Annotated in this window: 55 protein-coding genes and 1 other RNA gene (2 of these 56 cut by a window edge); 24 read left to right on the forward strand and 32 right to left on the reverse strand. The window is 31.1% G+C overall.

Annotation, left to right across the window (positions count from 1 at the left end):
- From Q0891_RS15040 to Q0891_RS15055, 4 genes are all read left to right on the forward strand, one after another.
- On the forward strand, positions 1-1,969 hold the 3' portion of the coding sequence (locus Q0891_RS15040) for a TonB-dependent receptor (RefSeq protein ID WP_299102933.1). The gene continues 1,106 nt to the left of window position 1, outside the view; 1,969 of the gene's 3,075 nt are visible here — the last part of the coding sequence; the start codon falls outside the window, past its left edge; the stop codon is at positions 1,967-1,969.
- Positions 1,970-1,988: 19 nt separating this feature from the next.
- Complete coding sequence (locus Q0891_RS15045; protein WP_299102935.1) at positions 1,989-3,602, forward strand: RagB/SusD family nutrient uptake outer membrane protein; 1,614 nt, start codon at positions 1,989-1,991, stop codon at positions 3,600-3,602.
- 95 nt (positions 3,603-3,697) lie between these two features.
- Positions 3,698-4,492, forward strand: a complete 795-nt coding sequence (locus Q0891_RS15050; protein ID WP_299102937.1) for a glycerophosphodiester phosphodiesterase family protein — start codon at positions 3,698-3,700, stop codon at positions 4,490-4,492.
- Positions 4,493-4,580: 88 nt separating this feature from the next.
- Positions 4,581-5,414, forward strand: coding sequence for a universal stress protein (locus Q0891_RS15055; RefSeq protein WP_299102939.1), 834 nt, complete (start codon positions 4,581-4,583; stop codon positions 5,412-5,414).
- A 38-nt stretch (positions 5,415-5,452) separates the two neighbouring features.
- Here Q0891_RS15055 and Q0891_RS15060 read toward each other — a convergent pair whose 3' ends face one another.
- The 10 genes from Q0891_RS15060 to Q0891_RS15105 form a co-directional block, all read right to left on the reverse strand.
- Positions 5,453-6,097 (reverse strand): hypothetical protein, encoded by a 645-nt coding sequence (locus Q0891_RS15060; RefSeq protein ID WP_299102941.1) that lies wholly within the window; start codon positions 6,095-6,097, stop codon positions 5,453-5,455.
- A 90-nt stretch (positions 6,098-6,187) separates the two neighbouring features.
- Positions 6,188-6,559 (reverse strand): hypothetical protein, encoded by a 372-nt coding sequence (locus Q0891_RS15065; RefSeq protein WP_299102943.1) that lies wholly within the window; start codon positions 6,557-6,559, stop codon positions 6,188-6,190.
- Positions 6,560-7,264: 705 nt separating this feature from the next.
- Entirely contained in the window at positions 7,265-8,119 is an 855-nt protein-coding gene (locus Q0891_RS15070; RefSeq protein WP_299102944.1) for a universal stress protein, read from the reverse strand.
- 85 nt (positions 8,120-8,204) lie between these two features.
- Positions 8,205-9,044 carry a universal stress protein gene (locus Q0891_RS15075; RefSeq protein ID WP_299102946.1) on the reverse strand — a complete coding sequence of 280 codons (840 nt, stop codon included), beginning with the start codon at positions 9,042-9,044 and terminating at the stop codon, positions 8,205-8,207.
- A gap of 65 nt (positions 9,045-9,109) precedes the next feature.
- The gene (locus Q0891_RS15080; protein ID WP_299102948.1) at positions 9,110-9,955 is read right to left on the reverse strand and encodes a universal stress protein; all 846 of its coding nucleotides are present in this window, start codon (positions 9,953-9,955) and stop codon (positions 9,110-9,112) included.
- A 65-nt stretch (positions 9,956-10,020) separates the two neighbouring features.
- On the reverse strand, positions 10,021-10,869 hold the full coding sequence (locus Q0891_RS15085; RefSeq protein ID WP_299102950.1) for a universal stress protein: 849 nt from the start codon (positions 10,867-10,869) through the stop codon (positions 10,021-10,023).
- A 334-nt stretch (positions 10,870-11,203) separates the two neighbouring features.
- Positions 11,204-11,590 carry a hypothetical protein gene (locus Q0891_RS15090; protein WP_299102952.1) on the reverse strand — a complete coding sequence of 129 codons (387 nt, stop codon included), beginning with the start codon at positions 11,588-11,590 and terminating at the stop codon, positions 11,204-11,206.
- Positions 11,591-11,614: 24 nt separating this feature from the next.
- A complete protein-coding gene (locus tag Q0891_RS15095; protein ID WP_299102953.1) occupies positions 11,615-12,463 on the reverse strand; it encodes a universal stress protein in 849 nt (282 codons plus the stop codon).
- Positions 12,464-12,549: 86 nt separating this feature from the next.
- On the reverse strand, positions 12,550-13,602 hold the full coding sequence (locus Q0891_RS15100; RefSeq protein WP_299102955.1) for a response regulator: 1,053 nt from the start codon (positions 13,600-13,602) through the stop codon (positions 12,550-12,552).
- Positions 13,602-15,104, reverse strand: a complete 1,503-nt coding sequence (locus Q0891_RS15105) for a PAS domain-containing sensor histidine kinase (protein WP_299103093.1) — start codon at positions 15,102-15,104, stop codon at positions 13,602-13,604. Before Q0891_RS15105 ends, Q0891_RS15100 begins: the two co-directional genes overlap by 1 nt.
- Before the next feature lie 156 nt (positions 15,105-15,260).
- Here Q0891_RS15105 and Q0891_RS15110 point away from each other — a divergent pair, with 156 nt between their 5' ends.
- Positions 15,261-15,719, forward strand: coding sequence for a pyridoxamine 5'-phosphate oxidase family protein (locus tag Q0891_RS15110; RefSeq protein ID WP_299102957.1), 459 nt, complete (start codon positions 15,261-15,263; stop codon positions 15,717-15,719).
- A 65-nt stretch (positions 15,720-15,784) separates the two neighbouring features.
- Here Q0891_RS15110 and ssrA read toward each other — a convergent pair.
- Positions 15,785-16,181, reverse strand: a transfer-messenger RNA (tmRNA) gene (gene ssrA, locus Q0891_RS15115).
- Between the two features lie 481 nt (positions 16,182-16,662).
- Here ssrA and Q0891_RS15120 point away from each other — a divergent pair.
- From Q0891_RS15120 to Q0891_RS15130, 3 genes are all read left to right on the forward strand, one after another.
- On the forward strand, positions 16,663-20,922 hold the full coding sequence (locus tag Q0891_RS15120) for a LamG-like jellyroll fold domain-containing protein (RefSeq protein ID WP_299102959.1): 4,260 nt from the start codon (positions 16,663-16,665) through the stop codon (positions 20,920-20,922).
- 164 nt (positions 20,923-21,086) lie between these two features.
- Positions 21,087-22,289: an NAD(P)-dependent oxidoreductase gene (locus tag Q0891_RS15125; protein ID WP_299102961.1), complete on the forward strand. Its 1,203-nt coding sequence runs from the start codon at positions 21,087-21,089 to the stop codon at positions 22,287-22,289.
- Positions 22,279-23,076, forward strand: coding sequence for an SDR family oxidoreductase (locus tag Q0891_RS15130; protein WP_299102964.1), 798 nt, complete (start codon positions 22,279-22,281; stop codon positions 23,074-23,076). Before Q0891_RS15125 ends, Q0891_RS15130 begins: the two co-directional genes overlap by 11 nt.
- A gap of 5 nt (positions 23,077-23,081) precedes the next feature.
- On the opposite strand, the gene Q0891_RS15135 is transcribed toward Q0891_RS15130, so the two are convergent.
- From Q0891_RS15135 to Q0891_RS15185, 11 genes are all read right to left on the reverse strand, one after another.
- Entirely contained in the window at positions 23,082-23,783 is a 702-nt protein-coding gene (locus Q0891_RS15135; protein ID WP_299102966.1) for a hypothetical protein, read from the reverse strand.
- Between the two features lie 11 nt (positions 23,784-23,794).
- Positions 23,795-24,460 carry a DUF1361 domain-containing protein gene (locus Q0891_RS15140; RefSeq protein ID WP_299102968.1) on the reverse strand — a complete coding sequence of 222 codons (666 nt, stop codon included), beginning with the start codon at positions 24,458-24,460 and terminating at the stop codon, positions 23,795-23,797.
- Positions 24,457-24,855 carry a DUF2809 domain-containing protein gene (locus Q0891_RS15145; RefSeq protein ID WP_299102970.1) on the reverse strand — a complete coding sequence of 133 codons (399 nt, stop codon included), beginning with the start codon at positions 24,853-24,855 and terminating at the stop codon, positions 24,457-24,459. The genes Q0891_RS15140 and Q0891_RS15145 overlap by 4 nt, the downstream gene beginning before the upstream one ends.
- 15 nt (positions 24,856-24,870) lie before the next feature.
- On the reverse strand, positions 24,871-25,485 hold the full coding sequence (locus Q0891_RS15150; RefSeq protein ID WP_299102972.1) for an ElyC/SanA/YdcF family protein: 615 nt from the start codon (positions 25,483-25,485) through the stop codon (positions 24,871-24,873).
- Entirely contained in the window at positions 25,482-26,000 is a 519-nt protein-coding gene (locus Q0891_RS15155) for a Coq4 family protein (RefSeq protein ID WP_299102975.1), read from the reverse strand. Before Q0891_RS15155 ends, Q0891_RS15150 begins: the two co-directional genes overlap by 4 nt.
- Positions 25,997-26,329 (reverse strand): hypothetical protein, encoded by a 333-nt coding sequence (locus Q0891_RS15160; RefSeq protein ID WP_299102977.1) that lies wholly within the window; start codon positions 26,327-26,329, stop codon positions 25,997-25,999. Before Q0891_RS15160 ends, Q0891_RS15155 begins: the two co-directional genes overlap by 4 nt.
- Position 26,330: 1 nt before the next feature.
- Positions 26,331-27,725, reverse strand: coding sequence for a DUF4173 domain-containing protein (locus Q0891_RS15165; protein ID WP_299102979.1), 1,395 nt, complete (start codon positions 27,723-27,725; stop codon positions 26,331-26,333).
- Between the two features lie 92 nt (positions 27,726-27,817).
- Positions 27,818-28,582: an oxygenase MpaB family protein gene (locus Q0891_RS15170; protein ID WP_299102981.1), complete on the reverse strand. Its 765-nt coding sequence runs from the start codon at positions 28,580-28,582 to the stop codon at positions 27,818-27,820.
- 15 nt (positions 28,583-28,597) lie between these two features.
- A complete protein-coding gene (locus tag Q0891_RS15175) occupies positions 28,598-28,891 on the reverse strand; it encodes a transcriptional regulator (RefSeq protein ID WP_299102983.1) in 294 nt (97 codons plus the stop codon).
- A gap of 29 nt (positions 28,892-28,920) precedes the next feature.
- On the reverse strand, positions 28,921-29,295 hold the full coding sequence (locus tag Q0891_RS15180; RefSeq protein WP_299102985.1) for a hypothetical protein: 375 nt from the start codon (positions 29,293-29,295) through the stop codon (positions 28,921-28,923).
- Positions 29,296-29,307: 12 nt separating this feature from the next.
- On the reverse strand, positions 29,308-29,919 hold the full coding sequence (locus Q0891_RS15185; RefSeq protein WP_299102987.1) for a hypothetical protein: 612 nt from the start codon (positions 29,917-29,919) through the stop codon (positions 29,308-29,310).
- Positions 29,920-30,026: 107 nt separating this feature from the next.
- Between Q0891_RS15185 and Q0891_RS15190 the strand changes: the two genes are divergently transcribed.
- Together Q0891_RS15190 and Q0891_RS15195 are read left to right on the forward strand one after the other, a co-directional pair.
- The gene (locus tag Q0891_RS15190; protein WP_299102989.1) at positions 30,027-30,380 is read left to right on the forward strand and encodes a hypothetical protein; all 354 of its coding nucleotides are present in this window, start codon (positions 30,027-30,029) and stop codon (positions 30,378-30,380) included.
- An 11-nt stretch (positions 30,381-30,391) separates the two neighbouring features.
- On the forward strand, positions 30,392-30,766 hold the full coding sequence (locus Q0891_RS15195; protein ID WP_299102991.1) for a DUF1801 domain-containing protein: 375 nt from the start codon (positions 30,392-30,394) through the stop codon (positions 30,764-30,766).
- A gap of 5 nt (positions 30,767-30,771) precedes the next feature.
- Here the strand turns inward: Q0891_RS15195 and Q0891_RS15200 are convergent, their stop codons facing one another.
- The 4 genes from Q0891_RS15200 to Q0891_RS15215 all read right to left on the reverse strand — a co-directional run bounded on the left by Q0891_RS15200 (position 30,772) and on the right by Q0891_RS15215 (position 32,992).
- Complete coding sequence (locus tag Q0891_RS15200; RefSeq protein WP_299102993.1) at positions 30,772-30,996, reverse strand: hypothetical protein; 225 nt, start codon at positions 30,994-30,996, stop codon at positions 30,772-30,774.
- Between the two features lie 6 nt (positions 30,997-31,002).
- Complete coding sequence (kdsA, locus tag Q0891_RS15205) at positions 31,003-31,821, reverse strand: 3-deoxy-8-phosphooctulonate synthase (RefSeq protein WP_299102995.1); 819 nt, start codon at positions 31,819-31,821, stop codon at positions 31,003-31,005.
- Positions 31,822-31,909: 88 nt separating this feature from the next.
- A complete protein-coding gene (locus Q0891_RS15210) occupies positions 31,910-32,383 on the reverse strand; it encodes a hypothetical protein (protein ID WP_299102997.1) in 474 nt (157 codons plus the stop codon).
- 249 nt (positions 32,384-32,632) lie between these two features.
- Positions 32,633-32,992: a hypothetical protein gene (locus Q0891_RS15215; RefSeq protein ID WP_299102999.1), complete on the reverse strand. Its 360-nt coding sequence runs from the start codon at positions 32,990-32,992 to the stop codon at positions 32,633-32,635.
- A gap of 211 nt (positions 32,993-33,203) precedes the next feature.
- Here Q0891_RS15215 and typA point away from each other — a divergent pair, with 211 nt between their 5' ends.
- The 7 genes from typA (at position 33,204) to Q0891_RS15250 (ending at position 42,254) form a co-directional block, all read left to right on the forward strand.
- The gene (typA, locus tag Q0891_RS15220) at positions 33,204-35,003 is read left to right on the forward strand and encodes a translational GTPase TypA (RefSeq protein ID WP_299103001.1); all 1,800 of its coding nucleotides are present in this window, start codon (positions 33,204-33,206) and stop codon (positions 35,001-35,003) included.
- A 147-nt stretch (positions 35,004-35,150) separates the two neighbouring features.
- The gene (locus Q0891_RS15225; RefSeq protein WP_299103003.1) at positions 35,151-36,146 is read left to right on the forward strand and encodes a GNAT family N-acetyltransferase; all 996 of its coding nucleotides are present in this window, start codon (positions 35,151-35,153) and stop codon (positions 36,144-36,146) included.
- A gap of 31 nt (positions 36,147-36,177) precedes the next feature.
- Positions 36,178-37,623, forward strand: a complete 1,446-nt coding sequence (locus tag Q0891_RS15230; protein ID WP_299103005.1) for an MBOAT family O-acyltransferase — start codon at positions 36,178-36,180, stop codon at positions 37,621-37,623.
- Between the two features lie 2 nt (positions 37,624-37,625).
- The gene (locus Q0891_RS15235; RefSeq protein WP_299103006.1) at positions 37,626-38,543 is read left to right on the forward strand and encodes a hypothetical protein; all 918 of its coding nucleotides are present in this window, start codon (positions 37,626-37,628) and stop codon (positions 38,541-38,543) included.
- A 12-nt stretch (positions 38,544-38,555) separates the two neighbouring features.
- Positions 38,556-39,650, forward strand: a complete 1,095-nt coding sequence (locus Q0891_RS15240) for a DegT/DnrJ/EryC1/StrS aminotransferase family protein (protein ID WP_299103008.1) — start codon at positions 38,556-38,558, stop codon at positions 39,648-39,650.
- The gene (locus Q0891_RS15245; protein ID WP_299103010.1) at positions 39,651-40,961 is read left to right on the forward strand and encodes an O-antigen translocase; all 1,311 of its coding nucleotides are present in this window, start codon (positions 39,651-39,653) and stop codon (positions 40,959-40,961) included.
- A gap of 3 nt (positions 40,962-40,964) precedes the next feature.
- Positions 40,965-42,254 carry an O-antigen translocase gene (locus Q0891_RS15250; protein ID WP_299103013.1) on the forward strand — a complete coding sequence of 430 codons (1,290 nt, stop codon included), beginning with the start codon at positions 40,965-40,967 and terminating at the stop codon, positions 42,252-42,254.
- Between the two features lie 6 nt (positions 42,255-42,260).
- On the opposite strand, the gene Q0891_RS15255 is transcribed toward Q0891_RS15250, so the two are convergent.
- Positions 42,261-43,403: a glycosyltransferase gene (locus Q0891_RS15255; RefSeq protein WP_299103015.1), complete on the reverse strand. Its 1,143-nt coding sequence runs from the start codon at positions 43,401-43,403 to the stop codon at positions 42,261-42,263.
- 44 nt (positions 43,404-43,447) lie between these two features.
- On the opposite strand from Q0891_RS15255, the gene Q0891_RS15260 reads away from it, so the two are divergent.
- Together Q0891_RS15260 and Q0891_RS15265 are read left to right on the forward strand one after the other, a co-directional pair.
- Positions 43,448-44,542, forward strand: a complete 1,095-nt coding sequence (locus Q0891_RS15260) for a glycosyltransferase (protein ID WP_299103016.1) — start codon at positions 43,448-43,450, stop codon at positions 44,540-44,542.
- Positions 44,542-44,952 carry an FdtA/QdtA family cupin domain-containing protein gene (locus tag Q0891_RS15265; protein ID WP_299103018.1) on the forward strand — a complete coding sequence of 137 codons (411 nt, stop codon included), beginning with the start codon at positions 44,542-44,544 and terminating at the stop codon, positions 44,950-44,952. The genes Q0891_RS15260 and Q0891_RS15265 overlap by 1 nt, the downstream gene beginning before the upstream one ends.
- Here Q0891_RS15265 and Q0891_RS15270 read toward each other — a convergent pair.
- Positions 44,932-45,873, reverse strand: a complete 942-nt coding sequence (locus Q0891_RS15270; RefSeq protein WP_299103020.1) for a glycosyltransferase family 2 protein — start codon at positions 45,871-45,873, stop codon at positions 44,932-44,934. The two genes, Q0891_RS15265 and Q0891_RS15270, sit on opposite strands and share 21 nt — an antisense overlap.
- 1 nt (position 45,874) lies before the next feature.
- Positions 45,875-47,167, reverse strand: coding sequence for a hypothetical protein (locus Q0891_RS15275; RefSeq protein WP_299103022.1), 1,293 nt, complete (start codon positions 47,165-47,167; stop codon positions 45,875-45,877).
- Between the two features lie 122 nt (positions 47,168-47,289).
- On the opposite strand from Q0891_RS15275, the gene Q0891_RS15280 reads away from it, so the two are divergent.
- Positions 47,290-48,123 (forward strand): 2OG-Fe(II) oxygenase, encoded by an 834-nt coding sequence (locus tag Q0891_RS15280; protein ID WP_299103024.1) that lies wholly within the window; start codon positions 47,290-47,292, stop codon positions 48,121-48,123.
- On the opposite strand, the gene Q0891_RS15285 is transcribed toward Q0891_RS15280, so the two are convergent.
- On the reverse strand, positions 48,120-48,989 hold the full coding sequence (locus tag Q0891_RS15285) for a hypothetical protein (RefSeq protein WP_299103026.1): 870 nt from the start codon (positions 48,987-48,989) through the stop codon (positions 48,120-48,122). The two genes, Q0891_RS15280 and Q0891_RS15285, sit on opposite strands and share 4 nt — an antisense overlap.
- 3 nt (positions 48,990-48,992) lie before the next feature.
- Positions 48,993-49,676, reverse strand: coding sequence for a cell division ATP-binding protein FtsE (locus Q0891_RS15290; protein ID WP_299103028.1), 684 nt, complete (start codon positions 49,674-49,676; stop codon positions 48,993-48,995).
- Positions 49,677-49,914: 238 nt separating this feature from the next.
- Here Q0891_RS15290 and Q0891_RS15295 point away from each other — a divergent pair, with 238 nt between their 5' ends.
- From Q0891_RS15295 to Q0891_RS15305, 3 genes are all read left to right on the forward strand, one after another.
- On the forward strand, positions 49,915-52,935 hold the full coding sequence (locus tag Q0891_RS15295; RefSeq protein ID WP_299103030.1) for a tetratricopeptide repeat protein: 3,021 nt from the start codon (positions 49,915-49,917) through the stop codon (positions 52,933-52,935).
- 60 nt (positions 52,936-52,995) lie between these two features.
- Positions 52,996-54,717, forward strand: coding sequence for a TonB-dependent receptor (locus Q0891_RS15300; protein WP_299103031.1), 1,722 nt, complete (start codon positions 52,996-52,998; stop codon positions 54,715-54,717).
- Between the two features lie 167 nt (positions 54,718-54,884).
- On the forward strand, positions 54,885-56,504 hold the full coding sequence (locus Q0891_RS15305; protein ID WP_299103032.1) for an amidohydrolase: 1,620 nt from the start codon (positions 54,885-54,887) through the stop codon (positions 56,502-56,504).
- Positions 56,505-56,681: 177 nt separating this feature from the next.
- On the opposite strand, the gene Q0891_RS15310 is transcribed toward Q0891_RS15305, so the two are convergent.
- A complete protein-coding gene (locus Q0891_RS15310; RefSeq protein ID WP_299103033.1) occupies positions 56,682-57,380 on the reverse strand; it encodes a bifunctional 2-polyprenyl-6-hydroxyphenol methylase/3-demethylubiquinol 3-O-methyltransferase UbiG in 699 nt (232 codons plus the stop codon).
- Positions 57,381-57,450: 70 nt separating this feature from the next.
- On the opposite strand from Q0891_RS15310, the gene Q0891_RS15315 reads away from it, so the two are divergent.
- A protein-coding gene (locus tag Q0891_RS15315; protein ID WP_299103034.1) for a YkgJ family cysteine cluster protein crosses the window boundary here: on the forward strand, positions 57,451-57,671 show its 5' portion. Its footprint extends 274 nt past the window's final position; only the first 221 of its 495 coding nucleotides appear in the window; it begins with the start codon at positions 57,451-57,453; its stop codon lies beyond the right edge, outside the window.

A 57,671-nucleotide genomic window follows, 5' to 3' on the forward strand; every position in this document is an offset into this window, starting at 1 on the left:
CTCTGTTAATTTTGATTTAAATATATTAAACGATGATGTAGAAAGAGCTGCTAATGTAAATGTTATTACTACATCGCCTTTAGGAAATGCTTATAATGCTGATGGAAGTATAACGCGTTTTCCAAGTGGAGAAGAAGGTTCTGCTGTAAATCCATTATGGAATTTACGTCAACAAGACCATGATGAGAAAGGAAATGATTTTGTAATAAATGTAACGCCAAGGTGGCAAATCACCAAAGATTTACAATATCAGTTAAAAGCGAATTTAACACGAAGAAACTCAGAAAGAGGACAGTATCAGTCTTCATTAAGTTCTGCAGGAGACGATGTAAGAGGTATTGCCAGAATTGATAATCAATTAAGAGAATCTTATTTAATCGAAAATATCTTAACTTATGACAAGGCGTTTGGAGACGATCATAAATTCAATTTAACATTGGTACAATCTTCTCAAGAAAATGAATATTCTAGAACTTACACGGAAGGTCAAGGATTCTCAAATGAAGATTTAGGATACAATGGTATAGCAAGTGCAATTGGCAATGTCCTTGTAGAGCGCGATGGTAATACATTTAGATATTTGGGCTATATGGCTAGAGCTCGTTATTCGTTATACGACAAATACAGCTTTGAAGGAACTATAAGAGCAGATGGTGCTTCTTTAAATGGAGAAGGGAATAAATGGAGTTATAATCCTGCAGGTTCTTTTGCTTGGAAAATTCACAGAGAAGGCTTTATGGAAGATGCGGATGCCGTACAAGAATTAAAATTTAGAGCAAGTTATGGTTCGTTAGTCAATGATTTAGGACGTGCTTATACATCATTATTTACAGCAGACGCACAACCGTATATTTTTGATAGTGAAACAGGATCAGGATTTTCGCCATCAACTATATTGCCAAATCCAGATTTAAAATTCGAAAGAATTACTACGTTAAACCTTGGATTAGATTTTTCATTGTTTGAAAGATTGTTAGTGGGTAACATTAACTGGTATGATGCAAGAACAAATGATTTATTATTAAGAAGAGGTGTACCATCTACAACAGGTTATACATCAACCTTCTTTAATGCTGGTGAGATGCAAAACACAGGTTTTGAGCTTAGTTTAACTGCAAACATTATTAATACAGACGATTTTAAATGGGCTGTATCTACAAACTGGTCTAACAACAAAAACGAGATTTTAGAACTGTATAATGATGGAAATGGCGATGCTATAACAGAAGATAATACGTACAATTATTACGTAGGTCAGCCAGTAGGTGTAATCTATCAATATGAGTTTGACGGTATTTGGCAAGAAGGCGAAGATTTTGCTGGTTCTGCTCAAGCAAATCCAGATTCAGCATTACCACAACCAGATTTAAGAGCTGGTGATATAAAAATTAAGGATGTTAATGGCGTAGATGATGAAGGAAATATAATTCCTGGTCCTGATGGAAAAATAACACAAGAAGATCGTGTATTTATTGATCCAAATCCAGACTTCTTTGGGTCGTTATCTACTACGGTAGAGTATAAAGGTTTTGATTTACTTTTAGATTTCTATGCTGTAGAAGGTGCTACAAAAGTTAATCCTTTTTTAAATACGTATAATAATGGTGGTACATTAAGAGGTGATATTAATGGTGTAAAAGTAGATTACTATACACCAGAGAATCCTTCAAATTCATTTCCTAGACCAAATGCAGATTCTGCACCATTGTATTTAAATGCCTTAGCAGTGAAAGATGCATCTTATATTAGACTAAGAACTGTGAGTCTTGGATACACGTTATCAGATAAGGTTACTGATAAGTTAAATTTTGATCAAATAAGATTTTATGTAACAGCAACTAATGTTTTTACTGATACAGATTATATAGGTTATAGTCCTGAGGTTAATATTAGAAGTACATTTTCTAATGCAGATACAGGTTATCCAGATGCGAGTTCATTCACTTTTGGAGTAAGAGTTAAGTTTTAATTAAAAAAATAATAAGATTATGAAAACGAAGTTTTTTTATACAAAATTAAAGGGTAGCATTTTGCTAACCATGGCTATTTTCTTTGTTGTAACTTCATGTGAAGATTACTTAGATGAACAGCCAAGTACACTAATTGATTCAGATTATATTTTCACTACAGAGGAAGGATTAAAGTCTGGTGTAGTGAGTTTATATAAATTTGAGCGCGACCGTTATGATGCAAGTACAGAAGATTATATGGGAGCTGTTTTAATGTCTTCTAGAAGTGATTTAGCTTTTTCTAGATCTGGTTATACAGGTTTAATGGGAAGATACCAAAGGGGTATTTCTCCAGTAGATCAAGGTTCAAATTTTGCTTCATCTTTATTTTGGAAGCATTTCTACAACATGACCAATAAGGCAACAGCAATTATAAATGCTGCAGATGAAATAGATGGTATTGATGAAGATGCTAGAAAAAAAGTTTTAGCTGAAGCCAAGTATTTTAGAGCACATTCTTATTTCTATTTGTATAGAATGTATAATAATATTTTTGTGACAACAGAAACTGTAACTGTAGAAAATGCATTCGATGTTGTAAACGATAGATCTACTGACGAAGAGATATTTGCTCTTATTAATAGTGATCTAGATTATGCTATTGAAAATTTAGAATGGGTAGATACTTTTGGCCGTGTAACTAAAGGGACTGCAAAACATGTTAAAGCTAAAGTAGCGATGTGGCAAGGTGATTGGACAGAAGCGAAGAATCAAGCATTAGACGTAATAGAAGGGCCAGATTCTCCACACAGCTTAGTCGCTAGTACTGCAGATGTATTTGAAGGTGATAGAAATAACTCAGAATCTTTATTTGTAATTCAATCGCAAGATGATTTGCTTGGTGGTGGTGGAACAACCATGATGAATGCAAACTATGTAGCTCAGTTCTTTCAAATTTCTGGTGTTGATTATAACAACGAACAAGGCGGAAGAGGTTTTGCTAGAATTCTACCAAATTTATATTTGCTAAATCTTTTGGCAGAAGATCCTAACGATACAAGAGATGATGATACGTATTTTAGATTAAAATTCTATTACACGTCAGGAGATAGAATTGGTGAAGAGGTAGATAATTATGCGCCAATAACAGATTTAAATAATCCAAGTAGCAACTATACATCTTACTATCAAAGAATGCATCCATGTTGTATAAAATTTGCTCAAGAAGACGGCAATGAAGCGTCATATTTAATAAGAGGTAATATCACAGTTTATAGATTAGCAGAAACTTACTTAATCGCTGCAGAAGCAATCATGAGGTCTTCTGGAGATCCTTTGCCATATATAAACGCTGTAAGAGAAAGAGCAGGAGCAGCACCAGTAACGAGTGTTACACAACAAACTATTTTAGATGAACGTGCACGTGAATTAGCTTTTGAAGGGCAACGTTGGTTTACTTTAAAAAGAATGGGACAAGATGTTATTGATGCTCAAATTACAAATTACGCTGGAGATGGAGAGTATTTTCCAGCAAATTTAGGGGTTAAAGACCCAAGGACAAATTGGCAACCACATTTCATAAATTGGCCAATTGCACAGAGAGATCTAGATTTATTAGGGCCAGATTACCCTCAAAACCTAGGTTATAATTAATTGTTTATTATTAGTTTGAAAATTGGGCAAGAGTTCTTGCCCATTTTTTTAATTTTTTAATAAAAATTTATTTTTTTAATTAAATAATATTCGGAATGAAATATGTTATTATACTCTGTATATATGTCTTAATGTTGTCATGTAAAACCTCTACTACAGAAACAGAAATTGTGTTTGCGGATAATCCTGTAATAGCACATAGAGGTGCTTGGAAGGCAAATGGTTTACCTAAAAATTCCATAGCAGCACTAAATGAGGCAATACGTCTAAAGTGCACAGGCTCTGAGTTTGATGTGCGTATGACCGCAGATGAAGTACTTATAGTAACTCATGATGCTGATTATGGTGGTTTACATATAGAATCTTCAACATATGAAACATTGGCGCAACATAAATTACCAAATGGAGAATCGTTACCAACCTTAAAGGCGTTTATTAAAGCAGGTATGGTTAATAATTCTTCAACAGGTTTAGTATGTGAAATTAAACCTTCTAAAATAGAAGGTCGCAATACTTTAATGGCAGAAAAAGCTGTAGCATTAGTAAAAGAACTTAAGGCAGAAGCTTATATATCTTATTACATTAGTTTTAGTTATGAGGTTATAAAGCACATTAGACAAATAGATCCTAATTCTAAGGTTTTATATTTAGATGGTTCAAAAACTCCAGAAACACTAAAACTGGATAATATTACAGGCTTAGATTATTTTGTTTATAAATTAAAAGATAAACCAGAATGGATTGATGAGGCTAGAAAATTAGATCTAATTCTTAATTCATGGACAGCAAATAAGCAAGAAGATATAGATTGGTTATTGTCTCATAATTTTGACTACATTACAACAGATGAACCTGAACTCGCTTTTGATAGGTTGAAGCTGCATAAATAATTAAATTATAATTGATGTAGGTTACAATAATGATTTAAATCATTTTAGGTCTTTTAATCTTTGGTTAAATTTATAAAAACCGATGATGATGAGACAGATACTCCTATTAACAGATTTTTCAAATAATTCAATTAATGCAATACGTTATGCTTTAAACCTATTTAAAGATGAGGTATGCGATTTTCATGTGCTACATGTAGAAAGCTCTAAAGTTTATGTAAGCGATGATTTGGTAATGGGAGGAGGTCAAAGTATTTATGACTCCATTCTGAAAAAATCGAAGGAAAAACTATCCGTTTTAGTTGATGATTTTAAATCAGAATTTTTAAACAATAATTTTACATTTCATCAAGTAGTTGATTATGATGATTTAACGGAGTCTATAAATCAACTAAACTCTATCACACCATTTGACTTATTAATTATGGGAAGTAATGGTGTTTCTAGTGCAAAAGAAGTGCTTTTTGGTAGTAATACAATTAATGTAATAAGAAATGTTAAATGCCCTACGTTAGTTGTTCCTGAGGGATTCTTATATTCTAAACCGTCCGAAGTATTAATTCCTTTAGATGTTGATGATACATTAAATAGTAAGGCATTTAATCAATTAATTCAATTTATAGAGCATTTTGGTGATAAATTACATTTACTTAGAATAAGTGCAGCTGATGAAATTGCTCTAGAACGAGAACAAGATATAGAGACAATTAATACGGTATTCAATGCAATAAATTATTTATATAACTCAATTGAAAATGTACCTATGGAATATGCCGTAGCAAGTTATATTCAAACACATCCTATTAACTTAATGGCCTTAATGGTTCAGAAAGAAAATTTTATTGAACGCTTTTTTAAAGGGTCTTCTACAACTAAGATAAGTTCTAAATTAAGAGTTCCATTATTGGTATTTCATTCTTAAATATTACATATTTATTTATAAAGCATTTGATGGTTCAATTATTTTGTAGTTTCAGTGGCGTCAATTAATTTTTGATTTTCTAATACCGCGATTACTAAATTTACGTATTCATTAACAGTTTTTTCGATAGATCTAGGATCAGTAATACTGACATAACCTTTCCAAACAATGCTATGTTCTTTATTAGGACATATGCAAAACATAGTGGTCTCTGCATTGTATATTTGGTATTCATTATAATCATTGGGATTATAAAATTGATCTTGATACTTTAAATAATCTTCACTAAAATTTATATTAGTTTCGTGATGTTTTTTATAATTCTGTCTGTAAACTATTTTGTCTTCAACACCAATTACTTTCGAAAATAGAATCGTATCGAACCCTGCTTCAATTAAATCTAATTCTAAATTCATAAACTGAATTTTTGTCATCATTTCTGTTCTAAATTGAGGATCTAGAAATTCTAAACTTGAAACGGATTCTATATGGCGTAATTCTAATTGATTTTTTATTTGATTTTCAAATTTTTCTCTTGCTTCAATATTAGAAGTTAATCCAATTATAAAAATTTTCTTTGGCGAGTAGTTCTCGATATCAGGGTTTTTCCATTGTTCTGTAAGCTGTGTTGAATTACAACTAAAAATTATAGATAAAATTATTGTAAGAAATAGCCGTTTCATGTGGTTTTATTTTTAAGTTTTATCAAGTAAATAATTTCTTTTATCTTCTTTTTTTATGACTTTAAAAGTTTTGAAGACTCGCTTTTTTAATTATACGTAAAACTTTTTAAATTCTTTTAATTCTATTATTAAGCCATAATGCGATTTTCTGTAAGCCTTTTCCTCTTCTGTTTGATTGATCCCGTCTAACATGATTTTAAGATCATTTTCGTGTACTTTAATCGCTTCAATTAATAGATCATTCTGTTTTTGAGACTTATTTAATACCTCGATAATTTCCTTGCTGTCGGAGAATTTATTTGGCTCAATAAGCTGTTTTATAAAGGTTAGAACTAAATCTTCATAAAAAAAATGTTCATCTTTTAAAAAAAGTAATTCTGATAACCACTCTTTCGATTCTAAATGCATTTGTTCTGCACTCAACCATTCTAAATATTTTGTTTGTATTTGTGTTGTTTTCATGTCTAACTAATTTATAAGTTAATGGCAAAATATATTTAACACTTGCCTTTTGCTTGTCGTTGTTTAATGTAATTAAATCACTTTTTTAAGTTGCTTTTATTATTTTTTCAATATTTCAAAGATTCATTTTAGAATACCAACTTTGTAAAGCGCATTAATAATTTAGTTGATAAATAGAATTAGAAAGTCTTAAGAACCTTTGAAAAAAAAATATAACTAAATTATTTACGCATTAACTGTTAATCTTTTTCGTATTGTTTTGCTTCATAAACATTGAGATTGTTGTTGCTTATGGTAATATTAAAATCTTGTTTTGAAAAACTTGGCGTCGCCATCTCTATATCAAAACTATTCTCATATTTCTTACATTCAATGCTGGTATTTGGTAGTCTTCTTCAAAGAAGTCATTATTAAAAAAGTCATCATTGCTTAGATTTTTTTTTAATGGTCATTGTTCTATTTTGAGAACTTACGTACTCTATTGTTAGGGTTAATTAGTGCCATTATTATATTAAACTGAATATTTTATCTATTAAATGTAGCAGCTTAAATCGAATTATAAAATGATATAAGTCAGTTGGTATAGGTTATTTATAAGCTGTCACTTTATCTGCGTTATATAATTTGATGAATTAACGTTTAAATAGTCAATGAAATAGGTTTAATTATGAATGCAAATTAAAATGACTTAATGATTTGGTAATTTTAATTTTTTAAGTTGTGCATAGCCAAAATAGGTACCTTTAAATGATAAGAAATTTCTTTTACCATTGGACTACTGAAAATACTTCCAAAAAAGGAATGTTTTTTATTTATAAATGCCACCATATCACTACCTCTGCTTTTTACAAACACATTTATTGAAGATTGAATTGAGTTAGAAGATAAAGTGTGAAATTTATAACTGATACCTTCTAAAATTTCTTTTAGTAAATTTATGTTTTCCTCCTGTTCTTTGTCTAATTTTTCTTCTTTTGTGATATGTAAAATAGCAATATTAGCGTTGCTTTTTTGTGCAATATTATAGAGATGTTTAAGTTCTCTTTGTTTAAAATTAGTTCTGAAATTTGAAGGGAAGACAATCTCTTTAGGTAATTTAATTTCTGCATCTGCTGGCACAACTAGAATTGGGCAATTACGTACTTTTTCCATAACGTAAATCGCAGTGCTACCAAATGCAGTTGCACTAGAATGTGTTTTCCCTTTGGTACCCATTACTACCATTTCTATATCTTTTTTATCTACTATGGACTTTATACCATCTATAACATTATTAAATTGAGAAATAACTTTAAAGTTATGTTTAGGGTTCGCTGAATCGTTCATTGTAATCATATCAAAAACGGAAGCTAAACCGTTTTCAGAATTGAGCTTAGCTGTTTCATATAGTTCGCTTCCTGGCTTTAAGTTTAATAAGCTATCTAAGATATTCCCTGTTGCCCAAAAAACATTTAGAATATAGAAATCGCAATATTCATTTTTATATAGCTCCCTAGCATAATTAATAGCTTTAATTGAGTTTTTAGAAAAATCTGTTGGTAATAAAATTTTATGTCTCATGATTAACTAAATTAAATCCGTTCAATTAAAATTAATGACAATTTTGATGATATGGAATGATAATAATCAGCTATAACACATGACGCTATTTCTCATAGAAACATGGTACTACCAGAAAAGGAATGATAGGATGAAACCCTATGTTTTTTATCACTGGTTCATTAATTATATTCTCAATAAAACTGTGTTGATAATTAATCATTGTAAGTATATCAATGCTAAGTTCTTCAGTAGCTGCTTTTAAAGCGTGCTCTTTTTTAGAAAAACCTGTCATCCAATGAAATCGGTGTTTGTGATTTTCTAAATATGCTTTTAACATGGCTAAATTATAGTTTTGTTTATCTGTAAGATTCTTTTCATTTATGTGAATAACACTTATTTTAGATTTATGCAGATTGGCGAGTTGAATTAAGTGTTCTAGTTCTTCTCCATAAAACCTATTAAAATCCGTTGAGAAGGCAATTTTCCTTGGTACTACATAATCAAATTCATTTGGTATTATTAGAATAGGACAATTCTTTAATTTATTAATAACATTAACAGTATTGCTGCCAATAAATAATTCTGTAGCTCCTGTAGCACCTTTTGTACCCATTATTATAAGATCTATAAGATGAGCTTGTGTTTCTTTTTTTATTGCAACTAATAAAGGGTCTTTACTAATAATTGTTTTAAACTCGTGCTTAGTGTTTTTAAATTCGGCTTTGAGTTGAACTTTTAAATCTTTTAATTGTTTTTCTGACTCCTCTTTTAATTTTTTCAAATAATTTGCTGTTACATAGGTCCTAGAGTGAGAAACTGAGAAAGCCCATGAGTTTAAGAGGTAAAACGTACATGACTCATTTTTGTATAACTTCATCGCATATGTAGCTGCATTATATGCGTTTTTTGAAAAATCTGTGGGTATTAAAATGTTAGTTTTCATGTGATTTATTTTTATTCTACGAAAATCAACTAGTGTTTTCCACTCTATTTTTTCAAAATGATAAATTAATTTATAGCAGGTATTACCAGAAAGGGCACATTTAAATGAAACCCAATTTTATTAAGTGTGGATCTAAAAAATAAGTTCTCAAAAAAAGAATGCTTATTATTAACCATAGCCAATAAGTTGATTTTCTCTTTCATTTGAAATTTATTAATTGCATCTGTAACATTCATCTGCAAATAGTTATGAAATAAATAAGAGATACCTTTAAAAAATGACTCTAACTTTAATTGACTGTTTATTTGCTTAAATGTGAGGTCGTTACCCGTTGACACATGCAAGGCATTTATTCTAGAGTTATGCTCTATAGCAATTTGTTTTAATATGTCTATTTTAAAATTGCTGTAATCTACATCTAGGTCAGTGGGAAAGAGAATTTCTATTGGTTTCTCATATTTAAAATTGGCAGGAATTGCCAAAACAGGACATTTTATTTCATTAAAAACATGTACAGTGTTAGAGCCAAATAATACTTCTTGCGCTCCAGTAGCACCCTTCGTTCCCATTACTATTAAATCGGTTTTGTTCTCTATTAAAAATTCTTTTAAACCAGATACTAATGTGTTAAAACGAGGCACTGTATTAAACTTATGCTTAGGGTTCTCTTTAAAGGTTATAGAAATTCTTGACTTTAATTCATTTAGGTTGTTTATAGCGGCATCTCTTATGGCATCTCCTAAACCAAATTGAGCAGGATATCCTAATACATATTCTACGTTATATATAATTGGAGTATAAGTATTTAATAAATGAAAAGTACAAGTTTCATCTTTAAATAATTGAATAGCATACTTTATTGCATTCCAAGAGTTATCGGAAAAATCGGTGGGTAGAAGTATATTTTTCATAAGTTCTAAAATTTATTGATTAGTAGTCTCATAGTATTTGTTTTGGTTGATTTGAATATTATCTTTTAATTACGTGTTGTGTTTTGCAAAGCTAATAGTGGAATGTCCAAGCCAAAGCTTACTTTGTCTATGGTAGATGGAAATAGCATATCTTCCAAAAAAGAATGCTGAGTATTTACCATGGTAATCATATCAATATTATTGGTTTCTATATATAATTTTATAGCGTCAGCTACCTTTTTACTGTTTATAATTTTAAAGTTTACTTTATTAACTATTAAGGCGTCTTTTACGAAATCTTTATGGTCTTGTTGTCTTATGGATAATTTATTGCTTGTTGATATGTAAATAATATCAATTAGGCTTCTGTACGATTTTGATAAAATTGATAACAATTTTAATTCTCTTCGCTTATACGGTATAAGAAAATCTGTAGGAAATAAAATGTTTTTTGGTTGTGTGTTTTTGTAGTTTGAAGGTATTGCTAAAACTGGGCAGTCTACATATTTTAAAACTTGAAAAGTATGACTTCCAAATATAATGTGCCGCTCGTTAGATTTTCCTTTCGTTCCCATTACTATCAAATCAATATTTTTATGTTCTGCAATCTCATTAGCTTCTTCTACAAGAGAGTTGTTTGCAGAAATGCTGTGATACGTATATCTTGGATTAGGTGTTAATTCTTCAAATTCTTGTAGTAATTTCTTTAAGTTATTTTCAGAAGCGGTTTTTACCTTTAGTAATACATCGTCAAAAACAGCACGTGAGACTAACTCATCATGATCATAAAATTCATTTCTATAAGCGTGCATAAAATAGAATTGCACTTTTTGATACTTAAAAAACTCTAAGGCATACTTAATAGCATTGATAGAATTTTTAGAAAAATCGGTAGGTAGAAGAATGGATAACATAATTACCTGGTTTTAGAATGGATTATAAAAATAATGTCAAAAAATATTAAAAACTATGATAAATGTCAGGCGGTGTAGAAGTTGTAATTAGGAGTAACTTGTATTAATAAAGAGAGACAGTTTAGGAACAAAAAATTTTAAAACTATAGATTTTAGTCTAAAAAAAATTAAACTACGAACCAACCCAAAAAAATCTATATACTTTAAAATTAACCAAAAAAACCTCAAGTTAAGCTGTTTAAAACTGTCTCTCTTAGATTAATAGCAAGCCATTGTTAAATGGTACTATAATATTACATCTTAAAATACCATATAACTATGACTTTTGTCATCTTTAGAATAAAACTATACTATAAGCAGTATTGAGTAAGTAAATACCTAATAACAAGAGCATGGTATAGATAAGTTGTACTAATTTAATATTTGCTACTGCTAAAAATGAAATGGTACGCTTTGGAAAAGAAAATAAAGCCAAACCCATAAAAAGTGCTGTCCAGCCTATCAGAGTAATTATTAATTTGTAACTAAGTTCCCAAATATTATGAAATATAATATTTAACAAACCAACTACAATGGCAATAAATGCTGTTAGGATTAAGAATTTTTGATCATATAGATCATTAAAAACTTGTTTAATTCGTTTTGGGTTAACACTTAATATAAAAAAGAATATTAGGAGATACCAACCCCAAAATTTTGCAAAAAATAGTGAATAGTCCATATCTCATAATTTTGTGTAATTCTATTAACTTGTTTCATGTAAAACCAAAAATGGTACATCTACATGGTAACTGATCTTTTCTACTTTAGAGTGAAAGAGTATTTGTTGAAAATAATTTAGATTTTTTGCCACCATACAAATTAAATTTATTGCTCTGCTTTCTACAAAACACTCTATGGCATCTTCTACTTTTTTGTTTTTTAAATAGTGAAAGGAGTAAGGGTTAGGCGTAAAATAGTCTTCTAAGAGTTCTTTATTTTCTATCTGCTCCGCATTAAGATCGTCTTCTTTATCACTAATATGTAGTATTCTTAAATTGGTTTTAAATCGCTCTACAATGTCTGCCATGGGTTTTAAAACCTGAAGATTATGAGATAAAGAAAAATCAGTAGGAAAAGCAACTTCTTTTGGAGTTACATATTCTGCATTTTCAGGTATGGCCAATACATTACATTTAACCTTGGTTATCACATCTGCAGTATTTGTACCTAAAATAATTCTATCTAATTCTGAAGCGCCTTTGGTGCCCATCACTATGCAGTCAATGTGTTTTTCATTTACAGTTTTTCTAATTGATTCAATAAATGAACCATGATCAGTAAGTGTAAAGAATTTATATTTGTTTTGGTTAGAGGTTAATTTTGTTGTTCTATGCAACAGACTTCGCAACTTCTGTTTAGATGATGAAGTGTAAACTTTATCAATTATGGTTTCATTAAGCAGTAATGAAGCATCAGTAAATGCTAGACTATCTAATCTGTCTACATGCAACAAATAAAAATTGCATTCTGTTTTTTCAAAAAAACGGATAGCGTATTTAATAGCATTCCATGAGTTTTCAGAAAAATCTGTTGGGAGTAGTATATTTTTCATTCAGCATTAACTTTACTTTTACAAAGCTAAAAGTAAGATGCTACACTGAAAATGATATATATCATTTTTAGGCTAATAGATTAAATTTAGCCAATTCTTTTTAATTCTTCTATATCTAAAATTTTAATATTTCTGCCTTCAATTTTAATTATACCCTCGCGCTTAAAGCTAGTTAGTGTTCTTATTAATGTTTCTGTAGCGATACCAGCTACACTTGCTAGATCACTTCTAGAAATTTTTATAGGATCCTCTGGTTTACGATTTATTTTTTCAGCGAACTTTAAAATAGTATTTGCAGTTTTTTTTGACACTGAACTATACGCCATTTCTAACAATTGATTTTTCATGTTAGAAATGTTGTCAGATAAGAGCTGAATAAGTTCAATTGCTATTTTAGGATTGTCATTAAGTATATCATTAAATTGCTTAGCTGAGATACCTGTTAATTCCACATCATGTATGGATGTTGCAGTTTCTTTATGTGGCTTGTTATCAGTGAATGTTGTGTAACCAAATAAATCATCTTCTTTATAAATAGTGGTCACTAATTCCTTACCTTGTTCATCAATTTGATGACATTTTACTGTGCCTTTATTAATGAGGTAAATATAGTTAGCGTGATCTTGTTCTCTATATATTACCGTGTTTTTAGGATAAGTAAATGTGTTGCCGTTATCGTCAAAATAGTTTTTTAAAGCATTTAAAGTTTTAATCTCATCTTCGTTATGAGTTTCAATATTGGCACTGCGCTCACGTTCTTCTTTTAAAATAGCTGCTTTTGCAATTCTACTTTCAATAGCGCTAGTTAATTCATCTTCACCAAAAGGTTTAGTAATGTAATCATCAGCTCCTAAATCCATACCTTTTCGTACATCTTGTCGTTCTGTTTTTGCAGATAAAAATATAAAGGGTATGTACTTTGTAGCTTGGTTTTTTGAGATGGCTTGTAAAACACCATATCCATCTAATTCTGGCATCATTATATCACAAACTATAATATCTGGTAAAACTTCTTTGGCTTTTTCTACACCGATTTTTCCATTAGGAGCAGTGTCAACGTTATAGCCAGATAATTCTAGCAGCTCTGCGGTGTTTTCTCTTAAAATTACGTCGTCTTCTATTAACAATATGTGTTTCATTATTCTGCTTTATTTGGTAATTCTATTGTAAAAATGGTCCCTTTTTCTGGTTCACTTTCAAAATATATTTTTCCTTTTAAATTTTCTAAATGATCTTTTACAATATTTAAACCAATACCTGTGCCTTGAGTTAATAATGCATTTTCAGCCCTAAAGTAACGATTAAAAATATTTTTTTGATCTTTTTCAGTGATTCCAATGCCGTTGTCCTCAACTTTAAAAATGGTTTTTACGTCATCTTGCGAAATCTTAATGTCTATTATTGTATTCTCAGAAGAGTATTTTATAGCGTTATGTACTATATTAGAAAGTGCTAATTCTATAATTTTTTCATCTTGGTGAAGTAGATAAGTATCAATATTTTCAGGGTAATTAATTTGCTGCCCTTCTTTAAGAAGCATATTGGCATTATAAATAACTTCATTAATAACCTTACTTACTTTAAATGTGCTGGGAGAATATTTAATTCTTCCTTGCTCTAAGCGTTCAACAGATAAAAAGTCATTTAAAATATTGTTTAAGTAGTGTACTTTATCAGAAATAGTTTTAATATGCTTGTTTCGTTTGCCTTGTTGCTCTGTTAATGTATATTTTTCTAAGAGCATTGTTGAGGTTAAAATGCCACTCAAAGGTGTTTTAAACTCGTGAGATACTAATGATAAAAATTTAGTTTTCAATTCGTTTAGTTCTTGTTCTTTAGCAAGTGCATTTTTTAATTCTATGGTTCTTTTTTCTACAGTACTTTCTAGCTTTTCAGTATAATTTTTTCGTTCAGTAATATCTAAAATTACGGCTACGAATACTTTCTTGTTACCAAGTATAGATAATTGTAAATGTATTTCTACAGGATACGTTGTACCATCTTTACGTTTATGAATGGTTTCAAAAATTAATTTTTCTTCAACTTCTTCTATTAAAGGGTTTACTCTTTTAGTAAATTTTTCTTTCGTAAATTCTGGCTTAATATCTATAGGTGTAAGTTGCTTTAATTCCTTTAAATTGTAACCGATATTGTTTAAGGCACCTCGATTTACGTTAATGAAATTATAACTTTCACAATCAAAAATGTAAATTTCATTTAATGACTCATTAAATATATTAGCCCAATGTGTAAGCTCTTGCTCTGCTTTTTTTCTTTCAGTAATATCCTTAACTAAAGCGAGTATGTATTGCTTGTTATCAATGGTTAAAGGATTTAGTCCTACTTCTACCGGAAATGTAATACCTTCTTTTTTAAGACCGTATAAATCGCGACCAATAGCCATTTGTCTTTTACTCGTATTTTTAACATATCCATTAAAATGGCCATCGTGAGAGCCATGATAATTTTTAGGAATTAAGATCTCTAATTTTTGGCCTTCAAGTTCACCATCTTCATAACCAAAAATAACATCAGTTGATGTATTTGTTTTAATGATGATTTGATTTTTGTCAACCAGTATCACACCTTCAGCAAGTGCTTCAGCTAGTGTATTAAAAGTATTTTGGTTATGTTGAAATATATCTGATTGTTGATATTTAAAAGAAGTTAAAGGTAGTTAATCTTTTAAAAAATTATAGATTAATGGCTAACCCTTTTTTATGCAATAAACTGATTTATATCATTATTTAAATAATTGGTTATGATTAAATTAGACTAATTATTAAATATTAAGGCCATGTTTAGAGCACTAAATGAAAAAGAGTCCATCGCGTTACTAATGCTAAATTACGTAGGTAATCTATCTTATATCTACAGAGATAAACCTTTTGTTGTGCCCATTACTTATTTTTATGATATGGAAAACAGTGTAATAATAGGTTACTCTGCAGAAGGGCATAAAATTAATGCCATGCGAAAAAATACATATGTTTCCTTAAGTGTAACAGATATAGACTCTATAAATGATTGGAAATCGGTATTAGCTCATGGTATCTACCAAGAACTTACGGGTAGTGCCGCTAAAGCCAAACTCCATCAATTTTCGTTGGGTGTAAAAGATTTAATAATAAATAAAGAGTTTAGAAAATTAGATTTTATAAGTGAATTTTCAAGTAAAATAGAAGTAGATAAATTACCCATTGTATTTCAAATTAAGGTAGATGATATTACAGGTAGAATGCGAATGCATCAGTAATAAATAGAATAATTATAAAATTAAAAACCTCAACTAATTATAAATTAAATAGTTGAGGTTTTAGGTTGTGGAGTCGGAGAGAATCGAACTCTCGTCCAAACAAGTAACCAAAGGGCTTTCTACACGTTTATTCTTTTCTTAGATTTTCGATTGCGAGCTGGTTAAAGACAACCCACTTACAACTTAGCTTCTTAATCTCGAAAGGGCATCAAAGCGCTACCCAATCTTAGTCAATTTTTACGATGCCTCAAAAAAGAACGCCACTAACCAAGGCTTTCTGGAGACATTTAGCCTTTCTACCTAGTAGAAATGAGCACGAAATCTTACTATAATTCAGATTATGCAGCTAAAGCGTAGTTATTCTCGCCGTTTAAAATTTGGTCTAGCCTTTTAGGTGTTTCAATGCCATTACACCACGTGCTTACCATTTAATTAATCTCGCTGTCAAAACCAGTCGACCCCAAAATTTTCTGCGAAAGCAGAAATCTCATAAATGATATATTATTTTTTGCGTTACCTTATCAGGTCGTGCTGTCTGCTAAATCTTTTGCTTAAAAAAGTAAAAGGATGCCGCTTCTATCCCTAACGCGCTACACCAAGAAACCTTATTAAAATTTCAAGGGCTGCAAAATTACTAAAAATACCAATGCAAATGCCATACCAAATTGGTTTTAAACGTATTTTAAGAAATAATGGCAGAATCATAAAAATCCTAAAGATTAAAAAAATAATTTTAACTCTTATAGTGACTGGTTTTGGTAAAAATAGATTTAAGGTTTATAAAATGTAAAGACTTAAACTATACTCAAATTGAGTATTTCAAATTATAAAAATCAGACTTAGTTTTACTTGCATCAAATATGCCTATTAAATGCGTATTGTTTTGTATGTAAAGATGTTATAATATTGTATGTCATACTTATACCATTCCTAACCAATTATCATGAAAAAACAAGTGCTACTTTCACTTGCCCTAATCATATCTACAACCTATCTAACGCTTAATGCCCAAAACTGGAATGAAATTATCAAAGCCACAGCTTCTGATGCTACTTTTAGTGACCAATTTGGCTATAGTGTCTCTATAGATGGTAATTATGCCATTGTTGGTGCCGCTTATGATAATACCGATTTTGGTACTGATACTGGCTCTGCCTATATTTTTGTGCGTTCAGGAGCCAATTGGATAGAACAAACTAAATTAATTGCATCTGATGCAGCTGCCGATGACCGATTTGGCTATAGTGTCTCCATAAATGGTGATTATGCCATTGTTGGTGCTCCCGTAAACGATGATAATGGTAGTTTTTCAGGCTCGACTTATGTGTTTATACGTTCAGGAAGCAGTTGGACAGAACAGGCTAAATTAATAGCTTCTGATGCTACTTCCTTTGATCAATTTGGAAATAGTGTATCAATAGATGGAGATTATGCTATTGTTGGTGCTTTCGGCAATGATGATGATGGCTCAGCTTCAGGTTCTGCATATATCTTTATGCGTTCAGGGAGTAATTGGACAGAGCAAACTAAATTAACAGCTTCTGATGCTTATGCTGATGATTGGTTTGGCTATAGTGTATCTGTAGATGATAATTATGTTATTGTTGGCGCTTCTCATGATGATGATGGAGGTAGTAACTCAGGTTCAGCTTACGTGTTTATGCGTTCAGGTGCTATTTGGACAGAACAAGCCAAATTATCGGCATCTGCTGATTCTAATGATCTTTTTGGAGATAGTGTGGGTATTGATGGAGATTATGCCATTGTCGGAGCTTTTGGAAATGATAGTGCAATTAGTAATACAGGTTCTGCATTCATTTTTATGCGTTCAGGCACCAATTGGACAATGCAAGCTGAATTAACAGCTTCTGATGCAGCAGCTTCTGATTTTTTTGGAAGAAGTGTAGCTATAGATGGTAAAACTGTTCTCATAGGAGCCACATTAAATGACGATTTAGGCAATGAGTCAGGTTCTGCATATCTATTTACACGTTCAGGTGCTATTTGGACAGAACAAGCCAAATTAACGGCATCTGATGGTTTAGCTAATGACCGATTTGGTAGCAGTGTCGCTATAAATGGTGGTAATCTAATTGTTGCTTCACGAAGTAATAGCAATAATGCAGGAGCTGCATACTTTTATGAATACGATGCAATTATTACAGATGTAGCTAACTTATCTGACATTACGGCAGAATGCGAAGCAACACCAGCAACACCTACAGCAAATAGTGGAGCAATTTCCGCAACCGCAGATGTTGCATTCCCAATTACAACACAAGGAACAACAGTTGTAACGTGGACTTATGATGATGGCAATGGGAATACTGAAAGTCAAACTCAAAATATTATTTTACAAGATGTTACAGCGCCTATTGTCAGTTGCGCTAATCAAACAATAAATTTAAATGCGTCAACATGCGACGATGAAATGATAATAATTTCACCAACACTAAATGAAAACTGTAGTGCATCAAATACAGCTTTAGATTTTGATGGTAATAATGATAGGGTCATCATTCCTACTAGTTCGTCTTTAAATTTTACAACAGAATTTTCTGTTCAAGCATGGATTTATCCAAGAGCAAATCGCTATACTAGAATTTTTACTAGATATTCTGGATCTGCAAGTGTTGCGGGTGAGATTGTCTTTGATACCTATGATGGTTCTAATCCTCCATATTTAGCAAATGGTAGAGGTTTAAGGTTGGTGTTTACAGGTACTGGTGGAGGTGGTGTTTTTAGTTCTAATGTCTTAAGTTTAAACACATGGAATCATGTAGCTGGTACTTATAATAATGGCGTCATTAAATTGTATGTCAATGGTGTTGAAATAAATTCCTCAACAACCGTATTTACTTCGATTCCTGCAAGTTCATTAGATTATGCAATTGGAGAAGATGTGAATGTCGGAGCATATGAGTTTTTTAATGGACAAATAGATGAATTAAGCATCTGGAACACCGCATTGAAGTCAACAGAAATAAACAATGGTTATAACAAACTTTTAAAAGGAACAGAGCCAGGTTTGGTTGCTTATTATAACTTTGAAGAAGATCCGCTAAGTTCTATTTTAACCGATAAATCTAGCAATGGAAATAATGGTGTTTTAACCAGTATGGATGTAAACACAGATTGGGTAACCTCTACAGCACCTATTACATCTGTAGTATTAACAAACGATATTACAGGCACTTCAGATGCATCAGGAATTTATCCGCCTGGAGATACCACTATAACTTGGACCGCTGAAGATACGCACGGCAATTCCGAGAGCTGCACGCAAATTATCACAGTCACAGGTAATGACACTTCATTGTCATTCTTATCTGGTGATAATTTAATATTAAGTCCAGCTTTTGATTCCAATATTTATAGCTACACATCAAATGTTTGTTCTAACACCAACAATACACTAGTAAGTGCAATTACAAATGATGAAAACGCTACAGTTATAGGTACAGGTAATGTAAACCTTAATATTGGTGAAAACAATATTATTGTTAGTGTAGAGAATGCTTGTGGAGAGCCAACAGATTATACTATTGTAGTAAGCCGTTCAACCACTGAAAGTGAAGTGTCTCTGTGGAATGGTTCTTTATCATCTGACTGGAATGAACCAAATAATTGGACACCAAATGTTGTTCCATCAAAGTGTAGTGTGGTAACTATTCCAATTACATCTAATATTCCTATAGTTTCAGGAGTGGTCGAAATTGCAAAACTAAATTTGAATAGTGGTGCAAATATGGTTGTCCCTAATACAACAACTCTAAATATTACTGACGATTTAACGATGTACTCTCAATCCGATAGTTATTCTGGATTGGTAGTTAAGGGTTCAATATCTGTCGCAGGTAACACAAGCTATCATAGATATGTCAATTCTAATATCTTGGGTAATGATTTAATCTCACCACCACTTTCTAGTCAAACATGGTCTAGTTTTTTAAGTCCTGAAAATGCCACAACGTTATTAGATAATGGAGAATTACCAACGGTCTATGCGTTTGCACCTTTTGATAAAACGACTGGTGATTATGAAAATTACAACGAAAATACTATAGTAGATTTAATCAGTGGTAAAGGATATAGAGTGGCAACAGATTCTGGTGAAGCGTTGATTTTTACTGGGACTATTCCTAATGCTGTTAATATAAATATTTTAGATAGTGGACCATATTTTACAAAATGGAACCTTGTAGGTAATCCATATCCTTCTTATATTAATGTGCATTCTTTTTTAAATCACGAGGTCGATTTGGGCGTTTCAAACATAGATTTATTTGCTAATGCATCCGCAGCGATTTATGGTTACAATGCTTCTACAGAAAATAAATGGACTATTTATAACTTAGCGAATACAAATTCTTCGACTTTAATAGCGCCAGGTCAAGGATTTTACGTTGCTGCAGATGCTAATCATGTTACAGCCTACAATTTAGAATTTACTAAAGATATGCAAACCACAGGGACAAATGATGATTTTATTTTAGGGCGGAATACAGAATTAATTTACCTTAAGTTAGCTTTAAGTTCTAGCACAAGTACATTTAGTACTGAATTTTATTTCAACAATTATGCATCCCAAGGCTTAGATAAAGGTTTTGATGCAGAACTTTGGGGAACAGCAAATACAGGATTTAAAATTTATTCGCATTTGGTAGAAGATAATGTAGGAAAGACTATAGCATTACAGTCGCTAAACATGTCAGATCTTGCAGAGATTTCAATTCCTTTAGGCGTCAATGCTAATCAGGGTGAGCAAATTCATTTTAGTATTGCAGAAACTACGTTACCAGATTCAGTTAAAGTTTATCTAGATGATGCCCTTTTGAATACGTCAACTTTACTGAATAATGGAGCATATAGTATAGTGCCTACAACGAATATTTTTGGAACAGGTAGATTCTTTTTACGCACAACTGAAGAATCTTTGTCACTAGCAGAAATAGAATTAGATGAATTAAAGGTGTATTTTATAAAGGACTTTAGTTCTCTCATTATAGAAGGAAAATTAGCAAATAATACCGAAGTTGATATTTACGATTTACAAGGTCGAAAAGTATTAACAATGCCGCTCGACTCTGATAAACTCGAAAATCGAATCAATCTGTCTTTATTCACAACAGGTGTGTATATGGTTAAGATTAGAAGTAAATCACAGCAGAAATTATATAAGATTATAATTCATAATGACTAGATAAGTTCAATATATTTTATTTTTTAGTTGAACAATATTGGTGTTGAGATATTTTAAAGTGTCTTGTAAATAATCGCGGTTTAAATTGACAAATAATTTAAATCACACTATTTTCGTAAAAACTATAATTGTCCCACCTTTTAGGGATTAATAATTCTATTTACATGACATTCGCCATTATAAAAGAACGTAAAAACCCACCAGATAGACGTGTCGTTTTTTCGCCACAACATTTAGCAGAAGCAAGAACTCAATTTCCTGAAGCTACCTTTATTGTAGAATCTTCTGATATTAGAATTTTTCCAGATGAGGCTTATGCAAAATTAGGTTTCGAAGTTTTAGAAGATGTATCCCATGCAGATGTTATGATTGGTGTTAAGGAAGTGCCAATTGAAAAATTAATCCCAAATAAAAAATACTTTTATTTCTCTCATACCATAAAAAAGCAGCCTTATAACAGAAAGCTTTTAATTGCCATGTTAGAAAAAAATATAGAAATGTACGACCATGAAACTATCGTTAAAAAAAATAATGCCAGACTTATAGGGTTTGGTCGTTATGCAGGTTTAGTTGGTGCTTATAATGGTTTTAGAGTATTAGGATTAAGGGATAATTTATTCACTTTGCCTAAAGTTGAAACTTTAGCTGATTTAGATGAAGTAAAAGCAGAATTAGATAAAATTACCATCCCAAATATTAAAATATTATTAACAGGAACAGGTAAAGTAGCCCATGGTGCAAAAGAAATTTTGGATCATTTAGGCATTAAGCAAATTAGTGATGCGTTGTATTTAACAAGTCAATTTACAGAACCGGTTTATGTTATGGCAGATGTTATGGAATATGCTAAACGAAAAGATGGTATAGTAGGTGAGAGGTCAAAATTTTATAAAGACCCAACAGGTTACGTAAGCAACTTTATGCCATACGCAAAAGAAACAGATTACTTTATTGCAGGTCATTTTTATGGTAATAATGCACCTTATTTATTTACAAGAGAAGATGCTAAACATCCTGATTTTAGAATTAATCTCGTAGCAGACGTATCTTGTGATATCGATGGTCCTGTGGCAAGTACTATTAGACCTTCGACTATTGCAGACCCATTTTATGGTTATGATGCAATGACGGAAAAAGAAGTTGCTTTTAACGCTGATAATGCTATTACAGTAATGGCAGTGGATAATTTACCATGCGAATTGCCAAAGGATGCGAGTGAAGGTTTTGGGGAAACGTTTTTAAAATATGTGATACCTGCCTTCTATAATAATGATGTAGACGAAGTTTTAAAACGTGCTAAGATTACCGAAAATGGTAAATTAACTGAGCGTTTTAATTACTTGCAGGATTATATTAATGAAGAGTAAAAAAACAAAAATAGCTCTAGTTACAGGAGCGGCTTCGGGTTTAGGGTTTGAGTTAGCATTGTTACTAGCTAAAGATGCTTATACATTAATATTAATAGATATTGATGAGGATCGACTAAATGATGCAAAGAATAAAATACTCGATACTTATAATGCGACAAAAACAACTCTGATCCTTAAGGATTTAAGCTTACCAAATGCGGCAACTGAAATTTACAATGCTGTAAAAAATATAGAAATAGATGTCGTCATTAATAATGCAGGTTTTGGATTGTTTGGAACATTCTGCGATACAGATTGGGAACGTGAATCACAAATGTTGAATCTTCACATCATAACTACAACACATCTTTTAAAACTTATTTTACCAGATATGGTAAAACGTGGTTCTGGTAAAATCCTCAATCTATCTTCATTAGCAGCATTTCAGCCTGGTCCATTAATGGCATTATATTATGCCTCTAAAGGTTACATATTATCATTTTCAGAAGCAATATCTAATGAATTAAAAGGAACAGGTGTTACTGTAACGGCTTTGTGTCCTGGCCCTACGAAAACATCCTTTCAGAGTGTAGTGTCTGAGGACGCAGCAGAGAATAAAATAGCTTTTAATATGGCTTGTCCAAAAGAAGTCGCTTTGTATGGTTATAATGCTATGCAAAAAGGTAAAGTTGTTGCAATTCCTGGTACTATCAATAAATTTTTATCTGTGTTGCCTAGAATACTAACACGTAACAGAACAACGAAAATTGTTCGAAAAATTCAAGATAAGAATAGAGCCTCTTAATTTTTTTATAACGGTTGATAATCTATTACACTTAGGTTTCCATCTTTTAAATTGATATACTGATAATTAACGCGGTCGTGTTTATCAAATCCTCCGTTTTTATTAGTGTCCGAAATACTTTTAAAATATAATCTATTTAATTCTGGTATAACTTTCCAATACGCAATTTTAGCCAAATCTGGTGTTAGTTTTTTTAAATTTTTGCCATCAATAGTACTGATATAGAGTGCTTCAACATCTTCGGTGTTTATTTTAGAATCTTTATTAGTATCTGTGTCTCTAATTGTATAAATTAAATACTGAAGTCCGGTTTGTTCTTTAATATCTTTAAGAAATCTTACCGAAGTAATTTCAACTATTTCATCAGTTAAAGGTGTTAGTTTTTTAGAATTTAAGTGCTGGAATTTTAAATTGCTGAATTCGCCTCTAATAGAAAAATCATTATAATTTGAGACAGAAAATGAGTTATATCCTCGTTTACCAGAATAACTAGAAAATCTCGACTTGTATTCTGTAATATGTCCTATAGGGTGAATTAAATAGTCTGTACTATCGATTAAGATAGGTAAATCTGCAATTTCAATCTTAGAACTATCTTTTTTTACTTCAGTTTCTATAGTGGCATCATGATTGATTCTATTCGTTCGTCGTTCATCGCAATTAGACAGAGTTATAGCCAGTATGACGATTAAAATTATTGATTTCATGTTTTCGTTTTTTAATTGTTTTCTAAGGTATTTAAATTCTTAAACATCCAAAAGCCTACCACTAAGAATAGTCCAAATCCTATAGTAAAGAGCCAAGCTTCATAATGTTGAAAAGGTGCAATAATTATATTTATGATATCTATAAACAGTATTTGCGGACCACTTATAATTTCCCAAGAATTGTATCTTAAAAAACGACCTAGGTAAACACCAAATCCACATAAAAATAAAATAATAGTTGTAATTGTTTTTACTGGAAGTTTTTCAAATTTAGACGACATAAGATTTTGCATATCAATTAGCGATAAGTAAAATAAAAACAAGCCACTTAAAGCAAAAGATAAAACCACTAAGATATCTAACCATAAAAAAGTATTGTTGGCAGTTCTTAAATGTATTAAGTCGGTAATAATATATGGCGCATTTGGTAAGAAGGCTAACCAAACTAAAAAGCCAAATCCAAGCGTAACTTTACTTATATTTTTTTTGGTGCTGAGATACATGGTTATAGCATAAGGAACAAAAGCTAAGAAGACATTCCAAATTAAAAATAAGTAGAAAAAAGACTTGTTCAATTTTATTCTTACCAATAAAGAGATACCACTAAATAATAAGGCAACACTAATTAATGATAAGGTTTTAAATTGCGATTGAATAACGTTTTTTATCAGATTCATAAGGTAATATTTTGAAGTGAATTATATCTTGTAATTGATTTCTCAACGATTAAAACAGTTACAATTCCTAAGGTATAAGCTACCAAATCTGTAAATTGAAATGTACTGCCAAAAATGAGTTTTGCAGTATAACTATCTTGTAAATTAAAGTAGGCTAAGAAGGGTGTGAGTTGGAGGAATTCAATACCAAAAGCAATTATGAGGACGACTAAACTAGAGGCCCAAACACTCATGTTAGTGCATCCTCTAATAATTGCATATAATAAAATAACCACGAGATAATCGCCAAACGTATGACGAATAAATCCTGTTTTTAGTGTGAAGGCAATAGCCAATTCTACCAGAAAAAGAAAGTGGGCTAGGCCTAAATAGTATTTGTTAAATTGAATTTTCATGATGTGATGTGTGTTTTATTTAATGGCTATTTTATCGCCTAAAAATTTTGGTTCTACATTAAATAATAAATCTAAACTCGCTTTTGCACGCGCTAAATATTCTCTCGCTGGTCGTTTAAAAACATCCTTTGCGTTATAAGCGATAGCATTAACATCAAAATGTTGTGCGATATAAATAGCACGTTCGTTATGAAATTTTTGAGAAATAATGGTAAGCGAATCTTGGCCAAATATTTCTTTGGCTCTCACTATCGAATCTAGCGTTCTAAAACCTGCATAATCTAAAAATATGCGCTCAGCCGGAATTCCTTTTTCAATTAAATCGTTTTTAAAATCTGTTGGCTCATCATAGTCTTTAAGGCTATTGTCTCCACTGACTAATATGTATTCAATTTTTCCTGCTTTGTAGAGTGCAACGGCTGCATCAACTCTGTGTTTATAAAACAGATTTATGTTACCACTAGGCGCCAAACGACTAGCACCAAGTACGAGTCCGACTTTGTTTTTTGGAATGCTGTCTACATCATCATAACTAAGTCCTTTAGCTTTGTAACCAACCCAATGAAAGGTGGTTAAAACACCAATAGTCATAATAATACCTGCTAGAATTAATAGTTTTAATTTTTTCATGCTGTACTTAGATTAAGATTGAATAGTTCGCTTTTTGAGAAAATGGCATCTCTAAAATCTGAAATTGAAACCTTTAATAATTTCTGATAATCGTAATGATGAAATGCATTTGCTGTCTTTCCTGTTTTAAAAGATGTGTAGTAATATTTATAATAATCAGGAAGAATAGCAATACCCAAAATTATGGCACCATACAAATACGGACTGCGTTTTCCGTTGCCATAGCAGAGGCATTGAAGTGCAATTTCATCTTCTACTTTGGTACTGTAGCCACACAGTACGTGGTAGCAGTCGTGTCGCTCTACTTTTGGGATGAGTTCAAAATTATTTTCATCTAAAAAATCGCCTAAATGTCTTCCAAACGAAGACATCGGATAGTTAAGTAAATCGGCTTTTGAGACCTTCCAAGGCTTATGGCTTTTAAACATTGAAGTATAGATACGTTGCGAATGTTCAAATAACCAAATGATGAGTTGCTTTCGTTTTTCTTTAAATATTTGGAATAGGTTGTTCATGGTAATTTGGGTTGATGCTGTTCTGTTAAATGTGTTGTGTTGTTGTATGTTTTTTTACAATGTTTCAACTTAAAATTCCATATCAAAAGCGCAAGACAGTAAACACCTAAAACGTAGTACATAGCAAAATAGGCGAAACCTGAACTGATAAGTATTGCGGTCAATATTGTGGTTAAAACTATGATGTAATACGGAAATTGATTTTTAAAAACATACTGTTTATCATTCGGTTTTTTTGAAAACCAAAACATACTAGAGATACTTATTCTAAGTATAACAAACGTAAATCCACCGCCAAATAAAATGGCAACTATTATTAATCCTGCCATATCACTTAGAATTGAGTTTAATATTGTCGTATTGTAATTCTTGCCAATTATTGTTTCTTAATTGATAGACATAGTTGTAGTATTTAGATTTTATCTGTTCTATTGAATCTTGGTCTAACGATTGAGAATTTAATTGTTCATTTAGTATAAACGTATTGTTGTTAGAGAGGTTTAATACATATTTAAAGTCCATAGATTTGGCGTGATTAAAATTGTAATCCGTAATGTGATAATCCCAATTTATAGTGCTAGAAACTATGAGAATAATAAAGGCAGCTTGCGTATTAACTCTAAACAAATACCAATTGTTTTTTATAGCACTTATTTTTAGTAGTGTGGTTACAAGACCTATAGTAGCAAGAATTAGATACACTAAAACGCCAATTCTTTTGTAGGTTAATCCAAAGTAGTAGATGTACTGACTGTTTTTAAATGTGATACTGAATACAAGAAGAATATTGAGGATAATCCAAGTGTAGGCTAAACGTTTTAGAGTTTGGTTTTGTTGATAGAAGTTGAGGTTTCCTCTAAAAACGTACAATAGAATCATAATGGCAATAAAAATGGATGCAATTAATGCATTAATGCCACTATGCACTTGTGCTGAAAAAAGCGAGGCTTTTATTTCGAAATCTGAAGTAATAAATGCAATATCAGTGATGAGATAGAGCACTATAAGAGCGTTTAATAATGAAATAAGAATAACACCAAGCTGATTTTCTTGCTTAAGTTTAGGAACAGAAAACGCGTTGGTTTTATGTAGATTGTTTTCTGTATTTAAATCTAATTCGGTAGCTGGTTCTACTTCAATGGGTGCATAGATATTATTGAATAAATAGTAACCCAAACCAGCAACTAACAACCATTGAATGTTGACGAAACTAAAATCTATCTTGTCAATAATGTTACTAAAAACAGGATTTCCTTCTTTATATAATCCAATAAATGTGATAAGAATTACAGCAGGAATCAGTATGATTTTTGCCCAATGTAAATAGTCTATCGGTTCTTTTTCTGCGTTATCATCGTCGTTTGATTTGGTTTCAGATATGGCAAAATTTCTATGAAAGAAACCGGCAATAGTGGTATACAATCCATTAAGCCAATTGATATAAATGGACGATTTAGTTTCAGAAAGATGGCCAATTAAAGTAAAGAATGAAACCACATTGGCAATAATAGAAAGTGTAGAACTATGAAAAAATATAGTTAAACCTGTAATAAGATACGCAACCGAATAGATTTGGGTTTTTCTGTTTTTAAAATGCGATTGATTATTAATAAACAGAATTACAACGGTAAGAATACTAAATAGAAAAAGGTTAAGTCCTATGGATTGGTCATAGAAGAAGGTGCTAAATAATAAGGCTGCGATAAAGAGTGCTAATTTTTTCATGTTTAATTATTTTAAAGTACTTTGTATTTCAAAGTAAATGATTAAAAAAAAGCGACATACTAATTGTAGTCGAAATATTGGGTTTCGTTAATTTATGTGGTTGTAATATTTAATCGTTTTATATCTTGTTTATAGGCTGTTGGTAAAATGATGTCCTTTAAAATCCAATCGAGTTTAAGACTTCTAAAAATTTTATAAACTGAAATTAATGGTTTCAATACGGATACTTTTCTCAATCTTAGTAAAACTCTAACAACATTAGGTAATAGTAATATTTGTGATTCTAATAATAAACGATACCTAAAAAGGCCTAAATGTTTTCGGTATTGTTGGTATAAGTCTTTAGTATAGTTTCCGTTTTTTAAATTTTCGTTTAAATGATTTTGTCTTTCAATTTTAAAATCGGAATAGGTTAGTGGTAGGTTTTTAATTCCCATTCTAGAACCAACATTGCCAAAAACGTTTAAAACTTCTTGTTTTTCTTCAAGTTGAAGTTCTCTTTCTAAAATTTCATAAGAACGAATCGAGTAATCAATCAGCATATATAAAACATCTTTATAAGCCCATTCTGGAATCTTTGTACCTCGTTTATTTTCAACTGAAGTGTGAATTGCCGTAATATGATTTATCGCTTTAATAGCATCATCTTTCTCAGAAAAAACAATGGCTTTGGCATAATTAACCGTAGAAAATAATCGCCCCAAAGGGTCAGATGGTAATTTGCCAGTAAAGTAGAGCCAATCGACTGCTTTGTTAGTGGCAAACTCAGCAGATGCACCAGCAAAGACCAAAAGAATGGTGTCGCTAGTTCCCCAGATTTCTCTGACTATTGAGTTTTTATGTACAAAGTTTTCCATCTAAATTTCTAAGAATTAGGTCTTGTTAATCAATTTTTCAAGCGCTTCAATGTGTTTTTTAAATTCTAATTTGCCAAGTTTAGTAGCACTATATCTTGTGTTTGGTTTTCTTCCAATAAATTGTTTTTCAACCAAAATATAGTCTGCTTTTTCTAATGCTTTGGTGTGGCTCGCTAAGTTACCATCTGTGGCGCCTAACAATTCCTTCAGCATTTTAAAATCGGCATGCTCATTAACCATAAGTACAGACATAATGCCTAGTCGTATTCTGTGGTCAAAAAGTTTATTTATGTTAGTAATTATACTCATAGTGTTTCCTGTAACTTCAGGAATAATTCTTAATTGTACGGTTTATCAAATTTACTTTCAATTAAAATAGTATCATTTAAAACGGTAATTTTTATTTCATCTTCAATCTGATAACCATTGGTATAATAGCCAAATGATTTAGAGATAATGGTATTGTTTTCAGTGTTTTTAAAGGCAATGAAATAACTACCATCTGTTTTTGCTTCGGTCATTGAGATGCTATATGCAATACTATTTCCTTTGTCTAGACTTATCGTTTCGTGATTAGCGTTTGGATTAATACTTAATGAATCAATTTTAAAATCACTCGCATTAGTAATAACAAATTTTCCTTTATTAAAATGACAAGATGTACAAAGTATTAATAGCACCACAGAAACAGAAAGTGTTTTAATTGATTTCATGTGTGTCCGATTTTAGTTGACATCATATTTAAAATGCATCCAAGTGCCATAAATAATATGCATTACACCAAAGCCAATTGCCCAAAGCCAAAATCCATAACCAGGATAATAACTCGCTATTAAGCCTAATATAATCTGAATATAACCTAAATATTGAATGTCGCCTATGCTATATTTTGAAGCACTAACTAATGCTAAACCATAAAAAATGAGCATTAAACCACCAGTTTGTCCATATCTACCTTGAGTTAAAATAATTAAACAATAAATACCACCAACGGTTAGCGGAATTAAAAAATTTAATAATAGACGCTTAGAGGAGCTGTCCCACATTTTGTCACCAGTTTTTTTAGCTTTTCTTGTGGTAAGAATTATACCAGTAACTGCACTCAAAATGGCTATCATCATTAAAACAGCCATGCAAGCCCAAAATACCCAACCATGAAATATATACAAAGTGCCACCACTTTCCGTCATTACTAACCAATAGGCAACAGCTGCACCAATAAGGGCATAAATGCCAGCGAGTACGCCAGATAAACCACTTAAAGAAATAAATCGCGACGATTTATTCATAAGATTTTTAATCTCACTAATGTCTTTTAGATAATCTTTATCGCTCATATTTAAAGTACTTTGAAATACAAAGTAAAATAAATAATTCGGTTTGAGCAAATTTATTTTGCAGTTTTAGCTAAATTTATAATCTAACTAATAACAAAAAACACGAAATGATCGGATTACTCTTAACAATAGCAAACATCTCTGGTGGTATTTTACTTGGTCTTGCAACACTAGATAAATGGGATGGTGAAAGCAATTTTTTTAATAACATAGCAGGCAAATTAGTACCATTTCAAACCGTAATAGGTGGTGCGCTTATTATTTTATCTATACTCACTTTTAGGGGAAGTTTACTTTTTAGCATTGTAAGCATTTTAGGAGGAATTCTTCTATTAACACATGTGTTTAGTAAAGTGCCCTCGTTAGAAACAAGTTTAAGAAAATTATCTGCAACGCTTATGCCCTTTAAAGCGGTAATTGGTATTGCATTACTTGTGATAGGAATTTTACGAATTTTTTAATCGAAATTAATTTGAATCCTGCTGAAGCGCACATTTTAAAACAACCAGAACCTTACAGGTCTATTTATTTGCATTTGCAAGTATTAATAGAGCATACGTTTCCAGAAGCAAACTTATTATACAAATGGCGATTGCCTTGTTATTATATTGATAAACGACCAATCTGTTATATAAATCAAAGTAAAGACTATGTAGACGTTGGGTTTTGGCATTCTGCACACTTATCTAAAAAATGGGATTCTTATTTGGTCACGGAAAAACGAAAAGTTGTGAAATCACTTCGTTATAAAACACAAGACGATATAGATGATTCTATATTTATTTCAATTTTAAAAGAAGTTGAAGGTATAAAACAGAAAGGTTTTTATAAGAAAGATGATTTATAGTGTGATTACATTTCGGCAGGAAAAAATAATAGTCGGAAAAATATGGCACCTACAAAAACTAATAGCAAAATTAACAAACTAGCAGCAACTATTTTTAATGGCCATTCCACTCCAGCTGTTACGTAAGAGCCATCATAAACGTCTTGAAGTATTTTATCACGCTCACTTTTCTTAGGATATTTTATTCTTAATATAATCCATCCTAAAATGTGATATAAAATATCTGCCAATGTTAATTATAGTCTGTTTATTGTTTTTCTAATAGCCACTAAGTTAGAAAGAAGTCCTTCTAAATTATCTAAGTGTAGCATGTTAGCTCCATCACTTTTTGCATTTGCAGGATCAAAGTGGGTTTCAATAAATAGACCATCTACATTATTTACAATGCCTGCTCTAGCAATGGTTTCAATCATATCTGGTCGTCCACCAGTCACGCCAATACTTTGATTAGGTTGTTGTAGCGAATGTGTAACATCTAAAACAGTAGGAGCAAATTCACGCATAGTAGGTATACCTCTAAAATCTACGATCATGTCTTGGTAACCAAACATGGTACCTCTATCTGTAATCCAAGCTTTTTCATTACCAGCGTCTTTTACTTTTTGTACAGCATGCTTCATGGCTTCCGGACTCATAAATTGTCCTTTTTTCAAATTGACCACTTTTCCTGTATTTGCTGCAGCAACTACTAAATCTGTTTGCCTAACCAAAAATGCAGGAATTTGCAATACATCTACATATTCTGCAGCCATTGCAGCATCAGAAGCTTCGTGTATATCTGTAACCGTCGGAACATCAAAAGTTTCAGAAACCTTTCTAAGTATTTTTAAAGCTTTTTCGTTTCCAATTCCCGTAAAACTATCAATTCTACTTCTATTGGCTTTTTTAAAACTGCCTTTGAAAATAAAAGGAATTTCAAGTTTATTAGTAATGTTAATTACCTTTTCTGCGATGCGTAAAGCCATGTCTTCGCCTTCTATAGCGCATGGTCCACATAGTAAAAAGAAATTGTTAGAATCTGTATGTTTTAATTTAGGTATAAGTTTTAAATCCATATCAATTTAAAGGCAATAATTAGAATGCAAATATACTATTTAACTATAACTTTTAAACCTTAAAAGGATACAACATTTTCGTTAAAGACTATTCGCTAATTGCAAGGTATTCTACATTAACGATTTGGTATGTATCTGGTGGAAGAATCCCAAGTTCTATTTCGTATTCTCTATTCATTGAAAGAATGCAACTAGAATTCGCTGAAATCTCATTACAAGGTTCATCAGCATCTGCAGAGAGGTTTCCGGAGTATTCAAAATCTCCATTGTATATAGTTAATATAGGAAAGCCAGAAACATCAAAATTATTATGATTATTAAGCTGAATCTCATATTGAACTAATGTGGTGTTATTACCTGTATCTGGTACATAATTAAAACTTAATATTTGATAAGAAAAATTCTCTAAGACTGGCGCTTCGATAATTTCAGGCACTTCTGGTACTTCAAAATCACAGGACACTTTTTGCGTTATTATATGAGTATAGCTCTGACTACCCACAAAATATATTTGAGGAATTTCGATTATTTGGGTACATTCTTCTTCAGATGGGCAACCCATCAAAATTATAAAAAGTGGTAAGCAAATAATAGATTTTAGTTTTGTTAAATTTAAATTCAGAATTATCGTCACAGTTTTAGGATTAATTGTGTTAGCCTAGAAATATACAATTTTGACGGCTGTGATGTTATCCTTTTTATGAAATTTAGTTACAAAGTTACTAAGTTACAAAGTTACAAAGTTACAAAGTTACAAAGTTTCAAAGTTTCAAAGTTGAATTTATTTTTTCCATAAGTGAATAACCAATTCTCAAAAAACCTTATTCATACTATTTCTAATCATCCAAAGTGACATCACAAAATTTCCAATTACAAGAATACCACCAAGAAACAGTAATTTTTCAATGGTTTCTGTCCAATTTAATATGTGCAATAGATTAAAAACATAGGCAAAGAATAAGTAAGATGATAAACAAACAAATACAATTCCTAAAGAGAAATTCAGTTGTCTACTTGGTTTTATAAGTTGCCAAACAAAAGGAATACCAAAGAGTAAAATAGGATAGGCAGAAATACCTTCTAGTTTATTTATTGTTGTAAACCAATATATGATTATGGCAATGAAATAGAGGTATGGGACAAATTTGGTGAATTTGTTAATGCTTTGCATGCGTTAATTATTAAGGGTTATAATTATTCAACATTTAAGCCTTCATGTTGTTAGAATGAGGATTATAAACTAAGCGATAGGCTATTTGCTGTTAATCAATTATTTAACGTAAGATACGACATCGGATTATTAGAAAATGAAATTATAACAATTTATTAACGTAATGACTAGAATAAGATGTACCTTTGCACGCTTAAAATCAGCATAAGTTATGGCTAAGATTAAAAATATTGCAATTATTGCACACGTCGATCACGGAAAGACAACATTGGTAGATAAGATTATGTATCACTGTCAATTATTTCGTGAAAACGAAAACACAGGAGACTTAATTCTAGATAATAATGATCTAGAACGTGAAAGAGGAATTACAATTACTTCTAAAAACGTTTCTGTTATTTATAAAGATACTAAAATCAATGTAATTGATACACCAGGTCACGCCGATTTTGGAGGTGAGGTAGAGCGTGTATTAAATATGGCTGATGGTGTTTTGTTATTGGTAGATGCTTTTGAAGGACCAATGCCACAAACCCGTTTTGTATTACAAAAAGCCATTGATTTAGGTTTAAAACCCTGTGTTGTTGTAAACAAAGTAGATAAAGAAAACTGTACGCCAGACGAAGTACACGAAAAAGTGTTTGACTTAATGTTTGAGCTTGGTGCAGAAGAGTGGCAATTAGATTTTCCTACCGTATATGGTTCTGCAAAGAACAACTGGATGAGTGAAGATTGGCAAGTAGAAACTGAAAATGTTGAGCCATTATTAGATATGGTTATTGAGCATATTCCTGAGCCAAAAATTGAAGAAGGAACAACTCAAATGTTAATTACATCATTAGACTTCTCTTCGTTTACAGGACGAATTGCTATTGGTCGTTTAACAAGAGGAAGCTTAAAAGTGAACCAACAAATCTCATTAGTAAAAAGAGATGGTTCTATAGTAAAAAGTAAGATTAAAGAACTTCACACTTTTGAAGGCGTAGGTCGTAAAAAAGTTGAAGAAGTACAAACAGGAGATATTTGTGCTATCGTTGGATTAGAAGGATTTGAAATTGGTGATACAGTTGCTGATATTGAAAACCCAGAAGGTTTAAAGACGATTGCTATCGATGAGCCTACAATGAGTATGTTGTTTACAATTAACGATTCGCCTTTCTTTGGTAAAGACGGAAAGTTTGTAACATCTCGTCATATAAAAGATAGATTAACTAAAGAGCTAGAAAAGAACTTAGCTTTACGTGTTGAAGAAACAGATAGTGCAGATAAATTCATGGTTTTTGGTCGTGGTGTACTACACCTATCTGTATTAATTGAAACGATGCGTCGTGAAGGTTACGAACTTCAAATTGGTCAACCACAAGTAATCATTAAAGAAATTGATGGTGTTAAATGTGAGCCGTTTGAAGAAATGACAATTGATTTACCAGAAAATGTATCTGGTAAAGCTATTGAAATGGTAACAATGCGTAAAGGAGAAATGACAAGTATGGAAGCTAAAGGCGACCGTATGGTTTGTGAATTCTTAGTACCATCTCGTGGTATTATTGGTTTGCGTAATCAGTTATTAACAGCTACAGCTGGTGAAGCAATTATGGCACACCGTTTTGTAGATTATAAGCCACTTAAAGGTGGAATTCCAGAACGTCAAAATGGATCTTTAGTATCTATGGAAAACGGACAAGCAATTCCTTACTCTATTGATAAATTACAAGATAGAGGTAAGTTTTTCGTTGATCCAGGTGAAGATATTTACGAAGGTCAGGTTATTGGAGAAAATTCTCGTGGTGATGATATGACGGTTAACGTAACTAAAACTAAAAAGTTAAGTAACGTACGTTCTTCTGGTGCAGATGATAAAGCGAAGATTGTACCAGCTATTAAATTTTCTTTAGAGGAAGCTTTAGAATATATTCAGAAAGATGAGTATGTTGAAGTAACACCAAACCACTTAAGGTTACGTAAAATCTATTTAAAAGAAGTAGATCGTAAGCGTAATAAAAATATGTAGAACATATTTGATTATAAATTGAGGAAAAGAGAAATACTGAAAAGTGTTTCTCTTTTTTTTGCAGTAAATAGAAGGATAATTCAACTTATTTCTCAATCAATTTGAATTCATTTGGACTTAATAGAAAATTAGGATTATTTTTGATTGATGTCAGATTCTAAAATCAAAAGTAAGTTTAAGGTTGTAAAGTACGATGCGTCTTATAAAGACCGTTGGAATTCATTTATTACTGAGGCTAAGAATAGCACCTTCTTGTTTCAAAGAGATTTTATGGATTATCACAGTGATAGGTTTGTAGATTTTTCAGTTTTAATCTTTAAGGATGAAGAATTATATGCCTTACTACCTGCAAATAAAATTGGTACAAAAGTGATTTCTCATCAAGGTTTAACTTATGGAAGCTTTGTGTTAAAGGGAAGTGCTAAGTTTTTTTATGCTTTTGAAGCATTTAGTGCAATGCTAGCCTTTTATGAAGCTGAAGGCGTACAAGAATTAGAAATACGAGTAATACCAACGTTTTATAATAAAATGCCATCTGATGAACTCGATTACTTTTTGTACAAAGCCAATGCGCAGTTATTAAAGAAAGATGTGTTAATGATTATTGATTACGCTCATAAATTGCGTTTTCAAAAAAATAGAAGAGAAGGCTTCAATAAAGCTACAAGAGCAGGATTAGAACTAAAAGTAGATTCAAATTTTGCTGGTTTTTGGAATGATGTTCTTATTCCTAACCTTAAGAATAAACATAATGTTTTTCCTGTTCATTCTCTAGAGGAGATAGAATTGTTAGCATCTCGTTTCCCTAATAATATTAAACAAGTCAATATTTATAAGGATAATAAAGTGGTTGCAGGCACAACCGTTTTCTTAACCGAAACCACAGTGCATCCACAATATGTCTCTGGTAATGTAGATAAAAATTCTTTTGGAAGTTTAGATTTGGCATACGATTATATTATTAATAAAATGTGTGAGGATAAACGCTATTTCGATTTTAATATATCAAGTGAGGATAATGGCAATAAAATAAACGAAGGTCTTATTTTCTGGAAAGAAAGCTGTGGTGCTCGCAGTCATACTGCAAACACTTATCGTATTGAAACTGCAGCTCACAAGTCGCTTCAAATTATAAAAGCATGATTTTAACCTTCACTACACTGACCAATTAATAATGCTATTTAATTCTATAGATTTTGCAATTTTTGTACCAATTGTATTTATACTTTATTGGTTTGTTTTTAAGTCTTTAAAATCTCAAAATGTCTTATTAATAATTGCCAGTTATGTATTTTATGCCTGGTGGGATTGGCGTTTTTTAGGATTAATAATAGTAAGTACACTTATAGATTATAGTATTGGTTTAGCGATTGATAAACAGACCAGCTTAAAATCTAAAAAGGCATTTTTAACTTTAAGTATTTTACTTAACTTAAGTATTCTCGGTTTCTTTAAATATTTTAACTTCTTTATAGAAAATTTCAATGCTGCTTTTCAGCTCTTTGGAAGAGATTTAGACCTAAATTATCTCAATATTATTTTACCAGTTGGTATTAGTTTTTACACGTTTCAAACTATGAGTTATTCTATAGATATCTATAGAAATAAGATAAAACCAACGACTAATCTCGTAGCTTTTGCGTCATTTGTATGTTTCTTTCCTCAATTGGTTGCTGGTCCTATAGAACGTGCCTCAAGTTTTTTACCACAAGTGCAAAAGCGACGTGTTTTTAATTATGCAAAAGCTTCGGATGGATTAAAACAAATACTTTGGGGACTTTTCAAAAAGATGGTCATAGCAGATAATTGTGCGGTTTTTGTAAATGATATTTTTGAAAATTATGCCAACTATTCAGGCAGCACATTATTGTTTGGTGCTTTTTTATTTACCATTCAGATTTATTGTGATTTTTCAGGATACTCAGATATTGCCATTGGTATTTCTAGACTGTTTGGTTTTAATTTGAAAAAGAATTTCGCATTTCCATATTTCTCTATAAACATAGCAGAATTTTGGAGACGTTGGCACATCTCATTAACCACATGGTTTAAGGATTATTTTTATATTCCTATTGGTGGAAGTAGAGGTAGTAAATGGATGCAATTACGCAATACCTTTGCTATATTTTTAGTCATTGGTCTTTGGCATGGCGCACACTGGAAATTTGTTGTTTACGGATTTATAAATGCCTTACATTTTGTACCTTATATAATTAGAGGTAAAAACACTAAGTACACATCTATAATAGCAAATAATCGATGGTTGCCAAATATAAAAGAGCTGTTCGGAATGTTTCATACGTTTCTATTTTTAGTTTTTGCCAGGATATTTTTTAGAGCAGATTCTTTGACTAGTGCAGTAGAGTTTTTGTCTGGGATATTCTCGTTTTCAGTGTTTAGTCTTCCAGATTTGTCTAATACTAGTGAGGCTTTTGTTTTATTAATCTTAATAGCTTTCTTTTTCATTATTGAATGGATTGGTAGAGCTAAAGAACATGCTTTGGAAACTGTTTTTTCAAACTATAAAATTCACTATCGTATTGTGTTTTATTATGTTTTAGTATTTCTTATTTTCTATTTCAATGGCGAAGAACAACAATTTATTTATTTTCAGTTTTAGGTATGAAAAAGTTCATAACATATACGGTTTATTTTATATGTCCTGTGATAATCATAATGGTTGTTATGGAGTTTGCATTACGACAAATACCTAATGATTATAAATTTAAGAACGAACAAATAGAATTAAAAAAAGAAGCTGTTGAGCTTCTAATTCTTGGAAGTTCTCATAGTCTGTATGGCATTAATCCAAAATATTTTACAAACGAAGCCTACAACTTATCGCATGTTTCTCAAACAATAGATTTAGATTATATTTTACTGAATAAATATATAAACGAATTGCCTAAACTAAAAACGGTTGTAATACGTTTGTCATATACCACATTGCATGAGCAATTAGATGAGAGCGCAGAGGCTTGGAGGCAAAAGGATTACAATTTGTATTACGATTTGGACGTATCAAATAAGCTGAAATTTAATAGTGAAGTACTAAGCCTAAAGCTAAAAAACAACCTTAAACGTTTAAAGAATTATTATATAGATAACGAAGACCCTATTTCGGTGACTAACTCAGGTTGGGCAAATTTTAAGACGCCTCGCGCTGATAAATCTTTAGAGGAACTTGGATTCATTGTGGCAAAAAAGCATACCGCTAAAAATGATGATTTTGTAAAAGAAAATATTGAGTATATAAAGAAAATAGCCAATCTTGGTAAAGACAACAACCTAAAGGTGATATTTGTTACCTTGCCAGCATATAAAAGTTATAGAACGCATTTAGATAAATTACAATATGAAATTGTGAGTTCAGCTGGTAAAAAATTAGAAAAGCAATTTCAAAATTGTAGCTATTTAAATTTAATGTCGGCTAAAAATTTTAATGAAGATGATTTTTACGATCCTGACCATTTAAACGCAACAGGCGCAAAAAAGCTTAGCAATTATATTAATGATTTTATTATAAATTCTAATAATTGATTAATTTGAGACATGATTAAATTTCTAGACCTAAATAAAATTAATAACCGATTCAGAAGTGAGTTTGAAGTATCCTTTAGTAAATCTTTAGATGATGCGCATTTTATTTTAGGTAAAAACGTAATAAATTTTGAGAACGAATTTGCTTCTTATTGCGGAGCACAGTTTTGTGTCGGTACTGCAAATGGTTTAGATGCGTTGACTTTAATTTTAAAGGGCTACATTCAATTAGGTAAACTGCAAAAAGGAGATAAAGTAATAGTGCCTGCGAATACATTTATTGCTACGATTTTGTCTGTTCTACATGCGGATTTAGTGCCAGTTTTAGTAGAACCTAATCCAGATAGTTATAATATTACTATAGATTCAATAAAAGAAAGTAAAGCTGATGCTAAAGCTATAATAATGGTTCATCTTTATGGACAGTTGTGTGATGTTGAAGATATCTTAGAATTTGCAGAAACCAATGACTTACTTCTAATAGAAGATGCAGCGCAAGCACATGGAGCAGAATGCAAATTGGGTATGGCAGGCAATGTTTCTCATGCAGCAGCTTTTAGTTTTTATCCTAGTAAAAATTTGGGTGCTTTAGGTGATGGAGGTGCAATCACTACGAATAATGAGGAGTTAGCTAAAGTTATACGGCATCTACGTAATTATGGTAGTAGCGAAAAATACACAAATGAGATACTTGGTTATAATAGCAGATTAGATGATATGCAAGCTGCGTTTTTAAGTATTAAACTAGGAGAATTGAATGCAGATAATAAAAGACGACGAGAAATAGCTAAAGTATATCTAAGCGAAATTAACAATCCTAAAATTAAACTGCCATTTTATAATGGTACTAAGAATCATGTGTTTTATGCATTTGTAGTAGAAGTGGACGACAGAAATGATTTTACAGAATATCTAGATAATCATAACATAGAGTGGTTAATTCATTATCCGATTCCGCCTCACAAGCAAGAAGCTTTAAGTGCGTTTTCTAATTTAGAATTTCCTGTAACTGAAAATATTCATAAAAAGATAATAAGTCTTCCTATTAGTCCTGTACTAGAAAATAATGAAGTTCAGAAGGTTGTTGAAATATTAAATTCTTATTAATTGAAGAAGTTTTTTAATCACATAAATGGCGAAAATTCAGTAAAAACTTTTGGATTAAATAGTGCAAATGTTGGACTTAAAATCTTATCAGGTATTATTATTTCAAAATTTATAGCCATTTATATTGGTCCTTATGGCATGGCATTGATAGGGAATTTGAAAAATTTTTTAAGTGCTATTCAATCTATTGCTATTTCCGGTCTTTATAGAGGTGTAGTAAAATTTATAAGTCAAGTGAAATCGGATGCTTTAGAACTTTCTAAAACATTGTCTACTGTATTCTATTTTGGCTTCTTTTCTTCCTTTTTCCTAGCATTATTATGTTATTATAATGCAGAATTTATTAGTGATGTATTGTTTTCTGAAGATTATAAATACACTAATATTATTGAAACCATGGCTATTGTTCTACCATTTTATGCGTTGAATATGTTTGCCTTTTCAATTATGAATGGGTTTTCTAAACAGAAATACTTATTAGTCATTAATATGCTATGTCAAGTTTTAGGACTTGCTGTTACTTTGTTATTAATATTTAGAGAAAATATAAATGGTGCATTGTTAGCTATTGTGATAACACCAGCATTAAACCTACTTATTACTATCGTTGGTATTGCTTTTAGAAAGAGTTTAATTACTACTATAAAGATAAAGCATATCAGTCTCTCGGTAATTAACAGGCTTAGTCCTTATATGATTATGGCATTGGTAAGTGCTATAGCCATACCAATTGTAATGGTCATTATTAGAAACTACATTATTACAGCGCTTGGTATAGAAGCTGCAGGATATTGGACAGCCATGACACGAGTTTCGGACTATTATCTTATGTTTATAAATTCGTTGATGGTTCTTTATATTTTACCTCGATTTTCGGCAATCAATTCTAAAAGTAAATTTAAAAAAGAAGTATTCAGTTTTTATAAAATTGTAATGCCAGTGTTTTTAATTCTACTATTTGTTATTTATTTAGGTAGATCGATATTAGTACCTTTATTTTTTTCTGAAGAATTTGAACCAGTAGTAGATTTGTTTGGATTTCAAATATTAGGCGATATAATGCGTGTTTTAGCAATGGTAATTGTCTATAAGTTTTTGGCAAAGAAAATGTTTGGTCATTATATTATTTTAGAAATTTTTCTATTTTTAATTATGTATGCTTCTAGTGTTTTTCTAATAGATGAATTCGGATTAAAAGGCGCAGTAATGGGACACTTTTTTAGTTATTCAATGTATTTCGCATTAATCTTATTAATTTTTAATAGTTCTTTGTTTGGCATCTTGCCAAGTGATAATTTAGAAGAAAACTAAAACGTGAAATTACCTAAGTTTATTAGTAACAATACTGTGCTTAAGATTACATCTCTTAACGCAATTGTTATATCTATTAGATTAGTTGTTTCTGTTTTTATTCAAAGAATGTTAGCCATAGCAGTTGGAGAATCTGGTATTGCAAGCATTGGGCAAGTTAGAAATGTATTGGCAATGTTAACCACCACTTCTACACTTGGTGTTTTTTCAGGCGTTGTAAAATATGTGTCTCAGTTTAAAGCAGATCAACCAGAATTATCTAAACTGTTTTCTACAGTTACACTTTTTACATTAGTAGGCAGTGTTCTGTCTTCGGCTATATTGTTTTTTGGTGCTTCATTCTTTTCAGATTATCTGTTTTATAATCAAGAGTATATCTATGTATTTCATCTCTTAGCTGTAATTATTCCTTTCATTGCAGTTAATAGAATTGTAAATGGTGTCATAAGTGGACTTTCAGATTACAAGCGTTATGCAAAAATTGAATTAATTAGTTATTTATTAGGTGCAGTAGCTTTAGTTTACGGATTGTATAATTCAGATTTAAAAGGTGTAATAATAGCCATTGCGTTAACACCAATAATTCAGTTGATAGTATTAGTTTTTGTCTTCGGTAAAACCTTGAAACAATATGTCAACTTTAGAACGTTAAACTTTAGTATTGTATATAAAAACAAGCTATTAGCTTTTACGCTAATGTCTTTTATTTCCTCGTTTTTAATTAATTATATTGAATTAGATATTAGATCCTTAGTCACAAAAGAGATTAATATTAATGAAGCTGGTTATTGGACAGCAATGACCTTTATTTCTAAAAATTACATGGTGTTTGCAACTGGTTTATTTACATTATATGTATTGCCAAAATTTGCAAACATTACAGGCAAACAAGAATTTGTAAAGGAAGTTATCAATATCTATAAAACCATTTTACCAATCTTTGCATTGGGCATGTTATTAGTATACCTGCTTAGAAATCTAATAATTCAAATAATTTATCCTGAATTTACAGGAATGGAGCCACTTTTTAAATGGCAACTATTAGGAGATTTTGTGCGTTTGAGTTCTGTGGTTTTGGCACATCAATTTTTAGCAAAGCGTTTGGTAAAAAGTTTTGTGATAACAGAATTAATATCTCTGATATTGTTTTTCGTTTTAAGTAAAATATTTATTTCATATTACGGAACAGAAGGCGTTGTATTAGCACATTTTGTGAGATACGTTATCTATTTTGTGGTTGTAATTTTTGTTATAAAACACTACTACAATAATCCGACTTTACAAAAGGAATAATAAACACTAGTGTTGTACTTGCCATTTGTCTAAATATTGCTGAGCACATTTTATATGATCGTGATGAGTCTCTACAAATTGCCTAGCATTTACTGAAATTTCAATGATTTTTTCAGGATTTAAGATTAACCATTCTAATTTTTTTGCAATGGCTTCTGCATCTGGTAAAGCATTAATAGCAGCCGTATCTTCTTCAATATTATAGTAGTCTAGCCATTCCTTTTCTGCACCAGTAAAAACGACTTTGCCTTTGGCCATGGCTTCTAAAGCATTATATCCTTGGTCGTATGCATAAACTTGGTCTAATAGTATATGTGCTTTATCAAAACTCTTAATGTAGTCTTTGTATGGTAGATCTCTTGTAATTAGGATTTCTACTTTATTGGGTAGTTTTTTTGCAAGAAGTTTTAATGCGTCATCAAAAATATCGTTACCTTTTTTTATGTAATTAAGTGTGTTGATGCCATGAAAAATTACTATCTTATTTTCTATGATGGGTAAACTATATTCAAGTTGACTTAAATCAATAGCATGCGGAATCATGCCTAAATATTTTTTATATCCAATTAAAGGAATGTGATAGTCTAAATCGTTAGAAACAACGCCTTTAATGGTATTAAAAATATGTTTATGTAAATCTATATGAGATTCCGTTAAATAACTTAGTGCAGGCGAAAAGTCTTTCTTAGTGCCTTTGTTTTCAAAATAGGGTGTTAAAATAGAATATCTAAATTTCTTATCGAAAGCATAATTAACACTTGGATAATCTAGACCAGCTGATAATAAAAAAACATTCTTATTCCAATCAGATAGCCAATTGAATATGATACGTTGGTCTTTTCTTTCGAAATCAAATATTGCTTCGTTAATAAATTGAACAACGTCATGATTTGACAATAAATGTTTTTTAGACTTTATTTGGCGCTTAATGGAGACTGCAGTTATATCAATTCCTGAAAACTTTTTAATAATTATTCTCAATTTTTTTAGAAAATAAGAATTGTAAGGATCTCTTATTTCAATGTCTACATCTACTTTTTTAAAACCATCTCTTGTACTAACTAGAATAGCATCATGTCCAAAGCTTTTTAATCCTTGTTTTATATTCCATTGCGCTCTATTATATTCACCAAAGAGTAAAACTTTCATTTATTGAGGTTTCATTTAATATCTTTATCCTTTATTTAAAGGTTATGCAAAGTAAACATAAAAAAAGAATTTGTATTGTAGCGCGTTCACTAAGTGAAGGTGGTGCGGACAGAGTTGCAGCAATGCAGTCTATTTTTCTTTCAGACTTAGGTTATGATGTTTACATAATTACTATATTAAATAGTATTGGATATCCATTTAAAGGAAAGTTATTTAACCTTGGAGCTATTAAAGAGCAAAATGATACTGTTTATGGAAGGTTTAATCGTTTTCTTTTATTCAAAAACTTTTTATCATCAAATAATATCGATGTTGTTATAGATCATCGTGTACGCAGTAAACGTTTTTCTGAATATATGATTTCAGGTTTAATTTATCCGAAATCTACTATATATGTGGTTCATAATTTTACAATAGAACTTTATTTTCCTCCAAATCAATTTTTAACAAAGTACTTTTATAAAAAAGTGAAATCAATTGTTTCAGTATCAAATGGTATTGAGAAAAAAGTTGGCGAATTATATAAGTATAAAAATTTAAAAACCATATATAATCCTATTGATTTTGAATACATAGATCGTTTAAAAGTTAAAAGTACAGAACCATTAAGCCATTATATTTTTTGGTATGGACGTTTTGAAGAAAAACAAAAAAATCTGTCACTTTTAATAGATTCATATTCAAAATCTCAACTTCCTAGTAAAAATATAAAGTTGATTCTAATGGGAGACGGTAAAGACAAAACGTTGATACATGATAATATTGTAAATTTAGAGCTTAGTGATTTTGTTGAAATTAAACCGTTTTCAGAAAATCCATTCAAATATATAAATGCTTCAAAATTTACAGTTTTAACAAGTGAATTTGAAGGTTTTCCAATGACCGTTTTAGAATCATTAGCATGCGGAATTCCTGTAATTAGTGTAGAATACAAAAACTTTGAAGATGGTGTTGTGGATAATGAATACAACGGTTTATTGGTAGAAAATCATAATCCTGAAGTGTTGGCTAATGCATTTAATCGTTTTATTAATGACGAAAAATTATATCTTCGTTGTAAAGCCAATGCTAAAAAGAGTGTAGCATCTTTTTCTGTTGAAAAGATATCTAAAGAGTGGCAAACCTTAATTGATAATTAATGAATACTAAAATAACCGATGTTACGATTATAGAAATTCCAAGAGTACATGATGAGCGTGGCTTATTGGCTGTTATAGAAAAAGAAACTATTCCATTTAAAATTGAGCGCGTATACTATTTATATGATGTGCCTTCTGATGCTTTTAGAGGAGGACATGCTCATAAGAAACTCTATCAGCTTATTATTCCCTTATCTGGTAGTTTCAATGTGCTATTAAAGGATGGAAAAGAAAGTAAAACGGTTTATCTCAATAAGCCACACAAAGGCTTATTAATTGTGCCTGGTATTTGGCGAGAAATTGATAATTTCTCTTCAGGTTGTGTGTGTTTGGTATTAGCATCTTCAGTGTATAATGAGGATGATTATATTAGAGATTTCAATGAGTTTTTAGCTTTTAAAAAGGTATAGATAGATTTTACTCCTAATGATATAGGGTCTAATTTTATTTAGCGATTGTAATAAGAACGTCGGTGTCTTTAATAAGGTTTTTTGTTTGAAATTTAAATTATTATAATTTATAGTTGTTAAAGTGTCTTTGTAAATATTAGTTTCTCCATTGATTTTTGTTCTCAGAGCTAATCCATAGCGCTTTATATCCAAATATTTTTTTAAATATAAATTGTCTTTTTCATATGCTGTAAAGGAATTAAATAATATAAATCGAGCTGCATTGTCCTCAAACTTTCCTAAACTCCCATCAATAGATTTATCGTAAATCATTGTAATTTCCGGATTAAAAACTATTGGTTCGTTTAACGCGATTCTAATCCATAAATCGAGATCTTGACTACTTAAGTAAATAGGATTGAACATGCCGTAATCTATAAATTTAGATTTTTCCATTGCTGCAGCAGATGTCCAAACAATTGTGTCACAAAGGCTTGCCTTGAAAAAATCTTCTATAATAATTGGCTGCTTTGTATTATTTACAATATTTATTTTTGCGGGAACAATATGATCCTTATTATGCTTTATACAGTAGTTATTAGCGTAAAGACCGGCTTTTGGATGTAGTGATATACTTGCTTTTAAGCAATTTAGATGGTTGTTTTTCCATATGTCATCTGCGTCTAAAAACGCTACGTATTTAGCCGTCGCAAAATTTACACCATTATTTCTCGCTGCACTAGCTCCTGAATTTTTCTGATGAAAAATCTTAATTTTAGATGATAAAAATGTCTTTATTATACGGACGCTATTATCCGTTGAACCATCATCTATAATGATAATTTCATAATCATCAAAATCTTGATTTAAGGCGCTTTTAAGGCAGTCAGATATATAATCTTCCTTATTATACAAAGGAATTACAATCGAAAAAAATGGCATATTATTCATTTGCTAGTAATTGATTAGCAATCGTTTTGGAGGACTTTAAATTTTTGTCCGTTATAGCACCTTGCAGTAAAACAGTATTGAATAGTTCGTTTTTAAAAGTATCAATTTTTAATTTGTTAGGTTCATGGTTTAAAGCCTTTTCTAAAAGTTTTGATAGCTCCTTTTTATCTTCAACCTTAAAGCAAAGGTCTTTGTGATCATAAAAGGCATTGCCTAAAACAACAACAGGTTTATATTTAAATATGGCTTCAATACCAACTGTAGAATTATTAACTAAAACAATTTTTGCAGTATCTAAGGCAGTATTCAAACTCATTTCGTTATCAATTTGAATGTTATTGCTATTGATAAATTGATATAAACTGGAGTCGTATTTGTTTTTATAAAGAGGATGCTCTCTCACTATTAATTTTACCTTATTTGGCAAGTTAGTATAGACGTCTTTTAGTATTTCTGTATGAGATTTATAATTAGGACTGTGATTAATCATATTAACATCTAAGGGTACTTGCAAAATCAGTAATACAAAATTTTGATGTTGAGTGTGTTTATCATTTATGTTAGAAGCCTTAGGTTTGTAACTGTTTAAATCACTGTATTTTAAATCTGGCGGATACAATGACGTGTTTTCAAACAAAGTCATTAGAACGATATCTAAACCACGATATATTGGTGATCTCTTATATTTTTTGGTGTTAGTTCTGTAACTATCTGAATAATCTGTGTAGTCGGTATTTATAGTAATCGTTTTCTTGCGTATACTGATATTTGCATTTACACCTTTGTCATCAAAAAAGGTGGTGTTAAAAGGACCTTGTTCAATGTAAAAGACTTTTATGTTTTTACTTTTTGCTACAGCAATTGCAATTTCTATACAAAGTCTTGAGTCGCCAATGGTAATTAGATAGTTCGGTTGTTCTGTTGTGAATTGAGCATCAAATATGTCAATATACGCTAAGGTTTGCAGCTGTAATGATGTGGTGGATATCTTGTTACTTAAAGCAGTGTGGAATTTATAATATTTATGAAACTCAATAGACTTATAATGGTCTTGGGAAGAAATAATTTTAACGTAATGTTTTCGTTTGCGCTTTGCCAATATCCAAGCTTTTGCAGTAACCCAAGTACTCGGTTTTAGCCGCAAAAATGTATAAAGAAAACCACTAACATAGAGGCTGTAAACTTTTAAGCTAATTTTTGAATTGTTTTTAGCTTTTAGTTGACGCTCAATATCAAGATAAAATCTAGAAAATTTATCTAATGTACTAAGGCAAATGACTTTCATGTATGGCTAAGACCTCTAGTTTTGTAATTGGAGTACAATGTAATTAAATTATAAATGAAGGTCAAAGACTTTAGCATTAAACGAATTTAATTTATCTTGCAATAGCTTTAAATTAGTGACCATTGAATTACACTTCCGAAGAAATAATTAATCATATTTGTGATAAAATCGTAGCTCAAAGAGCTGAGATTTTAAACACTTACAATGCGTCTCAATCTAGCATTGGTTATTTCTATATCGATAATTTATTGCCAGAAGATATTGCAAAAGCATGTTATAAAGTGTTTCCTAATAAAAGCGACATGCGCTGTTTAAATACCATAAGGGAATATAAATATGTATCTGCCCAAATGAACAATCACAACCCTTTGTTAGAAAAAGTGATTTATGCTTTTCAAGATGTGCGCGTGGTTAAATTAATTGGTAGTATTTGTGAAATTGAAATGTTATATGCTGATAATTCACTTTATGCAGGAGGATTGTCACTTATGGCAGATCAGAATTTTTTAAATCCACATTTAGATAATTCTCATGATGCTGAACGCGAACGTTGGCGCGTTTTAAATCTGCTATATTATGTTACGCCAAATTGGGAGTTAAAAAATGGAGGACATTTAGAGCTTTGGCCAAATGGTCCAAAGAGAAATCCTATTGTAGTAGAAAGTAAATTTAATCGTTTAGTTGTAATGGCTACACATGATGCATCTTGGCATTCTGTAAATAAGGTTAACTCTGTAGATGTGGCGAGATGTTGTATTTCTAATTATTATTTTAGTCCAAATGCCTTAAAGGAATCCGATAAATTTCATGTTACTAAATATAAAGGAAGACCAGACGAGACTATCAAAAACATTATTCTTGATACGGATGCCAAATTAAGAACTTTAGTACGAAAGGTGTTTAAAAAAGGCGTCCGAAAAAATCCTCACATTTATAAAAAGGATTCTGATTCTTAGATATTAAGATAAGGATTATCTAATACGCGTTTAGCATCGTTTCTTTGCGTTTCAAATCTATATGGATGGTCTAACACATGAAAATAGTAGATCTGCTTAGTCCAATTAGAATTCTTGAATAAACGTTTGTTTACTAAAAATTTATGGTAAGAGATATTTCTTAATTTCTGTGCTTCGTTAAACTCCTTTATAGCCAATAACTCTCCAGATTTGTCATTATGGTTTTCCATAAAGATATCATCAAAATATATATAAGTTAGAGGTAAAAACAGATTAGGGTCTTCCTTGAATAATTCTAGAACTTCCATGGTAGAACTATAATAATCGACATCAATAGACACAAATCCTATGGGTGTTTTTGAAGATGTAGACGTTAAAAATTCTTTTAAAGTTTCCTTAATTGGTCCTATGAATAATTGTGCTTTTCCTTTTATTCGTTCTTCAAGTAGATCTCTATTCATAGGGAAATCTCCTGTATTGTAATACTCAGGATGATCTCTATAATCTATAGGTTCTGGCATACCTTTACCAGTATCAAAACCATAAATATTTATTTTAATTCCGGTGGTATTAGTTACTTTTTCAGCAACTTTAATCATGTTCATTAATCCACTACCATGAGCAACTCCAAATTCTAAAATACTAATCTCTGTAAAACCACGTGCTTTGCCTTGATCTGCAGCTTTTAAAATACTGTAAGCATGATGAGGTCTTAAAACCAAATCATACAATACTTTACTTCTAAAAGAACCAAATAGAAATACAAAAAAGCTTATGATGTTTAAATGTAAAGGTTCTGATAATCGTTCTTTGTAGATCCTTGTCCAGATGCGTTTTTGAGTTAATCGTTTTAATAAAAAACTCATATTTTAACTCTTACGTTGTACTACCTCAAAAACTTTGTTTTCGTCGCATTTTAAGGTTTTACTTGGGTATTTTAATAGTAAAGCATAATCATGAGTAGCCATTAAAATAGTGTTTCCATTTTTATTAATGTCTTGCAGAACTTCCATAACCTCAATACTAGTTTGAGGATCTAAGTTTCCTGTTGGTTCATCTGCCAAAATAAGTTCTGGATCATTCAGTAACGCACGTGCAATGGCAATACGCTGTTGCTCGCCACCAGAAAGTTCATGAGGATATTTAAACCCTTTTGTTTTCATAGCAACTTTATCTAAAACTGTATCAATTCTGTCTTTAATACGTTCCTTATCTTTCCAACCTGTGGCTTTTAAAACAAATTCTAAATTACCCATTATTGTTCTGTCTGGTAATAATTTAAAATCCTGAAATACGATACCTAATTTTCGTCTTAGAAAAGGGATATCCTTTTCCTTCATAGTTTTTAAGTTAAAATCTACTACAGAGCCTTCGCCTTCTGTTAATTGCAAATCGCCGTAAAGGGTTTGCATAAAGCTACTTTTTCCACTTCCTGTTTTTCCTATGAGGTAAACAAAGTCGCCTTTTTGCATTTCAAAGTTAATCTTAGAAAGTACCATGCTTTCGCCTTGGTAAATGGTAGCATCTTTTAGTTCTAAAACCGTTTCAGACATAGTGTTGATATAAAAATTTTGGTAAGTGTAAATGTATTGCTTAAAATTTCAAATGCCAAAAGCTGTAAGTTAATTTATGAAACTAAAACGAAAGCATCAACCTAAAAGTACCTGAGCAAAGAACTCTTGAGTAAATATTAATAACTCCGTGTATAATTATAAGCAAATTCTATCGTTATAGATTTGGTATTGAATTATATTTGATGCTAAATTAAATCATTCAAAAAATTGTAAAATAATGGTGTTACTCAAAAAACAGTTAATCATCGTTTTTCTAGTTTTTACATCACTTTTAATGGCACAAAAATCTGCCGTTTACACTAGTGATTTACAAGACTATCAAAAGGCTTTAACCTTATATAATAATAAACAGTATAACGCATCTCAATCTTTATTTCGGGATATAAAAAAGGATACAGATGATATTACAATTCAATCGGATTGTGCGTATTATATCGCCAACTGCGCTGTACGTTTAAACCAGAAAAATGCTGACGATTTAATTACCGATTTTGTAGATGAATATCCTACAAGTACTAAAAGAAATACGGCCTTTTTAGATGTTGCAGATTATTATTTTAATAATGGTAAATATGCATATGCCAGAAAATGGTATGAGCGTGTAGATGAACGTAGTATTGCTCGTTCAGAAAAAGAACGTTTCAATTTTAATTATGGCTATTCACTATACTCTACTAAAGAAGAAAAGAAAGCAACTAAATATTTAAACCGCGTTGTAAATTCTAAAGAATACGGATCACAAGCCAAATATTATATTGGATTTTTGGCTTACCAAGGTGATGATTATGATACAGCTAACGAATATTTTGATCAAGTGAGTGATAATGAAAAGTATAAAGAGAAGTTATCTTATTATCAAGCAGATTTAAATTTTAAACTTGGTAAGTTTGAAAAAGCCATTGAGCTAGCAGAGGCACAATTACCAAAAAGTAATGCAGCTGAGAAATCTGAACTTTCTAAGATTATTGGTGAAAGCTATTTTAATCTAGAAAAATACACAGAAGCAATTCCTTATTTAAAAGAATACAAAGGCAAAAAACGTAAATGGAATAATACGGATTATTACCAATTGGGTTACGCATATTACAAGCAAAATGATTTTGAAAGTGCTATTTCAGAATTCAATAAAATTATTGGAGGCGACAATTCTGTTGCACAAAATGCTTATTACCATTTAGGTGAAAGCTATATCAATTTAGATAAAAAACAAGAAGCTTTAAATGCGTTTAGAAATGCATCTCAAATGGATTATGATTTAAAAATTCAGGAAGATGCATGGTTAAATTATGCAAAGATTAGTTATGAAATTGGCAATCCTTATCAGTCAGTACCTCAAGTTTTAACAGGTTACTTAGAGCAATATCCAAATTCTGGTTATAAAGAAGAGATTGAAACACTTTTAATAGATTCTTACATTACGTCTAAAAACTATAAGGAAGCTTTAGTGTTGTTAAAAGGAAAAAATAGTTTTGAGAATAAAGCTGCGTATCAAAAGGTAGCCTTTTTTAGAGCTGTAGAATTGTATAATGAAAATAAATTCAATGAGGCTTTAGATTTGTTTAAAGGATCTTTAAAAGAATCAATTGACCCAGTTTATGTCGCTAGAGCTACGTTTTGGAAAGCCGAAACGGAATACAACCTTACGGATTATAATAAAGCTTTAATTGGTTTTAAGCAGTTTGCAGGATTAACTGAAGCGTCAAGTTTAGAGGAAAATGAAAACCTTAATTACAACTTAGCTTACACGTATTTTAAGTTGAAAGAATATACAAATGCATCTAGTTATTTTGACAAATTTATAATAGCTAACGCATCAGATTTATTAAGAAAAAACGATGCTTATTTAAGATTAGCAGATGGTTATTTTGTTTCTAGCAATTATAATGATGCTATTTCGGCGTACAAAAAAGCGATTCAGATTAATAAAATAGAATCTGATTATGCGGCATTTCAAATTGCAATGAGTCAAGGTTATTTGGGTAAAGGGTCGTCAAAAATTTCAGAATTAAAATCTTTTATTAATGATTATCCAAAGTCGGCTTTGCGAGATGATGCTATGTACGAGTTGGCTAATTCTTATGTAAAGGCAAGCGATACAGATAAGGCGATGCAAATGTATGATCGTTTAAATTCTGAGTATAGTAGAAGTGCGTTTACATCTAAGGCATTGTTGCGTCAAGGGTTAGTGTATTATAACGGAAATGATAATGAGCGTGCTTTAAGTAAGTTTAAGAAAGTAGCTACAGATTTTCCTGGTTCTGGTGAGGCAGTACAAGCCGTGTCAACAGTAAGATTAATTTATATTGATTTAGGTCGTGTAGATGAATATGCAACTTGGGTTAGAACATTAGATTATGTTGAGGTTACAGATGTAGACTTAGATAATGCAACATATTTAGCAGCAGAAAAACCATATTTAGATAACGAAACGGATAAAGCAATTCGTCAGTTCAATACCTATTTAAATGAGTTTCCTAAAGGGATTCACAGTTTGAAAGCTCATTTTTACTTAGCGCAATTGTATTATAAAAAGGAGCTTTTAGAAAATGCACAGCCACACTATAAAGCTGTGGTACAAGCTTCAAAATCTGAATATACAGAGCAAGCAACCGTTAAGCTTTGTGAGATTTATTTAGATGATTCTAATTGGAGTGAAGCCATACCTGTTTTAAAAAGCTTAGAGTTAGAAGCAGATTATCCACAAAATGTCATCTATGCGCAGTCTAACCTGATGAATGCTTATTACCAAACGGAAGATTATTCAAAAGCAGAAAGTTATGCTGATAAAGTGCTGAGCAATTCAAATTTAGATAACAAAATAAAAAGCGATGCTAAATTAATCATAGCTCGATCTGCCATAAAAACAGGAAACGAAACTAAAGCAAAAACGGCATATGCTGAGGTTGAAAAAATTGCAGCTGGTAGTGTGGCAGCAGAAGCTTTATTTTACAATGGTTATTTTAAAAACAAAGCTGGTGAATATGAAGCATCCAATACTGTTATTCAGAGATTAGCTAAGGATTATGGAAGCTACAAATTGTATAGTGCAAAAGGCTTAGTAGTTATGGCTAAGAATTTCTATGCTTTAGGAGATGCATTTCAAGCCACATACATACTAGAAAGTGTGATTAGTAACTTTCCAGATTTTATAGAGGTTGTAAATGAAGCGCAACAAGAATTAAACAAAATAAAAGCAGAAGAAGCAAAAACGAATTCATCAATTGAGACTGAAGACTAACAAATTCCTTTGAAAAAGGGAATCTCTTAGTTGAAGCATATTCAAATCAAAACATATAAAATGAAAATCAAGTTTTTAATTTTTATTATAACCATTACAAGTAGTCTTTCTTTTGTCGTAGCTCAAGAAAAGGATACAATTGCAGACCAAACGGTTAACGTTATTAAACCATATCAACCAACAATTTCAGATGCCTTTAAAATTAAAGATAATCCTAAATTGAATGACTCAAATGCTGTAAAGAAGAAAGAAATAAAGTATAATATTTTCTCAATTCCTGTGGCGTCAACATTTACACCTGCAAAAGGTAAAGCAGCAACGGTAGATAAAGCTAAAGCTGTAAAGTTATATGACAATTATGCCTCTTTAGGTATTGGTACGTATACCACGATTTTAGGTGAAGTTTATCTCAACCATGAGTTAAGTAGAGATGAGAATGTTGGTGGTTACTTTAGTCATCATTCATCGCAAGGCGGAATAGACAATTTATTATTAGACGATAATTTTTCTAAAACGAAATTGAATGCACATTACTCAAAAAGTTTAAGAGAATTTACATGGAAAGTAGATGGAGGATTTGATTTACAAACTTATAATTGGTATGGATTACCTCAAGATTTTTTTGGAGAAGCAGAAGCTGATGTCATAGATTCTAAGCATACATATACAAGCTTTAATATTGGTGGAAAAATTGATTTTGATGATGCACTCGTAAAAGATGCAAGTATTCGGTTTAGACGATTTGGAGATGATAGAGGTTCTGGAGAGAACTTGTTTAATGCTAGTACTAATTTTGAAGTATCTATACGTGATGCAGATATTGATGCTGAAGTGTTTTTAGACGGAATCTCTGGAAGTTTTGATGCTGATTATGATGGGATAGGAGAACTTAACTATGGGAATTTTATGATTGGTTTAGCACCTTCTTATCAATTAAATAAAGATGATTTAACCATTAATTTAGGTGTAAGATTAACGTTCCTTAATGACACAGAATTGAGTAAAAGTAAATTCTATATTCATCCTAATGTTGATGCTTCTTACCGTTTGGTAGACGAACTTTTAATCGCTTATGGCGGATTAAAGGGGTCAGTTAATCAAAATTCATATTATAGCTTTGCTAATGTTAATCCGTTTGTAGCACCAACACTTGCTATAGCACCAACCAATCAGCAATTTAACGCATTTGTAGGTGTAAAAGGTAAGTTAACAAATAACTTAAGTTATAATGTGAAAGGTAGTTATGGATCTGAGAAAGGAAAAGCTCTATTTAAATCTAATGCTGCGCCAGAAATAGCTTCTGAAGACTATCATTTCGGAAATTCATTTGGAGTTGTTTACGATAATATCACTACATTTTCAATAGCAGGAGAATTGAATGTTGATGTCAACAGAAATTTTTCTTTGGGTATCAAAGGAGAATATTTTGCATATGATACAAAAGATCAAGCGCAAGCATGGAATTTGCCAGATTTGGAAGCATCTTTATTTGTAGATTATCAAATCACAGAACAATGGTTTGCAGGTGCTAGTGGTTATTTTGTTGGAGAACGTAAAGATGAAAGAATTGTAAATATGTTGTTTTCACAACCTAGCGTGACAAGAGTAAGTTTAGATAGTTATTTTGATTTAAATGCGCACGTTGGATATAAAATCAATGAGCAATTATCTGTATTTGCTAAAGCGAATAACATTTTTAATCAAGATTATGATCGTTGGTTAGATTATCCAGTTCAAGGGATTCAAATTTTGGCAGGAGCAACGTATCAGTTCGATTTTTAATCAGGAATTATTTGAGATTCTATTATAAAGTAAAAAAGATCTATTTAGATATTTCAAAAAGCGTTTCAGTTCCGAAACGCTTTTCTTATTTTTACAACAGTCTGCCGTATTGCTTATAATTTTATTCAACTAATAGCGTAGATTACCAACCACCAAAACAAAATACGATGATTAAAAAAATTCTTCCCATTGTAATCCTATTTACACTATTTGCTTGTGAAAAAGATAAGCTTCAAGCTGATTTAATAGTTACAAATGCTAATATTTACACGGTAGATAAAAACTTTAATAAAGCGGAATCTTTTGCTGTAAAGGATGGTAAAATCATTGCAGTCGGTTCAATTTCAGAAATTAACGATACGTATAAAGCTATTGATACGTTAAATGCTAATGGTAATACTTTAGTACCAGGATTCATTGATGCGCATTGTCATTTTCTAGGATTAGGTTTTAATCAGCAAGCGGTTGATTTAGTTGGTACTAAAAGTTTTGAAGAAGTTGTGAAGCGTGTTTTAGATTTTCAGAATGTAAAACGACAAAAATTTATTTTAGGTCGAGGTTGGGATCAGAATGATTGGGAAGATAAAAGATATCCTAATAAAAAATTATTAGACAAGTTGTTTCCTAATACACCAATAGCATTAACACGTATAGATGGCCATGCGATTTTAGCCAACCAAGCTGCTTTAGATTTAGGTAAAGTAACAAAGCAAAGTAAAATTGATGGAGGAGAAGTTGTTTTAGAAAACGGAGAATTAACAGGTGTTTTAATTGACAATGCAGAATCTTTGGTAATGGAATTTTGGCCTGAATCAACAAAACTGGAAGCAGCCAAAGCGTTATTGGAGGCGCAAAAAATATGTTTTGAACTTGGTTTAACAACCGTAGACGATGCAGGTTTAAATAAAGAATCTATTGAGCTAATTGAAGACCTTCAAGCATCTGGTAAATTAAAAATGCGTATTTATGCTATGGTATCTTATTCTGAAGAGAATGTAGACTACTTTTTAAATAAAGGGATCATAAAAACAGACCGACTAAATGTACGGTCGTTTAAATTTTATGCAGATGGTGCATTAGGTTCTAGAGGTGCATTATTAAAAGAACCTTATAGTGATAAGCCAAAGCATTTAGGTTTAATGGTTACGGATTTAGAAACTCTAAAAAAATCTGCAGAGCGAATTGCAAATTCTGAGTTTCAAATGAACACACATGCCATTGGAGATTCTGCTAATAGTGCTGTTTTAGAAACGTACACTAAGGTTTTAAAAGGGAAGAAAGATAGACGTTGGCGTGTAGAACATGCACAAATTGTATCGGATGAAGATTTTAAAATGTATAAAAATATCATGCCATCAATTCAACCAACGCACGCAACGAGTGATATGTATTGGGCAGAAGATAGAGTAGGAGAAGAACGAATTAAAGGTGCTTATGCTTACAAAAAATTATTAGACGCTTATGGAAAAGTAGCCTTAGGAACTGATTTTCCGGTAGAACGCGTTAGTCCATTTTTAACGTTTTACGCGGCAGTTGGTAGACAAGATTTAGAGCAATATCCAGAAGGCGGTTTTCAAATGGAAAATGCTTTAACCAGAGAAGAAGCCTTAAGAGGAATGACCATTTGGGCAGCGTATTCTAATTTTGAAGAGGATGAAAAAGGTAGTATCGAAGTAGGGAAATTTGCAGATTTTATCATCTTAGATAAAGATATTATGACGGTTGAGACTAAGGAGATTCCTAATATTAAGGTGCTGAATACTGTTGTTGGTGGAGAGGTGCAGTAAAAGTGACTAGTTTAGAAAATTTACAAAGTTGTAAAGTTTAAGAGAATCAAAGCTTCAGAGTTATACAGTAGCACAGTTCCTAATAATCATAGATTTAATTATTAAGATATAATCTATGCATTTATTAAACTTTGCGCCTTAATGTCTTTGCGAGAAATTAATTTAAACAGAAGCAGCTCAAAACAAGCGTGCCAAATAATCAAAATGCTCACCATCCATAACTTTCTCACAATTTAATCCAACCGTTAAACAAGCCGTTTTTAAAGTTTCAAAATCTAGATATAACCATTTCATAGCGGTTTCTTTTTCGCCTTTATAAGATAGAAAATAATTGAGTTCTCCAGGATAACCTTGATTTAAATCTAACCATTGTCCACCATCTTCATCTTCATACATATAAGAAATATCAGAAGAATCAATAAGAATTTGACCTTCTGGTTTTAATATAGATTTTAAATGCTTCAAGTTTTGGGAAACAAGGGACAATTCCTGAAAAATTCCTGTGCCATTCATTAATAACAAAATTGTGTCAAACGTTTCAGTTTCTTCTAAAATTGGTTTTAGTTCAGCATTAATTACACCTCGTTTTTTAGCAACTTTTATAGCACCTTCAGAGTTATCAATAGCTTTTACGTTTAGTCCTTTATTTTGTAACCACAGTGAATGGCTTCCGGAGCCACAACCGACATCCAAAATATTTCCTTTGGATAATTGCAAAGCCTTTTGCTCTAGTAGAGGCATGTCTGCATAGAGTCTAAATAAGTAAGGAAGAGGTAAGGTATCTTCATCAGAAATATTAGTGGATGTAATTATATCTTCAGAATAATTTCCGTTTTGGTAATCTAATAATGCTTTTCCAAAAATATCTTTTTTCATAATTTCTGTCAGTTCGAGTGATTTCGGTTTTTCTCAAAATTGTATCGAGAACTTTACTTAAATTTGTTGTATGCAAGACCAAATCAATAACCTTCCAAAGCTCGCCAAAGATAAACATAAGGAGAATAAAACCTTTTTTGCGAAGCTAAAAAAGAAACCACCAAAACAACTCGATTATTTAATGCAAGAATTGCACGAAGATGAGTTTGAACGTACTGACTGTTTAGAATGTGCTAATTGCTGTAAAACAACAGGTCCTTTATTTACAGATAAGGATATTCAACGTATTGC

Origin of the sequence: uncultured Winogradskyella sp., assembly GCF_947498005.1 — a bacterium.
In the GTDB taxonomy this organism is placed as follows: domain Bacteria; phylum Bacteroidota; class Bacteroidia; order Flavobacteriales; family Flavobacteriaceae; genus Winogradskyella.

Excerpts from the sequence above, each read along its gene's own strand:
- Q0891_RS15045 (WP_299102935.1), top strand. The coding sequence starts at position 1,989 with ATGAAAACGAAGTTTTTTTATACAAAATTAAAGGGTAGCATTTTGCTA.
- Q0891_RS15050 (WP_299102937.1), top strand. The coding sequence starts at position 3,698 with ATGAAATATGTTATTATACTCTGTATATATGTCTTAATGTTGTCATGT.
- Q0891_RS15055 (WP_299102939.1), top strand. The coding sequence starts at position 4,581 with ATGAGACAGATACTCCTATTAACAGATTTTTCAAATAATTCAATTAAT.
- Q0891_RS15060 (WP_299102941.1), bottom strand. The coding sequence starts at position 6,097 with ATGAAACGGCTATTTCTTACAATAATTTTATCTATAATTTTTAGTTGT.
- Q0891_RS15065 (WP_299102943.1), bottom strand. The coding sequence starts at position 6,559 with ATGAAAACAACACAAATACAAACAAAATATTTAGAATGGTTGAGTGCA.
- Q0891_RS15070 (WP_299102944.1), bottom strand. The coding sequence starts at position 8,119 with ATGAGACATAAAATTTTATTACCAACAGATTTTTCTAAAAACTCAATT.
- Q0891_RS15075 (WP_299102946.1), bottom strand. The coding sequence starts at position 9,044 with ATGAAAACTAACATTTTAATACCCACAGATTTTTCAAAAAACGCATAT.
- Q0891_RS15080 (WP_299102948.1), bottom strand. The coding sequence starts at position 9,955 with ATGAAAAATATACTTCTACCCACCGATTTTTCCGATAACTCTTGGAAT.
- Q0891_RS15085 (WP_299102950.1), bottom strand. The coding sequence starts at position 10,869 with ATGTTATCCATTCTTCTACCTACCGATTTTTCTAAAAATTCTATCAAT.
- Q0891_RS15090 (WP_299102952.1), bottom strand. The coding sequence starts at position 11,590 with ATGGACTATTCACTATTTTTTGCAAAATTTTGGGGTTGGTATCTCCTA.
- Q0891_RS15095 (WP_299102953.1), bottom strand. The coding sequence starts at position 12,463 with ATGAAAAATATACTACTCCCAACAGATTTTTCTGAAAACTCATGGAAT.
- Q0891_RS15100 (WP_299102955.1), bottom strand. The coding sequence starts at position 13,602 with ATGAAACACATATTGTTAATAGAAGACGACGTAATTTTAAGAGAAAAC.
- Q0891_RS15110 (WP_299102957.1), top strand. The coding sequence starts at position 15,261 with ATGTTTAGAGCACTAAATGAAAAAGAGTCCATCGCGTTACTAATGCTA.
- Q0891_RS15120 (WP_299102959.1), top strand. The coding sequence starts at position 16,663 with ATGAAAAAACAAGTGCTACTTTCACTTGCCCTAATCATATCTACAACC.
- Q0891_RS15125 (WP_299102961.1), top strand. The coding sequence starts at position 21,087 with ATGACATTCGCCATTATAAAAGAACGTAAAAACCCACCAGATAGACGT.
- Q0891_RS15130 (WP_299102964.1), top strand. The coding sequence starts at position 22,279 with ATGAAGAGTAAAAAAACAAAAATAGCTCTAGTTACAGGAGCGGCTTCG.
- Q0891_RS15135 (WP_299102966.1), bottom strand. The coding sequence starts at position 23,783 with ATGAAATCAATAATTTTAATCGTCATACTGGCTATAACTCTGTCTAAT.
- Q0891_RS15140 (WP_299102968.1), bottom strand. The coding sequence starts at position 24,460 with ATGAATCTGATAAAAAACGTTATTCAATCGCAATTTAAAACCTTATCA.
- Q0891_RS15145 (WP_299102970.1), bottom strand. The coding sequence starts at position 24,855 with ATGAAAATTCAATTTAACAAATACTATTTAGGCCTAGCCCACTTTCTT.
- Q0891_RS15150 (WP_299102972.1), bottom strand. The coding sequence starts at position 25,485 with ATGAAAAAATTAAAACTATTAATTCTAGCAGGTATTATTATGACTATT.
- Q0891_RS15155 (WP_299102975.1), bottom strand. The coding sequence starts at position 26,000 with ATGAACAACCTATTCCAAATATTTAAAGAAAAACGAAAGCAACTCATC.
- Q0891_RS15160 (WP_299102977.1), bottom strand. The coding sequence starts at position 26,329 with ATGGCAGGATTAATAATAGTTGCCATTTTATTTGGCGGTGGATTTACG.
- Q0891_RS15165 (WP_299102979.1), bottom strand. The coding sequence starts at position 27,725 with ATGAAAAAATTAGCACTCTTTATCGCAGCCTTATTATTTAGCACCTTC.
- Q0891_RS15170 (WP_299102981.1), bottom strand. The coding sequence starts at position 28,582 with ATGGAAAACTTTGTACATAAAAACTCAATAGTCAGAGAAATCTGGGGA.
- Q0891_RS15175 (WP_299102983.1), bottom strand. The coding sequence starts at position 28,891 with ATGAGTATAATTACTAACATAAATAAACTTTTTGACCACAGAATACGA.
- Q0891_RS15180 (WP_299102985.1), bottom strand. The coding sequence starts at position 29,295 with ATGAAATCAATTAAAACACTTTCTGTTTCTGTGGTGCTATTAATACTT.
- Q0891_RS15185 (WP_299102987.1), bottom strand. The coding sequence starts at position 29,919 with ATGAGCGATAAAGATTATCTAAAAGACATTAGTGAGATTAAAAATCTT.
- Q0891_RS15190 (WP_299102989.1), top strand. The coding sequence starts at position 30,027 with ATGATCGGATTACTCTTAACAATAGCAAACATCTCTGGTGGTATTTTA.
- kdsA (WP_299102995.1), bottom strand. The coding sequence starts at position 31,821 with ATGGATTTAAAACTTATACCTAAATTAAAACATACAGATTCTAACAAT.
- Q0891_RS15210 (WP_299102997.1), bottom strand. The coding sequence starts at position 32,383 with ATGGGTTGCCCATCTGAAGAAGAATGTACCCAAATAATCGAAATTCCT.
- Q0891_RS15215 (WP_299102999.1), bottom strand. The coding sequence starts at position 32,992 with ATGCAAAGCATTAACAAATTCACCAAATTTGTCCCATACCTCTATTTC.
- typA (WP_299103001.1), top strand. The coding sequence starts at position 33,204 with ATGGCTAAGATTAAAAATATTGCAATTATTGCACACGTCGATCACGGA.
- Q0891_RS15225 (WP_299103003.1), top strand. The coding sequence starts at position 35,151 with ATGTCAGATTCTAAAATCAAAAGTAAGTTTAAGGTTGTAAAGTACGAT.
- Q0891_RS15230 (WP_299103005.1), top strand. The coding sequence starts at position 36,178 with ATGCTATTTAATTCTATAGATTTTGCAATTTTTGTACCAATTGTATTT.
- Q0891_RS15235 (WP_299103006.1), top strand. The coding sequence starts at position 37,626 with ATGAAAAAGTTCATAACATATACGGTTTATTTTATATGTCCTGTGATA.
- Q0891_RS15240 (WP_299103008.1), top strand. The coding sequence starts at position 38,556 with ATGATTAAATTTCTAGACCTAAATAAAATTAATAACCGATTCAGAAGT.
- Q0891_RS15255 (WP_299103015.1), bottom strand. The coding sequence starts at position 43,403 with ATGAAAGTTTTACTCTTTGGTGAATATAATAGAGCGCAATGGAATATA.
- Q0891_RS15260 (WP_299103016.1), top strand. The coding sequence starts at position 43,448 with ATGCAAAGTAAACATAAAAAAAGAATTTGTATTGTAGCGCGTTCACTA.
- Q0891_RS15265 (WP_299103018.1), top strand. The coding sequence starts at position 44,542 with ATGAATACTAAAATAACCGATGTTACGATTATAGAAATTCCAAGAGTA.
- Q0891_RS15270 (WP_299103020.1), bottom strand. The coding sequence starts at position 45,873 with ATGCCATTTTTTTCGATTGTAATTCCTTTGTATAATAAGGAAGATTAT.
- Q0891_RS15275 (WP_299103022.1), bottom strand. The coding sequence starts at position 47,167 with ATGAAAGTCATTTGCCTTAGTACATTAGATAAATTTTCTAGATTTTAT.
- Q0891_RS15285 (WP_299103026.1), bottom strand. The coding sequence starts at position 48,989 with ATGAGTTTTTTATTAAAACGATTAACTCAAAAACGCATCTGGACAAGG.
- Q0891_RS15290 (WP_299103028.1), bottom strand. The coding sequence starts at position 49,676 with ATGTCTGAAACGGTTTTAGAACTAAAAGATGCTACCATTTACCAAGGC.
- Q0891_RS15295 (WP_299103030.1), top strand. The coding sequence starts at position 49,915 with ATGGTGTTACTCAAAAAACAGTTAATCATCGTTTTTCTAGTTTTTACA.
- Q0891_RS15300 (WP_299103031.1), top strand. The coding sequence starts at position 52,996 with ATGAAAATCAAGTTTTTAATTTTTATTATAACCATTACAAGTAGTCTT.
- Q0891_RS15305 (WP_299103032.1), top strand. The coding sequence starts at position 54,885 with ATGATTAAAAAAATTCTTCCCATTGTAATCCTATTTACACTATTTGCT.
- Q0891_RS15310 (WP_299103033.1), bottom strand. The coding sequence starts at position 57,380 with ATGAAAAAAGATATTTTTGGAAAAGCATTATTAGATTACCAAAACGGA.